A 57,671-nucleotide genomic window follows, 5' to 3' on the forward strand; every position below is an offset into this window, starting at 1 on the left:
GGCAGCCAGATTTTCTGCATTTTGCTTTTCCTCTATATACCATGGCGCTGCGCGGTACATACGGTAAAACTTACCATATTGACCTGTAAAATCCTCATGATGCAGGTGTAGCCAGTCATATAATAACAATTCATCAGCTAGCACTTCCTTATCATAGATCTTTTCGTATGGAATTTCTGCATATGTGAGCACCATCGTTACTGCGTCATCCCATGGAGATTTTCCTGATGGTGTGTAAACCGCAATTTTTGGAGCCTTTTCCAGCAATACTTCTTGCATATTTTGTGATGGGCTAGCGATAAGATCCAATAAGCTGCTCACTTCACTTTCAGATTTTGGCTCATAGCTTACTCCACGTATCACTAATTCTTTTTGAAATTCTGGAGTGTCTGAAATAAGGAAGGAACCACCGCGATAGTTGAGAAGCCACTTTACCTTAGTTCCTTTTTCTAGAATCCAATAGGAAATCCCATAAGCCTTGAGGTGATCCTTCTGGGTTTCTGCATCCATTGGGATCAATAGATATTGTGCACTCATGCTACCTGCACCACACAAGGAGATTAGCAAAAACAAAAAGCTGCGAAATAGGTTTCTCATATACGTGTACGATAAAATGGAGCCTGTGACCCTAAAGATACTTTAGGATTACAACTTTTGTACCGTTATAGGAACAGGTAGATCTAGAAGTCCAACCCATCATCTTCCATGTCGTCCGGTGCGCCAAAGGCTTCACCTGGAGTTGGGAATGCTGGTGCATCTGGTTTAAAAGTATCGTCGTTTGCTGCACTGTTCATCTTACTACCAAATTCATCTGGAGTCGTAAAGAATGTATCCATATTATCAAACTTACCATACTTACCAATAAACTTGAGACGTATGTTGTCAGTGGCTCCATTACGGTGTTTAGCAACAATAAAATCTGCTTGATCCTTAGTTGGTGATCCATCGTCATCATCCCATTCATCAAGACCGTAATATTCTGGTCTATAAATAAAGGAAACAATATCTGCATCTTGCTCAATCGCTCCAGATTCACGCAGGTCACTCAATAATGGTCGTTTGCTACCACCACGAGTCTCTACAGCACGAGATAATTGCGAAAGCGCTATTACTGGAACTTCTAGTTCCTTGGCAAGTGCTTTGAGGTTACGCGAGATGGTAGAAATTTCTTGCTCACGATTACCACCTTTATTACCAGTTTGTGCCGTCATGAGCTGCAAGTAATCAATCATGATCAATTTGATGCCGTGTTGGGAAGCTAGACGACGACATTTGGCTCGCAAGTCAAATATGGATAACGATGGTGTATCATCAATAAAAATAGGAGCACGCTCTAGATCCTTTACCTTAACGTTGAGCTGTTCCCATTCATAGGGTTCTAGTTTTCCCGTACGTAATTTGTCCGATGGTAGTCCAGTTTCAGAAGAGATCAAACGCGTAATCAATTGTACACTACTCATCTCAAGAGAGAAAAAGGCAACAGGAATGTTACTTCCTACAGCAATATTACGTGCCATGGATAATGTAAATGCGGTTTTACCCATACCAGGACGAGCTGCAACGATTATCAAATCACTAGGCTGCCAGCCGCTGGTAAGTCTGTCTAGATCTGTAAATCCTGTTGGAATACCACTCAATCCATCACGATTGGCAATTTCCTCAATGCGTTGTTTTGCTTGACGCACGAGATCCATGGCAGTCTCTGTACTCTTGCGTATGTTTCCTTGGGTTACTTCATAGAGCTTAGTTTCTGCCTTATCAAGCAGGTCAAAAACATCGGTAGATTCTTCATAAGAATCATTGATAATTTCAGTCGATAGTTTGATCAAACTGCGTTGGATAAACTTTTGCAAGATGATTCTCGCATGGTACTCGATGTGAGCGGTTGAGCTTACCAATTGGGATAATTGTACCAGATAATGATCACCGCCAACGCTCTCTAATTTACCATCCTTGCGCAATTGTGCCGAAACGGTTAATAAGTCCACTGGACTACCGCTTTTGAACAAAATATCTATCGCATCAAAAATCGATTGATGTGCCTTGTGATAAAAAGCACCTGGAGTAAGTAAGTCGATCACCTCATCAACACCTTTACCATCAATCATCAACGCGCCTATCACAACACGCTCTAGATCAACTGCTTGAGGTGGTATCTTACCTTTCTCAAGAGGAATGACGGGACTATTTGTTTTGATTGATATGCCTTGTTCTTTAACTTTTTCCATAGGATTCAAAAGTAATGGGAATAGATCATTTATTAAGATTTCCTTATCATGAGACGATCAACAATCGTGCTCTTTTTAATGTTCATAATATGTTGAAAGCGTCACCTAAAAAATTCATTACTTGAGCTATCACTATAGCAGAATCAAATCAGTTTTCAGATTAGCCAGCTAATTCTGTTCACTTCTTTTTACCATAAAAAAATCCTCGCTATGCGAGGATTTTTTTCAACTGATTAATCAGTTTTTTATCCTTTAAAAACACCCATTTTAGAATACTTGTCCATACGTTGTTTTACCAACTCTTTGGGTGACAAATCTTTTAGTTCATCGTGTAATCTATGGATACATTTTGCTACGGATACAAAAATCTCTTCACGATTCTTGTGCGCACCACCTTCTGGCTCGTCAAGAATCTCATCAACTAGTTTCAGCTTTTTCATGTCCTTACCAGTAAGCTTGAGAGCATCTGCAGCGGTTTCCTTGTGTTCCCAGCTTCTCCATAGAATGGAAGAGCAAGACTCTGGTGAGATTACACTATACCATGTATTTTCCAGCATCACCACCCTATCGCCTACACCTATTCCCAATGCACCACCACTGGCACCTTCACCTATGATCATCACGATGATAGGCACTTTAAGGCGTGTCATTTCTAGGATATTGCGAGCAATCGCCTCACCTTGACCGCGCTCTTCAGCCTCTAACCCAGGAAACGCACCTGGCGTATCAATTAAGGTAACGACCGGCACGCCAAATTTCTCTGCGCTCTTCATAAGACGCAGCGCCTTGCGGTAACCTTCAGGATTTGACATCCCAAAGTTGCGGTACTGACGTGTCTTTGTATTAAAACCCTTTTGCTGACCTATAAACATGTAGGTTTGATCACCTATTTTTCCCAGACCGCCTATCATCGCCTTATCGTCCGCAACGTTGCGGTCACCGTGCAATTCTAGCCATGTTTCGCCACATATGTTCTTGATATAATCCAGCGTGTAGGGACGATCTGGATGCCTTGACATTTGCACACGCTGCCATGGCGTCAAGTTAGAATATATGTTCTTGCGCGTCGCTTTGAGCTTTTTCTCTAATTGTTTGATGGTTGCAGACACATTTACATCGCTGTCTTCACCAATCAATAACGTTTGCTGGTACTTGTCTTCCAGCTCCTTGATGGGTAGTTCAAAATCTAGGTATTCCATAAAATTTGTTCCAATTGGGGAAACAAATATAACAAAACATCAGGCTGCACTTGCAGGTGAGTTGCCCGCTTATTAACAAGACTTTCTTGAGAGGATCTGTTGGTGAGAATTTTGCTTTCGCGAAAGCGTAATCCCAACAACCATATGATCCAGTAACCATTGTTATTGCAACACCACGGCAGTTGCAAGCATGCTACATCGTTGCCTGCTAAGGTTGTATTTGTGTGGCGGCACCACGTTTCTTACCCAATCGAGTCTTGACGATACCATTAAGAATTATGACTGCAAGAATAATAGCTGCACCGACGTAAAATTGCGGCGTCATCTGCTCTGCAGTACCAAAAACTAGAAACGCCAGAACAATCCCATAAATAGGCTCTAGATTGATGGTGAGCATGACCGTGTAGGCGCTCAAATATTTCATAACCTTGACGCTGGCGATGAATGCATATGCCGTACAAGCAGAGGCAAGAATCCCAATCCACAACCAATCCATTTGAGTAAGCTGGCTAGGCATGACAAAATCTGTAGGAACTATGACAAAATATAACGACAAGAACAGCACACCGCTTGCCAACTCATAAAAACTGATAGTCGATGGTGGATGAACCTTTGCCCACTTGACATTCATGATTGAAAATATGGCACTAAGCAATGCCGCGCTCAAACCTAGTATCATGCCCATAACATACTGCGTCTCTACCTGAAAAATGTAGTAGAGCGCACCGATGATGATCAAACCAAAGATGAGTTCATAGCCTACAAACTTTTTAGAAGTAAAAAGTGGTTCCAGCAAGGCTGTAAAAAATGCGCCGGTACTACACATTGCTAAGGTTACAGACACATTGCTTGCTTTAATAGCTCCAAAAAACGTAACCCAATGTAAGGCAATCACGATACCTGCCAGAATAAATCCAATGATACGTTTTCTAGGGAGCGCATTAGCGCCTGTAAGCTGTAAGGGTATTCCCATCACTTTCATATAGATAAAAATCAATGGTACTGCCAGACTCATGCGCCACCAGACGAGTGGTATACTTTCTATGCTAATGAGAGCGCCCAACACCGCGGTAAAACCCCAGATAAAGACAATGAAATGTAGATGTATGTAATTGAGTAGCCTAGCGTCGCGCATTGCGTAAAAGGAATATAGCAACGATGGCAAAAAATATGTTAGGCGTCCACACGGCAATGAGTGGTGAGAAAGTACTTTTCTCTGCAATGGTACCAAAAACCTTATCCATAAACATGTAGGTCATGGCGATAACGATACCTATCGCTAGGTTCACGCCCATGCCACCACGCTTTTTAATGGAGGAAACCGCTACCGCAATGATGGTAAAAATGAACGCACTTATGGGTATGGTTATGCGCTTGTATTTTTCTACATAGTATATATTCATGTTGGCATTACCACGACGTTCTTCCTGCTCTATAAAATCGTTGAGTTCTGTAAATGACTTGACTTCTGCAGCATAGGATACTGGCGTGAGTTCTCCTATCTCAAAATCAAATAATGTGTCAAATCTGGATTTTTTTGTAATGATCTCGCTGTTGTCAAGGATCACTCTTTTTTTATATTGGCTCAACGTATAGGTACTATCCTTGAAAGTGATGCGAGACGCATAGATCTTATGCTTAAGAACATTGTCTTCAAAATGCTCTAGTGTAAAGTCATAACCTAGCTTACGTGATGGCTGGTAATTACTCACGTAGACGTACTCGTTGTCATTGATTTGCCTAAAAACATTAGTGGATTGAATCTCACTATTACGCTTAAAGTATTTGTATTGGAACTCATTAAAACCTTCTGCAGCTTTAGGGACAAACACAGCACTCAATAATAATGCAGTGACACAAACTAGCGTTGCTCCTATTATATAAGGTCTCAAAAATCGGTTGAATGATACTCCCGAACTTAAAAAGGCAATTACCTCGGTATTATTAGCCAGTTTTGAGGTAAAAAACATGGTCGATATAAACAGGAATATCGGGAATAGGAAATTGGTGAAGTACATGGTAAAATCACCCAAATAAATAAGTGTCTCGCCTAATGGCGCATCCTTAGCAATGATCTTACCTATCTTTTCGGCAATGTGTACTGTTACCATTATTGGTAAAAATAATAGCAACAACAGCGCAAAACTACCCAGGTATCTCTTTAATATGTAGCGATCAAGAATACTTAACACTATAATCTATTGTCCATTTGTTTGACCATTTTTTCTTTCCATGTAGCAAAATCTCCTGCGAGAATGTGTTTTCTTGCTTCACGCATCAACCATAAATAAAACGCCAGATTGTGTATCGTGCATATTTGACGACCCAACATTTCATTGACGGTAAATAAGTGACGCACGTACGACTTTGAATACTCAGTATCTACCCAAGCATATCCTGCATCATCAAGCGGACTGAAATCTGCTTCCCACTTTTTATTTTTAATGTTAATACTACCGTTTGCTGTGAAAATCATCCCATTACGGCCATTTCTTGTAGGCATTACACAATCAAACATATCTACACCTAACGCAACATTCTCTAATAAATTGATTGGTGTGCCTACACCCATAAGATATCTAGGTTTCTCATTAGGTAAGACTGCGGTTACAACCTCAGTCATGGCATACATTTCTTCGGCTGGTTCACCAACTGATAAACCACCGATTGCATTTGCAGGTAGATCGCAATTTGCAACAAACTCTGCACTTTGCACTCTCAGGTCTTTATAGGTGCTTCCCTGGATAATAGGAAATAAGGTTTGCTTGAAACCATATCGATCAGGAGTATTATTGAAATGCTCAATACACCTCTTTAACCATCGATGCGTCATGTGCATACTGCGTCTCGCATAATTATATTCACATGGATAAGGTGTACACTCATCAAAGGCCATAATGATATCTGCACCTATACTGCGCTGTATATCCATAGCACGCTCTGGCGTGAAAAAGTGATAACTACCGTCGATGTGAGATTTAAACTTGACGCCTTCTTCCTTGATCTTTCTATTGGCACTCAAGGAATATACTTGGTAACCACCTGAGTCTGTTAAAATAGGTCGATCCCAATTCATAAATTGGTGCAATCCACCTGCTTTTTCAAGAATATCAGTGCCAGGTCGCAAATACAAATGATAGGTATTTGCGAGAATAATATCAGGATTCACTTCTTCTTTCAACTCACGTTGATGCACGCCTTTTACAGTACCTAGCGTACCTACAGGCATAAATATAGGCGTCTCAATCGCACCGTGATCTGTATGAACCACGCCTGCACGAGCTTGAGTAGCAGCATCTGTTTTTAATAGGTCAAATTTCATGTGCGGCAAAGATAAGGAGTTGGTTGAGGATAAGAAGTACAAAGTATTAAGCAGTATTTAGTGTTCAGTTTTCAGTTTCCCGTGTTTAGTGTTCAGTATTTTGTTTTCAGTATTCAGTATTCAGTATTCAGTATTCAGTATTTAGATGAATGATTGACTTTTGACTTGAGCTCAATAAATGTGTAAATCTTCCATTTCGATTTCAGTTTCAGTTTAGATTTTAAACGTTGTTTACAAATGACACCAAATCGTTGATAACCCTTGCAGCTGTCCGTACCTTATCTTTAGGCAACTTTTTAACTTTACCCACACAACTTAAAAACTCAACAATGGCTGATATACAGCAATTAAAAGACCTTACCACGCAGGTGCGACGCGACATTGTGCGTCAAGTACATGCAGTAAACAGTGGTCATCCAGGTGGCTCACTAGGCTGTGCGGAATTTCTAGTGGTTCTCTATAACGAGATCATGCAACACGATCCTAGTTTTGACATGGACGGTAAAGGAGAAGATCTGTTCTTCCTTTCTAATGGCCACATCTCACCAGTATTTTATAGCGTTTTAGCTCGTGCTGGATATTTTCCCGTTGAGGAATTGAACACCTTCCGTAAGCTGGATTCCAGACTACAAGGTCACCCAACGACTCATGAAGGACTACCAGGCGTGCGTATTGCCAGTGGTTCACTAGGTCAAGGAATGAGTGTTGCCATAGGTGCTGCCGAGGCTAAAAAACTCAACAATGACAAGCGCACGATTTTTACATTGCACGGTGATGGAGAGTTGCAGGAAGGCCAGAATTGGGAAGCAATCATGTATGCCAGCGCTAACAAGGTTGATAACCTTATCGCGACCATCGATGTTAACGGTCAACAAATTGACGGTAGTACAGAGAGCGTTCTGGCACTAGGAGATCTTGAAAATAAGTTTGTGGCCTTCGGCTGGGAAGTTGTTATAGTGGCAAACGGGAACGATATAGCCAGTGTGATTTCTGGTATTGAAGAGGCGATCTCGCTTTCGCGAAAGCAAAAACCTGTATGCATCCTGCTTCATACAAGCATGGGCCATGGTGTGGACTTTATGATGGGTTCTCACAAATGGCATGGTGTAGCTCCTAATGATGAGCAACTTGCAGAAGCACTGAAACAGAATCCTGAAACGCTAGGCGACTACTAATATTAAAACTACTGCCATCGCAGATAGACATATGAAAACATATACAAATACAGGAAATAAGGACACGAGATCAGGTTTTGGCGCTGGGTTGACCCAACTGGGCGATACCAATAAAAATGTGGTTGCATTGTGTGCCGATCTTACGGGATCGCTCAAGATGAATGAGTTTGCAGACCGCTACCCAGAACGTTTTTTTCAAGTAGGAATTGCTGAGGCTAACATGATGGGAATCGCAGCAGGACTTACTATCGGCGGTAAAATTCCATTTACGGGAACTTTTGCTAATTTCTCTACAGGTCGCGTTTATGACCAGATAAGACAAAGCATTGCTTACTCAGACAAGAATGTGAAAATTTGTGCTTCGCATTCTGGATTGACTCTAGGAGAAGATGGAGCAACACACCAGATTCTTGAGGACATTGGCCTTATGAAAATGCTGCCTGGTATGACCGTCATCAACACATGTGATTATAATCAAACCAAGGCCGCTACACTAGCCATTGCAGATCATCACGGACCAGTATATTTGAGATTTGGCCGTCCCAAGGTTGCTAACTTCACTCCTGAAGATGGTGAATTTCATATAGGCAAAGCCGTTCATTTACAAGAAGGTAGCGATGTAACTATTGTTGCGACAGGACATTTAGTTTGGGAAGCACTAGAAGCTGCTAAGGAATTGAACGAAAAAGGCATCAGTGCCGATGTGATCAACATTCACACCATCAAACCGCTCGATGAAGAAGCGATCATCAAGTCAGTCAAGAAAACAGGCTGCATCGTCACTGCTGAAGAACATAACTATTTAGGCGGATTAGGTGAAAGTGTTGCTCGTACACTTGCCCAGCATCATCCAGCACCACAGGAGTTTGTCGCTACTCAGGATACCTTTGGCGAGAGTGGAACGCCAGCGCAACTGCTAGAGAAATACGGGCTTAATGCAGCCAATATTGCTAAACAAGCAGAAAAAGTGATCGCTAGAAAATAAGCTAGCAATTGACCTAAATAAAAGACCCTTTGATTTATAAATCAAAGGGTCTTTTTATGCCTTAAATAATTTGGTTAAGAGGTGGTAACGTCTGTCGCATCATCTAGATAATCTGGAATACCATCATTATCGCTATCCTGTGCGTCCTCTGGATTACCATCGCCATTAGGGTCTGGATTCTCATCACGAGTTGGGATACCATCGTTATCATCATCTTCATCGAGATAATTGAATCGTTGACCTATTCTTCTACCCTGATTGTTCAGGATAAAATCCTCATCGGTATTATCGATATCTCCTGTTCTTACATCGCGGTCATCGTTAAGATCTTCAAACTTTGAGAAAATGCCATCGCCATCATGATCAGTAGTTTTTACTCGTCTTACCTTAAAGGTGAATATAATAGGAGAATATGCTGGAATTCCAGTTGGTGTTCCATTAAAGTAAGCAATACCAGATGGCATAAATACTGCACCAATTCCAGACCCATTGAAGTTTATTGTACCATCATCTTGAGGCTCGCTAGAATCAGCCTCCTTGAATTCTTCAAGTGCCACTGCAAATCCATCAATCGTTGACGGCAAATCAAACCACAAAGAGTTGATTGAGTTATCAAATTGAGTCAAGTCCAGTAATTTACCACTATAACTGACTAGCGCACTATCGGCAAAAGTGGCACTATTCTCACCATCTCCTTCTCGAGCCTTTAATATATAATAGGTATAATCGATATCGTCACGTGTGAGTGTGCGCGTCTCAACCTGATCAATTAATGGCGTACTGTCATCACCATCTTCAATTAAGCTAAATTCAATTTCAAAATCATCGCCATCATCTATATCATCCAACTCATCGCTATTCCATGTATGTGTACTCAAGAATTTAGTCAGCGAGTCTAAGTCTTCCTCAAACACTTCACGAGCATCTCTTATCACGATTCCAGGATCATCATCATCTGGACTACAGGAAATAACAGCTGCGATTGCAATGGCCACAATCACTAAATATTTTAAACTTTTCATAGGAGTTTTTAAGAGCGTCAAAGATAGTATTTTCGGCTATTTTTGTAGAGATAACGTGATTTTATACCTTGTCATATGCGCATCGATAAATATTTATGGTCTGTACGATACTTCAAGACAAGAAGTAAGGCCACTGCAGCTGCCAAAAAAGGTCGCCTGCGTGTGAATGGTGATGTCGTAAAACCTGCGCGAGATGTATATCCTGGCGATATGATTGTGATGCGCAAGGATCAAATAGACTACACGGTCGAGGTGCTCGACTTACCACCCAATCGGGTAGGTAACAAATTGGTAGACCTTTATAGGGTAGATCGCACACCACGAGAAAATTTTGAGGCTCGCAAAATGGTAGAACTCAATCAGGACTACTACCGCCGCAAGGGTGAAGGTCGTCCTACTAAAAAGGATCGCAGGGAACTCGATGACGTACTTGATGCTCCTCATGAAGAAGAATGATGGATGAAGAGTTACGCTTTCGCGAAAGCTGAAACACGCATAAACAATTAAAGAATCAACTGACTGTATCTTAACCACAAGCCTATGATTATTCTTGACAACCAGCAAGTGACCAACAAAATACGTCGTATTGCCTACCAAATTGCAGAGGTCTACATGGATCACGATGCTATTGTATTAGCAGGCATCATGGATGGCGGGCATAGTTTCGCTAGATTGTTGAAAGCTGAGCTGGATCGCATCAACATGTTTGAGACATTATTGTGTGAAGTTCATGTAGATAAAAAGAATCCACGTGCTGCTATAAGTACCAGCATTACTGCAGCTCAATACGAAAATAAGGGTGTAGTATTATGTGATGATGTTCTCAACTCAGGAACAACGCTGGTATATGCTGTCAGACATTTTCTAGATGTACCGCTGACCAAATTCAAAACCGCCGTGCTCGTAAATAGAAATCATAAAAAATATCCTGTAAAGGCAGATTTTAAAGGAATCTCTTTGAGTACTACGTTACAAGAACACGTGCAGGTAGATCTTAAAAAAGATAATTATAGTGTGAGTCTACAGTAAATCCTCAATTTCGGCTACTATCTGATTAACCGTTTTATTTTCAATGCTAAGATTGTGGGTCGCCTCATTGTAAAATCCTGATCGTTCTAGCAGATGCTTTCCAATAAACTCGGCGAGATCATCTTGTTGTTCAAATCTCGAGATCAATGGTCGATGCGCTCGCTCATCAAACAAGCGATTTGTCAAAAAAGGTACTGCGGCTCTCAAATAAAAACTAATTGCCTCGTTCGATTGGCTAATCAGCTTCATATTATTATAGTAACATGGTGTGCCGCCGCCTAAGGCTAAAACTATTTTTTCATCACCTTCTAGAACCTCTTTTAGGCAATCGTGCTCCCTTTTCCTGAAATAAATAGCACCCTTTTCTTGAATAACTTGAGAGATACTTGCCTTTTCTCTCTCTTCCAGATAATCATCCAGGTCAATGAATTCTCTTTCTAATAATACCGCAAGTTCCTTACCTACAGTAGATTTACCAGAACCCATGTAACCCAATAGTATGATTTGTTTAGGCTCATTTGCGATCATAATAAGTAGATAAATATTTAGACGAATTTATATTAAAAAAAATACGGCTGTATAAAAGATAGGTTTTATATTTGCACCCGCATTTAAACAATGACGACTTGGTAGCTCAGCTGGTAGAGCATCACACTTTTAATGTGAGGGTCCTGGGTTCGAACCCCAGCCAAGTCACAGAAGCCGTAAGGCCTAGAAGCCCTTATTTTTATAAGGGCTTTTTTTTACCCAGGTGCTGAAATTGGTAGACAGGCACGGTTGAGGGCCGTGTGTATTTATACGTGTGGGTTCAAGTCCCATCCTGGGTACTCTAAACAACCCTTGTGATCTTAACATCGCAAGGGTTTTTCTATATCTTATTTGTAGCCTTTTGAATGAGTGTCTTGTCCTCAATATTCAATATTTTTGTTCAGTTTTTGTAGGAATCACTGGAAATATAAAGTTTATATGATTTTTCTTCAATTCTTTAAAATTTTCTTAACCCGCTAATTCAATAGGATTCAAGAGTTTCGTTGAAATTAAAACTAGTAATGTCAAGGTTTTAACAGTGTAGGATCGAATATCTCATGAGATCAGTGTTTAACTTTGTAGACATATCGTTAAACAAAAATCAGTGATTAAGAACACGTTTAGTATAAAGGACCTAGAAAACCTGAGCGGTATTAAGGCTCATACTATACGCATCTGGGAAAAGCGATATAATCTTCTCGAGCCTAACCGAACAGACACCAACATACGCAACTATGATGTTGAGGCACTCCAAAAAATCTTAAATGTAAGTTACCTTAAGAACTCTGGAATTAAGATAAGTGCGATCGCAGCCTTAAGTGGTGAAGAAATTGAAAAAGAAGTTCGCAGATTAGCGCAAAATGATAATAGACTGAATTTTTCCATCCAGCAGGTCAAAATGGCGATGGTGAATTTTGACAACGCGCTGTTTCAAGAAACTTATAAAAAGCTATTTCAACAAAAAGGATTTTCCGGTGTGTTTAAGGAATTGTTTATTCCATTTCTTATTGAATTGGGATTTTTATGGCAATCAAAAACCATCAACATTGCTCATGAGCACTATATAAGTCACCTCATCAAACAAAAGCTACTCGCTAATCTAGAAGAAGTTCAATATTCACGTGCTGAAGAAGGTAGCCAACTCTACGTTTTATTCTTGCCTGAGAATGAAATGCATGACTTAGGATTGTTGTTTCTCAACTATGAACTACTTTCTAGAGGACACAACACCATCTACTTGGGAGCGAGCATGACTCTGGACAATCTAAGCTACTTCCAAAAGAGGCATGACAAACCTATTTATATCACGTACTTGACGGTAAATCCAGAAATTAAAAAGATCCCTACATTTCTAGATAGATTTAACAAAAAGGTCGCCTGTGATACCGATATTGAACTTTGGTTATTAGGTCATCTTTCAGAAAAAATTGATGCTGATATTTTGAATGATAATCAAAAAAGATTCGACAGTATAAGCGAATTGATTGATCACATATCATAGTAAAATACATCATGGGGCATAAAATAGCCATTATAGGATCTGGTTTTTCATCACTGGCAGCCGCTTCCTATCTCTCACAAGCAGGACACCAAGTATCTGTATTTGAAAAAAATCCTACCGTAGGCGGTCGCGCACGCAGACTAGAAAAAGACGGTTTTACATTTGACATAGGACCGTCATGGTACTGGATGCCTGATATTTTTGAACGTTTCTTTGCAGACTTTGGGAAGAAACCTTCAGACTATTATCAGCTGGATAAGCTAGATCCAGCCTACTCTGTTTATTTTGAAAAGGATCGCATCAAGATAGGTGCAGATCTGGAAAGTATCAAGGAGACTTTTGAACAGTACGAGAAAGGCAGTAGCAAACATTTGCAGGAATTCATAGATGAAGCAAGCGAGAATTATGACATCGCTATCAAGAATCTTGTATATCGTCCAGGAGAATCGCCCTTAGAATTAGTAACTAAACAAACGGTTACCAAGCTTGGTGCTTTTGTTAGTAATGTGTCGCGAGATGTGCGTAAAAAGTTCAAAGATCCACGACTGATTTCCATATTAGAGTTTCCAGTATTGTTTCTAGGCGCAACTCCGTCAAACACTCCAAGCTTTTACAACTTCATGAACTATGCAGACTTTGGTCTAGGCACATGGCATCCTAAAGGTGGTATGTACGAGGTGATTCTAGCTATGAAAAAGCTAGCGATGGAGCAAGGCGCTACCATAAGAACTGATGCTGCCGTCACCAAAATTCTAGTTGACAAAAAAGGAACTGCCAACGGCATAATGATCGATGATGAAAAACATTTATTTGACATCGTACTTTCTGGAGCAGATTATCATCACTCGGAAACTTTATTAGAGGAGAAACACAGGCAGTATTCAGAGAAGTATTGGGATAAAAAAACCTTTGCTCCTAGCTCATTGATCTTCTATGTAGGCTTTGACAAGAAATTGAAAAATGTAGATCATCACAATCTCTTTTTTGACACAGATTTTACCAAGCATGCTAATGAGATCTATGAAGATCCCAAATGGCCAGAGGATCCATTGTTTTATGCAAACTTCACCTCGATAACTGATCCACAAACCGCACCAGATGGTTGTGAGAATGGTTTCTTCTTGATTCCACTGGCTCCAGATCTAGAAGATACGCCTGAATTACGAGAAGAATACTTTCAAAAGATTATTACCCGATTTGAAGATTTGACTGGTCAAAAAGTAAAAGACAATATACTTTTCAAGGAATCATTTTGCGTCAATGACTTTAAAGAAGCTTACAATAGCTACAAGGGAAATGCCTATGGAATGGCCAATACCTTACTGCAAACTGCATTTCTTAGGCCTAATTTAAGAAGTCGCAAAGTAAAAAACCTTTACTTTACAGGTCAGCTGACAGTTCCAGGGCCAGGCGTACCGCCATCATTGATATCTGGTAAACTAGCGGCACAACTGATCAACAAACATTCAAGTCAATGAAAAGTATTTTTGACGAGGTATCAAGACAGTGTAGTAAAGCAGTAACTAATAACTACAGTACCTCATTCTCTCTAGCCAGTAAAATGTTGGGGCCATCAATTAGACAGGATATCCATAACATTTACGGCTTTGTTAGATTTGCTGATGAGATCGTAGATACATTTCATGACTACGATAAACGCACGCTGCTTGATAGATTTGAAAAGGATCTCAAAAATGCTATCGAAGAGAAAATCAGTCTAAATCCTATTCTCAATTCCTTTCAAGAAACTGTCAATAAGTACGATATCACTCCAGATATGTATGGAGCTTTTATCCATAGCATGAGATTGGATCTTGATAAGTCCATTTATTTGACTGAAGAAGAATATAAAAACTACATCTACGGCAGCGCGGATGTTGTAGGTCTTATGTCCTTAAAGGTATTTGTGAAAGGTAATTTAGATCAATACAACGATCTTAAGGACGATGCCATGAGATTAGGAAGTGCCTTTCAAAAAGTTAACTTCTTGCGTGATTTAAGAGCTGACCTTGATGATCTTGAACGCAGCTATTTTCCTAATACAGATCTGCACGATTTAAAAGAAGCTGATAAGGCAAGACTCATTGAAGAAATAAAAGAAGACTTTGATGCAGGGTTGCGAGGTATTCAACGACTACCTGTAGAAGCAAAGCTGGGTGTTTACACAGCCTATGTCTACTATCGCAGGTTACTCACGAGATTAGAGCGTACTCCATCAAAGGAAATACGCAATACTCGTATAAGAGTTCCCAACTATGAGAAGATCGGGCTACTTGCTAAAGGCTATGTAAGTTACAGACTCAACCTTATTTAAGAATGCATACATTTTATTGGATTTTAATATTCCTGGTCACCTTTGGAATAATGGAATTTCTAGCATGGTTCATCCATAAATATATCATGCACGGTTTTTTATGGAATCTACATGAAGACCATCATCATAAAACACACGACAGTTGGTTTGAGAAAAACGACTGGTTTTTTGTGTTTTTTGCCTCTATAAGTATCATTGCCAAAGTTTCTCATAGCCAATTAGACTTATGGTGGGCATTGCCCATCAGTGCCGGGATTTTCGCTTATGGCGTGGCGTATTTTATAGTACACGATATCTTTATTCATCAGCGATTCAAATGGTTGCGCAAGGCAAATAATACGTATGCTAAAGGTGTGCGTCGTGCCCATAAGATTCACCATAAACACTTAGGTAAGGAAAAAGGTGAAAACTTTGGTATGCTGGTCGTACCACTCAAATACTTTAAATAAATGGCAGTTGCCATCGTCATAGGTGCTGGAATCGGTGGTCTTGCAGCTGCATTGCGCCTCCAGCATAAAGGCTATCAAACTACGGTCATTGAGAAAAACAACTACGCTGGTGGTAAATTGCATGCCATTGAACAAGATGGATATAGATTTGATTTGGGCCCATCGCTGTTTACATTGCCGCATCTAGTTGATGAGTTACATGATCTATTTGAAGAATCTGTAGACTTTGATTATGATTCACATCCTACGGCCTGTCATTATTTCTGGGAAGATGGCACTTGTTTTAAAGCACCATCGACCATTGATGGATTTGTAAAAGAAGCGAGTCAAACGTTTGACGAGCCTACTAGAAATCTTACATCCTATCTCGAGCGCAGCAAGAAAAAATACGAACTCACCAGCAAGCTGTTTTTAGAAAAATCATTGCACCGCTGGCAAACCTACTTAAGCAAGGACACGCTCAAAGCAATTCTCAATATTTCAAAACTAGGCATCAGCAATACGCTAGATAAGGATAACAGTACATTTGACTCGCCTAAATTGCAGCAGCTATTCAATAGATATGCTACCTACAATGGCTCATCGCCCTATCAGACACCAGGCATCATGAGCATGATTCCCTATCTAGAACTGGGTTTGGGTACTTACTATCCGCAAGGCGGCATGCATCGCATCTCACAATCATTATATGAGCTTGCAGTCAAGGTTGGTGTGGAGTTCCGCTTTCGCGAAAGCGTAACCTCTATCGATCAGTCTAACAATAAAATAGCTGGTGTCACTACAGATAAAAGTCAATACAAGGCAGATCTGGTCGTTTGCAACATGGACGTTTTTCCTACTTATGAAAAGCTGTTGCTTAAAGCCAAGAAACCTCAAAAAACACTGGACCAAGAACGCTCCAGTAGCGCGCTCATTTTCTATTGGGGTATCAATAGCAAACATAAGCAACTGGACTTGCACAACATATTGTTTAGTGAAGACTACCCTGCTGAATTTAATGCTATTTTCAAGGAAAAAACGCTATTTGATGATCCGACAGTTTACATCAATATCACTAGTAAATTAACACCTGGCGATGCACCAGATGGTAAAGAAAACTGGTTTGTGATGATCAATTCGCCTGGCGATTACGGTCAAGATTGGGAGGCGCTGGTGAAACAAGCGAGAAAAAATATTATTGCCAAGATCAATCGTACGCTCAATGTGGATATTGAGCCGCTCATCGAGACAGAATATATTCTAACACCGCAAGGCATTGAAGAAAATACCAGCAGTTATCGTGGCGCACTATACGGCGCTGCCAGCAATAATAAATTTGCAGCGTTCTTGAGACATCCCAATTTCAACTCAAACATTAAAAACCTATATCATGTAGGTGGATCGGTGCATCCAGGTGGTGGCATACCACTCAGTATTTTAAGTGCCCGCATTGCGGCAGATTTAATACCAGATGCCCAATGAAATTAGGCCTTATCATCTTTTTATGGGTAATTCATGTAGCCGCGTTGATAGGAATAGCGCTGGGTTATGAATCTTTTTTCTTGCCTAAATCGCCTTTTACTATGTTGTACTTGCTACTCATGGTCGTCCTTTATTTCCCGATAGATACAGGTAAAAAGGTAGCATTGTTCGGTGCTTTTGCCGTTGTTGGGCTGTTAGTTGAATGGATAGGCGTACATACGGGAGCATTATTTGGTAACTATTATTATCTAGAGAATTTTGGGATCAAGATAGATGGTATCCCATTATTGATAGGAGTCAATTGGGCAATACTAGCTTTTACCACTCATGTCATTGCCACAAAGCTCACGTTAAATATCTGGACACGTATTCTAGCTGGATCAAGCTTGATGGTAATCATCGATTTTTTCCTGGAACAAATATGTGAGTATGCTGGGTTCTGGGTTTTTGCTGGTGGCGCAGGTATTTTTAACTACGTATGCTGGTTTGTTGTAGCCGCATTATTACATTGGATTCTGGCAAAAAGTCGCGTAAAAGGCGACCTTGTCATCTCAACACACATTTACATTGTTCAACTCATTTTTGCAGCCACACTATGGATCATCATAAGTACGATATAGCCATAGTTGGTATGGGTTGCGCCGGTAGCCATGTGCTGCTGGCGATGCTGGAGCACGAACAATTCATGGACAAAAGCATTCTCATTCTCGACGATTACAGTGCTGATAGTCTTGAGAAAACATGGAGTTATTGGGAAAAAGGTACTGGTAAGTGGGATCACCTCATCTCACAGCAATGGAATCAAGGTTCATTTATATCGCACAACAAATCCATTGACCTAGATCTCGATCCGTATCATTATAAGATGATTAAAAGTGTTGATTTTATAGCTTTCGCGAAAGCAAAATTCCAACACCACTCTAACATCACACACGTTGCCGAAAAAGTGACCGACGTTCGTCAAGGGCATACCGCAAGGATATTCACAGAATCTTGCACTTACCAGGCAGATCTAGTACTTGATAGTCGCGTATCACAAAAGTTCTATAACAACACTAATGCCATTACACTCAAACAACACTTTCTAGGCTGGCATATCAGGACTGAGAAAGATCTATTTGATCCAGATCATTTTGTAATGATGGACTATAGATATCAAGATCCTGGCACCACTAGTTTTATGTATCTGCTACCTTTTGAAAAAAATGAAGCATTAATTGAATACACCTATTTCTCTGGAGAGCTAGTAGACGACGCGGTTTATGAAAGTAAAATGCGGGAATACCTCAAAAAAGAATATAAGCTGGATGAATTTGAAATAGTAAGAATCGAGCAAGGTGTCATTCCTATGACGACCTATGATTTTACTGCGCATAATACTCAGGTAGTTCACAAAATAGGAACCGCTGGCGGCTGGGTAAAGGCAAGTACTGGTTACAGTTTTAAAATGAGTGAGAAACGCGCCGCGCAGTTAGTAGATAATTATATTACCGGTAAGGATCTAGGCCACAATATGCAGGAAGCCAAATATCGATGGTATGATCAAATTATGTTAGACGTGTTGCATCAGGATAACGGTCGTGGCGATAAGGTCTTCACAACACTTTACAGTAAAAACGATATCCAGCGCATTTTTGCTTTTCTAGATGAAGAAACCACGTTTCAACAAGAATTACAGATCATGCTGCCCATGACATCTTATCCTTTTGTAAGATCCGCGGTTACCAGTTTCTTTAAATGAGATTCAATATTTAATTGATCCATGGTGCCTGTACTTGCATAAGGTTGAAACCTGCTGAACAATTCCTCGGCATACCACTGTAGAGCGTTGGTTTGTCTTATGGCATTTTTATGAGCCTTGTTGCGATAGGCAAATTTATTGATAGCATCAGCGCTATCCCATAAACTCATGGTGGCCATATGTGTTACCGGCCATTCACCTACTCCAGCTTTAAATAATACATGCTCGTTCTCAACAATATCACGTTGGGATTGTGGCACATAATCCCAGAATCTTTTCAAAAATGTCAATTTAATACGAGCTCTCGTCAATACAAAAACCAGTGGATTGCCGTCATCAAGCTCTGTACTTTCCTCAAAGGGATTCTTTCTAGCCCATTGACCTCTAGCTTTCACATTGCGCATGAAGATAAGCTGGTAATCATCCGCTTTTTCTTTGAGCCTATTATGAAACTTACTGCTGTCAAAGTATTCTTGAGCTACTTTTTCATTTTCCCATACTTGTACATGCATATAAGTACTCCAGTCTGGTGTAGGATTGAAACCGTCCAAACCTTTTCCCATGACTTTGAAAAACTGTTGGCCAGCAACTTTGCGCAATCTTACCCAAGCTTCAGCAACCGCGATAAATTGCCAAGATTTTCCTGATAAAGAATCTCTTTTAAAAATAGATACGGTGGTGATTTGTTTGCTCATAGTAAGTAAGTATCAAGCAATCCTGTGACTTGATGAATATGCAAGTTAATGGCTATCTTCCACGCTATGAAATATAGTTTGCATCTTATTTGGCTGTTAGCCGTTTTAATTAGTCCGCAATTACATACGGCGCAGAATTATGCGCAGCATGGTATGGTCGTCTCTGATAATGAGATCGCCAGTAAAGTAGGCGTTGAAATAATGAAGCAAGGCGGTAATGCTATTGACGCTAGCATTGCAACGGCCTTTGCACTAGCCGTAGTACATCCAGCAGCCGGTAATATAGGTGGCGGCGGTTTTATGGTATATCGCCCTAAAGCTGGAGACGTGACCACTATTGATTTTAGAGAAAAGGCACCTCTTGCGGCAACGCCTACCATGTTTCTAGGACCAGATGGTGAAGTAATTAAAGGTCTTAACCATAACAGCGCTCTAGCAATAGGCGTTCCCGGAACCGTTGCTGGAATGGCGCTCGCTCATAAGAAATATGGTAAATTACCCTGGAAAAAACTTGTGCAACCAGCGATTGAACTAGCACGTCAAGGAATACCGCTGACCTATGCCCTATCGCGTGACGCTCGCGGAATTGATCAGTGGGATGATGCACCAGCATTTCTCAAGCAGCTATTTACAGAAAACGGAAAGGTGCTAGAATTCAATGAAAATTGGAAACAACTAGCACTTGCTAATACATTGGATATTATTGCGACTCGAGGCCACAATGGATTTTACAAAGGTGAAATTGCCGAACAAATTGCCAACTACGTTCAACGAGAAGGTGGCATCATCACCGAGAAAGATCTCAACCAGTATGAGGCTATCGAGAGAAAACCTATCCACGGTACTTTTAATGGATACGACATCTACAGTATGCCACCGCCTAGTTCTGGTGGTGTGACACTTGTAGCCATGCTCAATTTAATGGAACAGGCAGATGTTGAGGAAATACCTTTTAATTCAACAGCCTACACACACTTACTAATTGAAAGCATGCGACGAGGCTTTGCAGATCGCGCTCAATTTTTAGGCGATCCAGATTTTAACGAGGACATGCCGCTGGATCGATTGACCTCAAAATCTCATGCTGTGATGAGATTTAAAAATATTGATATGGATAAAGCCTCAGTTAGCGATCCATCAACTTACGGTCATCCATATGATGGTGAGAATACCACTCATTATTCAGTTATTGATAGTGATGGTAATGCGGTATCGGTGACCTACACGCTGGAACAGAGCTACGGGTCTGGAATGGGAAGCAATGAATTAGGTTTTATATTCAATAATGAGATGGGTGATTTTAATCCGCAGCCTGGTGTGACAACTACTAGTGGACAAGTAGGATCTGATCCTAACATCATTGCACCTGGCAAGAGAATGTTGTCTAGCATGACGCCTGTGATCGTTTCCAAAGACAATAAGCCATTCTTAATCATAGGTAGTCCTGGTGGTCGTACCATCATCAACACGGTTTACCAGACAGTACTTAACGCAACTCTTTATGAAATGGATTTACATGATGCGATCGAGTCCATGAAAATCCACCATCAATGGTTACCCGATGTAACATATTATGAGCGTCACAAGCTATCGCCAGATGTAGTCAAAAATCTGGAAGAAATGGGACATACTATGACACCACGCAATGTGTTGGGTAGGCTCATGGGAATTAGTATTGATCAACAAACAGGAATACGCACCGGCGTGAGTGATTCTTCAAGTCCAGATGGCGCAGCAGTTGGATACTAGAATGGAAAATTTTACGTGTAGAATGTTAGAAGCTATTCCGCTTTCGCGAAAGCAGAATCCAAAAAAAGCCTTTCATTATTGCTTTCTAGCCATTGCTTTCTCAATACTCGCAGGAATAAATGCTCGCGCCCAAGAGAAAGAATACTTCATCGACTATGCTGGACTCAACGCGGGTTTTTCACGTCAAGATGTATTCCCGTACAATAATGACAACTATTTTCACGAAAGCAGGTATCTTAAAGTACAGCTAGGTAAGGAAGTATGGAATCGTAAAAAACAGTCGATAGAGGTGCTGGTTGAGCCATCTGTTTATTTTGTCAAACATAGAATGCTCAATTTTTTCTACATCAAACCTCAAGATGCAGAAAATTTTATGGAGTTGCGAGATCGATTTCTTCAACCTCTTGAATACGAAGAATATGCATTAAATATAGGGCTGATATACAGGTATGAATTCAGCGATCTCTGGAGTGCTTACGGGCAGATAAGCATTGGTCCAATGATCGCGACAGAGAGAACTGAACGCCAAGATGAAGGATTTTCGTTTTCAGACATTGTAGGATTGGGTACCACCTATCGACACGATCGCTGGCGATATGATCTACGGTTTACACTAAGACACGTAAGCAATGCAGATCTAACCGAAAATAATGACGGTCATAATAATGCTGGTATCGAAATCGGAGTTGGAATCAATCTCTAGAATTACAATCAATTAGCTAACTCATAAAAAAAGTCCATTATCAATTTGATAATGGACTTTTTAATATTAAAAGATAGCTCTTACTTAAGCCGCGTTCTCTTCTTTTATCAGATTAAGCGCGCTTCCCTTGCGATACCACTTGATCTGTGCATCATTATAAGTATGGTTTACCTTGATGGTATCTTTTGATCCATCTTTGTGCACGATTTCTACCGTCAACGGAGTATCTGGAGCAAAGTTCTCTAAATCCACAAAGTTGAAAGTATCATCTTCTTGGATCAGATCATAGTCTGCCTCGTTTGCAAAAGTCACACCAAGCATTCCTTGCTTTTTAAGGTTGGTCTCATGAATACGTGCGAACGATTTAACAATTACCACATAAACCCCTAGATGTCTAGGCTCCATAGCTGCGTGTTCTCTGGATGAACCTTCACCATAATTATGGTCACCTACTACTACTGTAGGAATACCAGCGGCCTTGTAAGCACGCTGTGTTTTAGGCACGGCATCGTACTCGCCATCAATCTGGCTCTTTACAAGGTTTGTTTGCTTATTGTAAGCATTGACAGCACCTATCAAACAGTTGTTTGAGATATTATCTAGGTGTCCGCGATACTTCAACCACGGTCCAGCCATAGAGATATGGTCAGTCGTACATTTGCCAAATGCTTTGATCAATAGCTTGGCACCCATCAAGTTGCCGCCATCCCATGGCTCAAATGGAGTCAACAATTGTAGGCGGTCGCTATCTTCCGCAACTTTTACCTCAACGTGTGATCCATCTTCAACTGGTGCTACAAATCCTGCATCTTCTACTTCAAAACCTTTAGGTGGCAATTCAATACCACTAGGTTCTTCTAGCATAACTTCTTCACCATCTTCATTGATCAGTTTATCAGTCATTGGGTTAAAGTCCAACTTACCTGATATAGCAATTGCTGCTACCATTTCTGGTGAACCTACAAACGCGTGTGTGTTAGGATTACCATCGGCACGTTTTGAGAAGTTTCTATTGAACGAGTGTACAATAGTATTTTTCTCATCACCTTTCAAATCACTACGATCCCATTGACCTATACATGGTCCACAGGCATTTGTGAAAATAGTTGCATCCAGATCTTCAAAGATCTTTAAAATCCCATCACGCTCTGCAGTGAATCGTATTTGCTCTGATCCTGGATTGATTCCAAAATCTGATTTTGGCTTAATATTCTTCTTCACGGCTTGCTCTGCAATAGAAGCTGCACGAGTTAGATCCTCATAACTAGAGTTGGTACATGAACCGATTAGACCCCAATCAACCTTGATTGGCCAGTCGTTTTTCTTTGCTTTCTCACCTAATTGACCTACTGGAGTTGCCAGATCTGGAGTAAAGGGTCCATTTAAGTGTGGTACCAATTCATCAAGATTGATTTCAATCACTTGATCAAAATATTGCTCTGGATTTGCGTACACCTCATCATCTGCCGTTAGGTATTCTGCAATCTTATCTGCCTCATCAGCGATGTCTGATCTATCGGTAGCTCTTAGGTAACGAGACATGGACTCGTCATACCCAAAGGTTGAAGTCGTTGCTCCAACTTCTGCACCCATGTTACAAATAGTTCCTTTTCCTGTACAGGAAAGATTTTTTGCACCATCACCAAAGTATTCTATAATCGCACCAGTACCACCTTTTACAGTCAAGATACCAGCAACTTTAAGGATCACATCCTTGGCACTTGTCCAGCCGTTTATTTTACCTGTTAGTTTAACACCAATCAGTTTAGGGAACTTCAATTCCCATGGCATACCAGCCATCACGTCAACGGCATCTGCACCACCTACACCTACAGCAACCATTCCTAGACCACCAGCGTTAACCGTGTGTGAGTCAGTACCTATCATCATACCACCTGGGAATGCATAGTTCTCAAGCACTACCTGGTGAATAATTCCTGCACCTGGCTTCCAGAATCCAATACCGTATTTATTTGATACAGACCCTAAAAAGTCAAACACCTCATTACTCACATCGTTTGCACGTGCAAGATCCTTGGCAGCACCTTGCTTTGCCTGGATCAAGTGATCACAGTGTACAGTTGTTGGTACTGCTACTTTATCCTTACCAGCCTGCATGAACTGCAACAACGCCATTTGCGCGGTTGCGTCTTGGCAAGCAATACGGTCTGGCGCAAAATCAACATAATCCTTACCTCTAGTAAAAGCCGTTTGTGCCTTACCATCCCAAAGGTGTGAATAGAGTATTTTTTCAGAAAGTGTGAGTGGTTTCCCAAGAAGCTCACGAGCTTTGTCCACGCGCTCTGGCATGGTCTCATACACTTTCTTGATCATGTCAATATCAAAAGCCATATATATGTTTTATTAGTTGTTTCTTCTACGCGCGAATTTACGAAATCATAAGCCTATTTGAAAATCAAGAGCAATCTTGCCAAAGTCTTGCAGATAATTAGGAAAGTAACAATTATCACTGCGATAAATTCAAGAATCCATAGGTGTTATTCCCAATAAATTATGAGATTGGCAATCTAATGTTTAGTAGTATTTGAGATTACGCTTTCGCGAAAGCGTAATAATCACCATCTAGACTGCTATAATTAAAAATCCAGAGAAAATTCTGAACTATAATATCTGAGCGATCAAGCTATCCTCAGTGTGTCCTTCAGCCTCGGCTTTGTAGTTTTTGATGATGCGATGGCGCAGAATTCCAGTGGCGACAGCCTTTACATCTTCAATATCCGGGCTGTATTTTCCATGGATAGCTGCATGAGTTTTGGCTGCCAAAATCAGGTTTTGCGACGCACGTGGTCCGGCGCCCCAATCAATGTATTCCTTGATAATATCTGGAGTCGTATCAGCCTTAGGTCTGGTTTTGCCTACCAATTTTACCGCATACTCAATCACATTATCAGCTACGGGAATGCGACGTACCAACTGCTGTAAGTCAACAATTTCCTGGGCACTAAAAAGCGGATTAACCTGTACTTTCTTATCCGTTGTGGTGGATTTTACTACATCAATCTCTTCTTGATAAGTAGGATATTCTAGATTGATGGCAAACATGAATCGATCCAGCTGCGCTTCTGGCAACGGGTAGGTTCCTTCTTGCTCAATAGGATTTTGTGTCGCAAGAACAAAATAAGGATTTGCCAGTTTGTATTGCTGTCCAGCAACGGTGACTGATCGTTCTTGCATAGCTTCTAGAAGTGCAGCTTGAGTTTTTGGCGGCGTTCTATTGATCTCATCTGCAAGGACGATATTTGAAAAAACCGGTCCTTTTATAAATTTAAAATTACGGCTCTCATCTAGTATCTCGCTACCTAAAATATCACTAGGCATCAAGTCTGGAGTAAACTGTATGCGCTTAAAGTCAAGACCTAATACCTGAGAAATAGTATTCACCATCAGTGTTTTTGCAAGTCCTGGAACACCAATGAGCAATGCGTGACCACCTGAAAATATGGAAATAAGAATCTGATCAACGACTTGATCTTGACCGATGATTATTTTGGCTATTTCCTGTTTGAGTTGCTTGTGTCTTACAACAAGGTTATCAATGGCTGTAACGTCTGACATGCTGGTAGGTTGGTGATTAATTGCAATTTACTGTGTCCACTGCTGCAGGAAGTCGCACTTCTTATACTCATCTCCTATTTTGACATAGGTATCCTTGAGTTTTTCCTCGCGCCATTCTGCAATCTTGCGTACTTGCTTATCTCGCAATGCTAATTCTTTGATCTTGAGAAAATCACCTGTGTAATCAGCCTTATGATCCTTGATTTTTTTAATCAAATTGACGATGGTAAAAGTTGCAAGATTTTGACCACCTGGCGCTCTACTCTCGATGATACCACTCACATCGCCTTCTTCCATAAACTGGACCGTAGATACAAGGTCAGGAGCGGCTCGTGTCAAGTCCAGTCGATATTCACCCGTCTGTGGATTAACGAGTTGTCCACCGTTTTTGGCAGTGCGCTTTTCATCACTTATCGCTCTGGCAGCATCTGCAAATGATATTTGATTGAGAATAATGCTATCACGCATGGTCTCTAACTTACGTCGCGCTTTAGCCTCTTGAGCGGTACTGATGTATGGATATAATAATATATGACGCACGTCTCTCACTGATCCGCGTATCTTCTCTAGGTAAACAATATGCCAACCGAATTGCGTTTCAAAAGGCTCGCTTATCTGCCCAACCTCAGTCAATGAAAACGTTGCATCCTTAAACTCTTTAGCATAAGGATCGCTACGTTTTAAACTCAATACGCCACCTTGACGCTCAGTCCCTATATCCTCAGAGAATAAGGTTGCTTTTGCAGCAAAATCAGAACCATTTTCTAAAACATCAGTTCTATATTGATTGAGTTTATCGATAACATCTTGTACTGCTTCTTCGGTAGGGACTGCGTTGACAACAATACGAGCCATTTCTACCTCTGTATTAAAGAGTGGTCGTTCATCTTCTGGAATATTGTAAAAAAACTGACGCACCTCTTCTGGAGTGATGTCTACTTCTTCCGTAAGGCGTTGTTGCATGCGATTAGACAATAATTCGTCACGACCCAATTGATTGAGCTCATCGCGCAACTGCTGTACTGTTTCTTTTTGATAGTATTGAGCTACCGTTTCCTCGCTCACACCACCTAGTTTATCTTGAAAGTAACGTATGCGTTGATCAGTATAACCGTTAATCTCAGCATCTGCTACCGTGATACTGTCTTGTATCGCATGGTGCGCATACATTTTTTCGATCAACAAAGATTCCATTAAATCACACTCTGACAAATCACCTGGCTGCCCTGATCTTTTCCATGCCTGCAATTGCTTTGAAATATCAGATTCTAAAATAACATAATCACCGATGACCCCAGAAACACCGTCAATACGAAATCTCACCTCGCGTCGAGGTTGCTTGACAGTATCATTGAGCGCTGATAATACATCGCGCTTGATTTGCTCATCTGATTGCTGTTGTACTTTGACATCAAATTGATTACCAGCGGTCCTAGGTTTTACTTGCTGCGCATAGCCTATACTCGCAAATGCTAGGGCCACAAAAACGCTGGTCAATTTAAGGATTGACTTTAAGTCGTTTATTTTGTATTGCATCATCTAATAATTCCTTTTCTAGATTTTTAATGTATGTAAGTTTACGCTGGTTGCGCAAAATTTGCTTAATGGTAGGTTGTACGTATGATAAAGGCGCTTGCTCACCGCGTTTGAGCACATCCTTTACATGTACCAAATATACGCCAAGACTATCCTCTAGCTTCCAGTTACTTCCTGGTTTTAGATAGTCTGCAGCATTAGCCGCAGTTATAGGACTTATGCGTTCAAGAACGGTGCCGCGGTTGACCCAAACATCGTCATTGAGTGAGTAATTGCGGTATCCTAATGATAAACTATCTAGTGCTTTGACACTTTTCAGGTCATTACGTTTAAAGAGCTTGTAAATTTCTTCTACATCTGGGTAAGATGCATCTAGCGATATGTATCTAAATTTGACTAACTCTTCATTGAGTTTAAATTCCTCTTTCCGCTCCTGAAAATATTGCTCAATAGTCGATTTGCTAAAGGTTGTGTCAAGATTTGCCTTTACCAACTCTTGCAAATAAGCCTGTGTGTAAAGCTCCATTTGATATTTTTTGATCAGTAATTGAAGGTCATCTTGCTTATCCTGAGTTATATTCTTGCGTGCATTGCGCAGCAACATCTGGTCTGTCGTCCAGTCGTCAATGTATTTTTGAACGATAAGAACACTATCTGCTGTAGTATAATCTGCAGGTAGAATAGATAATATCTCTGCACGTGTGAGATAAGCATCACCTAGTTGTGCAACGGCATCTGGTTGTTCTTGATTTGTAAAAAACTCACAAGAAACAATGGTCAAACAGGCAATGAATGCAAACAGATATTTAAGCAGCTTTTTTAGCAATGGCTTTCTTGGTTTTTTTGAATACTCGTTCATTTACTTTGATCTCTCGACCATCGCGCAGGCTTTCCATCCATTCCTTTTCAAGCGCTTGCTGATAATCATTGATGACAGCACCACGAGATTCCTCAAAACTTTTAGGAGTTGGATCTAGGATCTCATTTACCTTGATTACTTTATGAAATGCTGCATTGTCTTTCTTATAGATATCAGACACACCTTCTTTCACTTCAAAATCCTCTGGCAATCGTGAGTAATTTTGCTCAACGATACCTGTAGAAATCATGGTTTTAGTATTACCAGTACTGTTTATTTGAGCTTTTATCTCATCTACTGTTTTGCCTTGCTCTAGCAATTCTTGTACTTGCTGCGCGGTTTCCTCACTGGTATTTTGGGTAAGAATAAGGTCTAGTCGTTTCCCATAGCTGTATTTGTCTTTGTTATTCTCATAAAATTCTCTCTGACCTAGAGAATCTGTTTTAGCTTTTTCCCAGACTTTCTCTTCCATCAATTCAAACAACAGCAGTCCTTCTTTATACTCATTTAGAATAAATGCAAATTCCTTGTTATCACGATCAAGATTTGCCTCATAGTAATCCACAAGTGATCTGTCACTAAATTCTGTAAAATAAATCTTTATCTTATCCTCTAAAGACTTGAATTTGCGAGGATCTTTCAAATGACGCTTATAGGCATATTCCCAAAAATCACTGCGGTAGTAGGGCTTACCTTCTATGGTAAATAACGGCGCACGTTTTGTTTTCTCCAATGGTATTTCCCAACTACTAGTCATTATAGAATCCGTTATTAGTGGAAACTCCTTTGAGTAATTCTCGTATTTAGGAATCGTCACATTATATTTCTCTTTAATGCTATTTGTGAAAGACTCGGTAATCTTGCGAGAACGTGGTGAGCTTTTTATTTTATTTCTCAACGGTTCTTCTATCTTTTCATAAGGCGCAACAGGATGTTTCTCCAGTAATCTTATGATGTGCCAGCCGTATTCTGTTTTTATTGGTTTTGTGTAAGTTCCTAAGGTATCAAGTGCAAAGGCTGCTTCCTCAAATTCTGGAGAATTCAAGCCGCCAGTGCCAAATCTTCCTATGCGACCACCATTGCGCGAACTATTGATATCTTCAGAGAATTCTTTGGCCATATCGCCAAATTCTTTGCCAGACTCTAATTGCTCATAAACCATTCTTATGCGAGCCTCAGCATCTGCGCTATCGGCTGGTTTGCGATCGTATGTCATAATGTGTGCAACTGCAACCTCACCTGGCGCTGGTCTTTTATCATTTACCTTGAGTACATGATAACCAAAGTCTGTTCTAAAGATATCTGAAACCTCACCAACTGGTGTGTCAAAGGCTGCATTCTCAAAAGGATACACCATTCTAAATGCACCAAACCAGCCAATCTTACCATCTACACCAGCGCTAGGACCTTCACTCTCGTTGCGTGCCAGCTCGTCAAAGTCTGCACCTCTATCTAACTTGTTTTTAATCAATTTTATCTTGCTATAGGCCTTCAAAGTATCAGCTGGCGCAGCGTCCTTATCCACCTTTATCAAAATATGGCTCGCGTTGACTTCATTTATCGTTCTTTCATAGGCCTCCTTTATTAGCTCATCGGTCACCTCGTTGTCGGTGAGATAACCTTCGGCAAGAGTAGATCTATAGCTAGCTAGTTCTTCTTTATATTCCTCGTCATTATCCAGTCCCATTTCTTGAGCCTGCAGCAATTTGAGCCTGTAATTGATATACAGATCCATGTAATTGTCTAGATCCTTTTGTGACTCGTCTTGTACGATGTCAAGATTCTTGAGGTAAACACGCATAAAAGTTCCTGCGTCGTATTTATTACCGTCGATAGTGAGTAAGGTTTGATCCTCAAGTTTTTGAGCATTAGCGGTAATTGCTAACAACAAAATCATGGCATTCAAGCCTGTAAGTAGTTTCTTCATTTATCTTTTTCTTGCAGTTGGCAAAATTAGGTCTTTCCCGTAGTGTTTCAAAACGTGCGCAGTGCTGTAATATTTTACGATTTTTGTCAAGTTTCACCTCTGTTTACGTACCAATACCACATGATCGAGTCAAACCATCAAGTAACCATTCACCAACCTATTGATGTGGTAATGGACTTATTCAACAATCAGTCCAATTTTAAACATTGGCAGCGAGGTCTGGTAGATTTTGAAAACATTACCAGTACGGTAGGGCAAGTAGGCAGTAAACGCAAATTGCGTATCAAGACGCCAGCTGGAATCATTAGTATGAACGAGACAATCACGCACCGCGATTTACCGCACCGTTGGGAAGCGACGTACCGTACAAAAGGAGTACTTAATAAGCAATGCAACAGCTTTCGCGAAAGCGTAACAACCACCAATGGCATACCACAAAAAGTAACCATCTGGAAGTCTCAAGCATCTTTTAAATTTACAGGTATGATGCGACTTGTGTCTAAAGCAAGACCTCAACTATTTGAGAATCAAACGCTGCAATTTATGAAAGACTTTAAAGATTTTGCAGAAAATGGCACCTCTGTGACGAGCGCATAATAGCCTGCCGCCTTGGTTTAACTTGAGTTTAATAGGATATTGAGGGAAAGAAGTGATCATGCTGCCGTATTTTTAAGCAATGAGAAAACTGAAACTTATCTGGGATTTTAAAGGTGAAGATGCAGAGCTGACCGCAAAACACCATCTAACGCACCTGCAGGAATACGTGCAGAAGGAAGAAGTCCAGGTCATAACCTCAGGAATTGAACACATCACTGGTAAACATCACATTTGTTTTCTTGCCCTGCAAGAAGAGCACATGCCTCAAGTGCGTGACGCGTTAAAGCCTCATCGCGGCCAATTATGGCAAGATTAAACTTGTAATTATGAATGTATCACAATGGACACAACAGCATTTTGTCGCTTATGTCCTACTCTACTGCTCGCGCGTTGATGTGTCAAATACAAAACTAGAACGAGATTACCTTAAACATCAACTGCAACCCTTAATCTATGACACTGTCTTCAATGAGATAGAAAAGGACACTGATATAGAGGCTCTCAAAAAGATTCAAGGTTATGTAGATCATTATGAATTGAGCGAGGCTACTTTAAGTTCCTTATTTAGGGAAATTAGAGACCTGTTTACCAACAATGACGATCTAAATGTCATGGAAATGGAGGTACACAACATGTTGCGAAAATTATTGAAACAATGAGCGACACTCTAATTAGTAACTTTCAAAATATTCTTGACGGTCAAAGAGTATTAATTGGTGAGTCCTTGAAACAGCGATACGATCATATCTGGCATATGAATACCTCGCTAGAAGCACTATGTTTATTGTTACCGCAAACTACCGATGAAGTAAGTAAGATTCTTAATTTATGTAATGATCATGAACAAGAGGTGATCATTCACGGTGGCTTGACAAACCTTGTAGGCAGTACACGCAGTAGCTCGCAGCAAGTAGTAATATCTCTTGAACGCATGGATGCCATTGAAGAAGTTGATATTGCGAGTCGCACGATCACTGTGCAGGCTGGTGTGATTTTAGAAAAAATTCATGATGCGGTTGAAGAGCATAATTTGTTGTTCCCATTAAATTTTGGCGCACGTGGCAGTGCTCAAATGGGTGGTATTATTGCATCAAACGCTGGCGGTTTGAGAGTACTAAAATATGGTATGACCAGAGATCTAGTTCTAGGGATTGAAGCTGTCATGGCAGATGGTACCGTTATTAATTCATTAAAAAAGATAATTAAAAACAATTCAGGCTATGATCTCAAACAGCTGTTTGTAGGATCAGAAGGAACGCTGGGAATCGTGACGCGTGCCGTGTTAAAACTTGTTGAAGCGCCTAGTAGTCGCAATGCCGCGTTTCTTGCCGTCGATGGTTACAAGGATGTCGTCAGACTACTCAAATTTTTTGACGCACATCTCGCAGGTAAACTAAGCGGCTTTGAATTGATTTGGGCAAATGCCTATAAGCAAATGACGAGTACTAGTGACGCCGTGCGGCCACCATTACCTTATGATTACCGCTATTACATCCTTATAGAGTCACTGGGAAGCAACTATGAAAGAGATCAAGCAGAATTTCAAGCAGTACTTGAAACAGCCATTGTTCAAGAATTAGCGCTTGATGCTGTGATGGCGCAATCACCTAGCGATGTGGAATGGTTTTTTAGAATACGAGAAGATGTTAATAATCTGACTGATGGCATGACGCACGACCAGCATTTTGACATTAGCCTACCAGTATCCTTAATAGGAAAGTACATTGAAGAATGTTATGACAAACTATCCACAGTAAATGGTGTGGAACAGATCTATGCCTTTGGCCATGTTGCTGATGGTAATATTCATTTTATGATAGGCAAAGAATCACTGGACGAGAACCTCAAGCTCCAGATTAATGACATCATTTACAACGGATTACAAGACATTGGTGGATCTGTAAGTGCAGAGCATGGTATCGGTATCGATAAGAAAGCGTACTTACAAATAAGTCGTACTCCTCAAGAGATTGAGCTGATGAGAGCGTTAAAGCGTAGTCTAGATCCTAATAACATTCTTAACCCTAGAAGGATTATCGACCTTTAAATCTTAAGAATAAAAAAAGGCAAGAACTTAAGCTCTTGCCTCTCTTCTTTTCATATTCAATGAAACTTATTTCTTGATCAATTTGATAGTTGTTGATCCAGCTGCAGTATTCACTTTAGCCAAATAAACACCTTGAGCAAGACCAGTATTATCGATACGTGCAACATTAGTCTCAACATCAAGACTTGAAACTTTATTACCTAGCAAAGAGTACACCTCTATTGATTGGATATCGTTGTTATCGCTTGTTATATTCCACTCGCTTGAAGATGGGTTGGGATACACCTTAAATCCTGCCGCTGCTATATCATTATTACTCGCTGTGCTTTGAGTTGAGAAAAACAAGTTATCTACATAAACTAGAGCAGATCCAGATGGATCACCGGCAATAATAATTTGATTGATGTCTGAAAAGTTATCCATACCTGCTTCTTCAAAATCAGATAAAGGAATGCTGACTGAATTCCATTCATTTAGGACAGGTGTTAAAGTCACTGTCGCCTCTGTATTGTTGGAGCCATCATCAAATCCATCGCCCTTAAAATCCACCAACTTAAAGGCAAATGAAGTCATGTTAGGAGTCCATATATCAAAGTTTACAAATTGCATTCCTGCAGCTTCTAGATCGATTGCATTATCATCCAAGGTTTCAATACCAACAAATGTTAATGAAGAATATTTCAAAGTTGGGTTTGTCGCGATTTCTACCTGCTCAAAGTCTGCTTGACTAAATCCTGCTCTAAAAGTATTTACCGGCACATCATCGTACGCATCACTGAAGAGCGAGATTACATTATCAGAATCTGCAGTAGGTGCAGGTGCAGCCTCACTAGGTTCTGGATCTGGAACTACTGATCCACCATCGCCACCACCAGCAATATCATCAATAAAATAAGTGTTGCTGGTTGTAGCATTAAAGTCTGTAAAAAGAACAATTCTTGAGTACTTGTCCAGATTTACTTCTTGCTCCTGTGGGCATCCACCACAAAAAGGAAACGCGTTGCCAGCATTTGCGAAGTCTAGAGAAAATTCTTGCCACTCACCATTTTGAGTCGCGGTAAATGGAACTTCAACAGCTGGAGAACCATCTGATGATCCAGCAAATTGTAATAGTCCTGGCATATCTGCCTCTACGGGATTCCAAAATCTGAAGGTGATAACAGTTTCATCGCCAGAAAAATCTACAAATTGGGCCAACTCCAGTTGAACATTGTCAAACTGTCCACCACCACCTATGATCTCACCTACAGGATTGTCTTGATCCACAGGTCCTGGTACAATATTAAATACAGATCCAGCATCAGTAAATTCATCCTCAGGAACCGAGAAGTCGATAGGAAGAACTTGCCCAAAGCAAAGTCCAGTTGCTAGCAAACTAGCTAAAAGAGTAATTTTTTTCATGATTAAATATTTAGAGTTATTGTATTAGTATGTAATCGTTTGTAATTATTGAATTAATAAGAAATTGGTGCCCAATTGAGTCTTTGAAGAACCGCCTATCCAAACGTTGAATGTGCCGTCTTCAACAATCCAATTGCCATTATTATCATAAAATCCTAGCTCATCTTTATCTAAAGTGAATGAAAGTTGCTTACTCTCACCTGGCTTCAAGGTGATTTTTTCAAATCCTTTTAGTTCTCTAATAGGTCTAATAACCGATGCAAACTCATCCTGAATGTAAAGTTGAGCAATCTCAGTTCCTGCAACGTCGCCAGTATTTTTTAAAGTTGCCATCACCGTTATTTTACCGTTGCTTGAATAATCGTTTAGCAACTTTATATCATTGTACTCAAAAGTTGTATAGCTAAGACCATGACCAAAAACGTACAATGGATCATTAGGCGCATCTTGATAATGCGACCAGAAAACCACGTCCTTGCCTGGCAATACTGGTCTACCAGTATTTTTGCGATTATAATATATAGGTGCTTGCCCTACATTCACTGGAAAACTCATAGGCAGTTTTCCTGATGGATTGTAATCTCCATAAAGTACTTGAGCGATAGCATTACCAGATTGATTACCTAACTGCCAAGCTTCTAGGATAGCTGGTACATTTTCATCGGCCCATGATAATACCAATGGACGACCACTCGCGACGACTAAAACCACATCCTCATTAACCGCTTGAACTTGCTCTAGAAATTCTTGTTGTAATCCTGGTAGATCTAGTTGAGTTCTACTGCGACCTTCACCGCTTTGATAGCCATGTTCTCCTAGCATCATCACGACGACATCTGCATTTTTTGCAGCCTTGAGCGCCGCGGCAGTTCCTGTGGTATCTGTTTCGTTGTATTGCACTTCCATCGCAAATGCGACGTCTTCTGTCACGAACCTTGGTCCACGTTCAAAAGTCACTTGGTTTCCCTTATAACTTTTAAATCCTTCAACGAGACTGACCGCTGTGTTATCAATAGCTCCAATACGCCAGCTACCAAGGACACTATTTTTATCAAAAGCGAGATCACCTAAAACTGCTATTTTTTGACCTGATTTTTTAAGTGGTAGTATGTTTTTATCATTCTTTAAAAGAACCATAGACTTCAACGCCATATCTAACGCGCCGTCCATCATCTCGTCGCTTCCAGTAACCGTTTTTTCTAGCTGCTCATTGCAATATTTGTAGGGATCATCAAATAGGCCTAATTCAAATTTTACCTTAAGAATACGACGTGCGGCATCATCGATTAGTGCCTCATCAACTTTACCTTCCTTAACTAATTCTTCTAGATGAGATTTATAAGCATAGGATTCCATATCCATATCACTACCGGCATTTACTGCTAGCCTCGCAGCATCTTTATTATCACGTGCATAATTATGAGCAATCATCTCCTTTATAGAACCCCAATCTGATACTACAAATCCGTTATAGTCCCATTGATCTTTGAGGATATCGCGCAATAAAAACTCGTTTGCCGTGGCAGGAATCCCATTTAGATCGTTAAAACTATTCATAAAGGTTCTTGCGCCGGCTTCTGCTGCTGCTTTGAATGGTGGCAAAACAATGTTGTATAGCGTTGATGTGCCAACGTCGGCCGTATTATAATCGCGACCAGCCTCTGCAAAGCCGTAAGCCGCAAAGTGTTTTGCACATGCTGCAATGGTAAACTGATCTGCCAAGTCCTCACCTTGAAATCCATTCACTCTTGCGGTAGCAATCTTGCTTCCTAAGTAAGGATCTTCACCAGCACCTTCCATCACGCGACCCCAGCGAGCATCTCTTGATATATCTACATTAGGGGCGAACGTCCAATTAAGACCAGCTACTGCCGCTTCCTTTGCTGCTAATCTTGATGCTTCTTGAATTGCTTCCAAATCCCAGCTTGCAGCCTCTGCTAAAGGAATAGGGCCCATGGTTTGATAACCGTGGATAACATCAAACCCAAAAATTAATGGTATGCCCAATCTGCTTTCCTCAACGGCTACTTTTTGAACCGCCCTTACATTCTTCACGCCACGTACATTGAGCATAGAACCTACCATACCATCACGGATATCTTGATACTTTGCAGATGCATCGCCCTGATCGGGAACAGGACCTGTAAAGTCCATGAATCCATTGTACTGATTCATTTGACCTATCTTCTCTTTCAAGGTCATCAATTGCATCACAGAATCTACCCGCAAATCCAGTGCTGATTTTGCTTTATAGCTTATTGATAAGTTGCTGGTTGGTGACTTGACAACAGTCTTATCACTACAGGAAACTAACGCCGCTGTCAACGCTAGAAAACCAAAAAGGTATTTCTTCATTTCCTAGATTTATTGGTAAACTCTTATGTAATCAACCTCCATCGTACTTTCAGTAAATGCAGGATCAATATCTCCTCCAAAATTTCCACCCATCGCAATATTCATGATGATAAAAAAGTCTTTGTTGAAAGGAACCGCATCTGAATTTGCAACTTGATGAATTAATTCACCATCTACAAAAAACCTGATAGTGTCCTCATTCCAGATGGTACGGTACGTATGAAATTCTGAAGATGCGTTTTCGATTTCTATCTCACCACCATCTGCATTGCCGCCTGAAGCGCCCGGTCTATGCACAGTAGCATAAATTGTATTTTGAGTATTACCTATGTGTTCCATGTAATCGATCTCACCTGCAGCTGGCCATGGGTTGGTCTGATAATCTGCTCCTAGAGACCAAATGGCTGGCCATGTGCCACCACCTTCTGGTAGTTTGGCGCTAAATTCTATTGTACCATATTGGAATTCAAAAAGACCTTCTGTTTTGATACGTGATGATGTATATGATCTACCACCAAAGTCCTCATCTCGAGCCGTAATTTTCAATGTACCATTTGAAACTTCTATATTTTCAGTTCGATCAGTATAGAATTGCTGCTCGTTGTTTCCCCAACCATCGGAACCTGTTCCCGTATCAAAAGTCCAGTTGGCAGGATTAGGCGCACCATCAACATCAAACTCATCAGACCATACCAAGGTGCCTTCTGGCTCTCCTGAACCATCGCTGTTATCGTCACCACCTTGTTCTGCATTGGGATCATCCGTCGAGAACGTATGATACCATGCAAGATCTCCATTCATGATCCCACGTACCACCATTCTATTCTCGGTTAATTCAAGAATGTCATACACGCTAGTATTAATGTAATAACTCATAAAACCATCATCACTAAAAGTCATAGTAGTTCCTCGTTTCTCGCTGTCTGGAACAATAGATTCTGATGGACTTAGAGTAACATTCTTTACGCCATCAGTATCAAAATCATAGCAGAAGTCAAATCCATTACTACCACCAACGACCGATTCAAATGCGCCGTTGAAATAAGTTTGACCAAAATTGTTCAATTGATAAACTAATTCCTCATCGTCATTTAAGCTAAAAACTAACTGATCTTCATAAAGACATAAGCTCTCGTCAGCTCCATTTTTTTCAAAAGGTGCCGCTTGATAGAATTGTGGGAAATTATTGTTTCCATCTGTAGGGTCACCATTGTTAGGTCCAACTCCTAGATGTCCAGGTTCAGCTGCTGCCCAATACCATATTTTTGAGGAGCCGCCAGTCAATAATTGTTTAGCATCGTTGTCTTCAAAAGCACTGAAAACTGTTACTTGAGTTGTTTGTGAAGTGGCTGCGCCACCAGTTCCTGTAGCCGTAACAGTTACAGTATATGTATTTACACCTTGCTGGACATATCTATGTTCTAAATCACCATCTGATGAAAAAGAAGAGCGAGAGTCACCGAAACTATAAGTGTAATTCAAGGCGTTAGATGCATTTGCACTAAAGGTTACCACACCTGTACCATCACCATTAGGATTTTCATCATCTTCTCCTTGTACCTCAAATGACACGGATAAATCAGATGGTGCAACTACTGGCCCAAACTCTGTGTCATCATCCTGACAACCCAAAATGGTTACCGCAATAACCAGGAACCACCCTATTTTATTAAACATTTTCATAGCTGTAATTTTTTAATTTGATAGTATTATTTCGTCAAAGTAGTATTCAAGATCCTGACCAATACCACCGTTACCAAAATCAAAGAATACAACTACCTTAGAATATTCTCTAGATAAATCCTGGGCACTGAAATCATAGACTAATTCTTCCCATTGATTGGCCACAGTATTCGTCACATCAATTTCTGTGCTTATATCAGGATTAGATTCATTCTCTAATTTTAATTTGATGGTGATACCGCTGACTGGTGCATATGTTTTCATTCTGATTTTAGTTTGCGACTGAAAATCAATAGGATCAGAAAGTGTGATAAAAGACCCTGCAAAGAATTCTGCACTAGCAGATTTTACACTACGTGCCACGGTGTCAGATGAATTAACGTCGTCTGCATCTGGATTTGAAGCAATGGATGTTGATGCACCACCGAAATCTACAAAGCTGTATGACTGCGAACTATCCTCAAAACTTAATGGTAAATCCAAAGGGTTTGAACCATCAGATTCTCTAATGTTATCAAAGTAGTAGCGGTCGCCTTGACCGTCTGTCAAGAAGTCAAAAAAGATGATCACACGTTGATAGTCTACTGACGTATCGATACCCGTAAAATCAAATGTCAATGTCTCCCATTCACCAGGTGTAGCAGATGTTACCGCGGTAACTTCTCTATTTCTACTAGCATCATCTAGATTCTCAACCTTAAGATTAACCACAGATCCTGCTTTTGGGGAAAGAACGTCCACCTGAATTTGTGAAAAGTCATCAAAGTTGATGGCCTGCTCTAGATCTATAAATGCACCTGCAAAAGATTGCGCACCATTTACTTTAAGGGTAGTTGCTACTATAGGTGATATATTAATTCCTGTCGTCTGTGGATTATCAACGACCGTAGTAGGTGCACCGCCGAACTCTATAAAGTTGTACTCTATAACAGGAGATTCAAACGTTAATGGTAAGCGTAGCAATTCTGCCTGTTGATTGGTTTGTTCTATATCATCAAAGAAATAGGTTGTTCCATCACCTGTGTTGCCTAAATCAAAGAAGATGATCAACTTAGAGTATTCTTGAGTTAGGTCTGCATCGCCAAAGTCAAATAATAAGGTTTCCCATTCATCTGTATCACCTGATGTTACGGCACTAACCTCGGCAGCGATGTCGCTGTTTGTGGCGTTCTCTAATTTTAAGGTGACAAATGTATTAGGTCTAGGAGAACGCACTTTCATTTTGATCTTTTCGAACGTCGAAAAATCTATTGGTGCTCCTAATTCTATGACGGTACCAGCAAAGGTCTCTGCTCCATCAGTCTTTATCGTTTGTGCTACATTTTCACTCTCGTTACCATCATTGTCTGGGTTGTCCACTTTCGCGGAAGCGGCACCACCAAAATCACCGAAGGTATATTCAATCGTATCGGACTCAAAATCGATAGGTAACAAGACTGGATCGACGATCTCAACCTCAATAGTTTGTGTAGTTGTGGCTTCTCCACCACTAAAAGCTGTAACTGTAATCTCATAAATTCCTGTTGACTCGTACTCATAACTCGCAACTCCATCCAGTGCTAACTCTTGCGGCTCTTCATCATCGTCTTCACCAAAAGTTACCTCAAACATGGTAGCAAAATCTGCTGACGCGCTCACATCCACAGCAAATGAATTGCTAGGATCTGGAGTTACCTCAATCTCTAGATTTTCTGGCGCACGGAATGAGACCATTAAATCCTTAGTAACCTCAGTTTGTTTACCGTTGACTCCTGTCGCTATGACTCTTACCTGATAATTGCCCTCATCATAGGTATATTGGGTACTCTCACCTAATGCTAATTGTGCACTATCCTCTTCATTACCATCGCCGTAGAATACCTCAAATGTAGTAGCGCCTTGTGCCGTAGGCGTTATTGTCACCAGACCTGTATTGTCTTGAGTGATTTTGAAGGTGAGATCAACATTTTGCGGTGCTGCGATCGCATCTACCTCATCCTGAATATCGTCCTCTTCACAAGCGATCATAGCAAATGCCGCAAACAAGAAGTAAATAAATCTATTTTTCATTTTTAGTATTTTTCTTTTTTAATAGCCAGGATTTTGTTCCCATCGATTACCTGCTAATACGATTTCTTCTAATGGGATAGGAAATAGCTCGTTCTTACCAGATGTGAAACCATCAATTTCTTGAGCGGCACGACCCGTGCGTACCAAGTCAAAGAAATGATGACCTTCTCCAACTAGCTCCAGTCGTCGCTCACGGTAAATCGCGTCTCTAAGTGGCGTTCCCGAGCTTTCTATGTTATCAAGCCCTGCACGCTCGCGTACTTGATTCAAATAATCTCTTGCTTGACCATCATCACGACCTGATCTATTTAGAGCTTCTGCAGCCATCAGAAGAACATCTGCATATCTAATAGCTCGATAGTTATTAGGGTTGGTAAGATTTTGATCTCCTGTATTTAAGTCACCTTCACGAGCGATATACTTTCTATTGTAGTAACCGGTATGCTCAAAGCCTACACTGAATGTTGCATCAAACTCATCTGCATGTTCATCAATATCTAATATTGCGACATCACGACGTACGTCATCATCGTCAAACTCATCGTAGGTTTCTTGTGTAGGCACATTAAAACTAAAGCCTGAATCAAATACGCGATCTTCAGGGTCTGCATAGCTTAAGTTCCTCACGCCGTTGAAACCTACCGCAATATTTCCTTCACTACATTGTAAACAGCCAAAGCCAGCACCTTCAATATCAGAATACTGAATCTCAAATACCGATTCTTCATTATTTTCATTGTCATTCTCAAAGATGGTTGAGTAATCCTCTACCAGCTCGTACTCACCAGAGTCAATCAAATCCACCAGAACGTCTGCCGCTTGATCAAATTGATCTTGATATAAGTACGCCTTGCCTAGCAATGCTTGAGCTGCGCCTTTTGAAATCCTGCCTTCCTGAGAAACTTCATAATCTAAATTATCAACAGCAAAAATCAGATCTTGCTCAATGAGATCATAAACCTCTTCTTGCGGTGTTCTATCGATTTCAAATTGATCACCAAATAAGAGTCTTCTATCTATTGCCAATGGGATGTCTCCAAAAAATTTAGTCAATTCAAAATTGTAGTACGCACGTAAGAACCGTGCTTGAGCAATCACTTGTTCCTTACCATCAAAGTCAGTCTTGTCTTGAAATTCAAGTATGTAGTTGGCACGATTAACACCAGCATACATCCATTGCCATATTTGCTGCAATTGTTCATTAGTTGATGTGTGAATCATGTCATCAATCTGCTGAATGCCAGGAACATCATTAGCATTCTCGCCACCTGCCAATGTGTTGTTGGAGGCTATTTCTCCTAGCATAACATTGATATAGGTGTTTTGCAATTGATCATAAGCGGCGACCAATGCACTTTGATAATCCTCTTCGGAATTAAAGAAGTCTTCTGAATTTTCATCCTGACTCTCTACATCTAGATAGTCGTCCTCGCAGGCAGCGAAACCCAGCGCTGCGATAAACAGTATTAAAAATCTATATTTCATCATTTTCTTAGCTCTTAAAATTTGACATTCATTCCTAGAAGAAACGTTCTAGGTACTGGATAAAAACCTGGATCAATACCACCACCTATAGGCGCACCACTACTGGCACTAGGATCAAAACCTCTATATTTTGTTAAGGTAAATAGGTTGTTGACGGATCCGTAAAACCTTACCTCTTCAATATTTTTTCTGGCACCAGCATCATTAAACGTATATCCCAACTGTAGATTCTGCATTCTTAAAAAGGATGCGTCCTCAACAAAGTAATCAGAGAATATTCTATTGGCAGTTGCTCCGGTTGTCACACGAGGAACTGAATTTGACGTTCCTGGACCAGTCCATCGCGCTAAATCGTTAGTCGTAACGTTTGTAAGATTCTGACTACGTTCATAATTGCGCACCATATCATTACCGATGGATGCATATAAATAAGTCTGAAAATCAAAATTCCTATAATTAAAGGATAAATTAAGACCCATGGTAACGTCTGCAATTGGATCACCTATGTTCACACGATCATCTTGATCGATGACACCATCATTGTTTACATCAACAAATCTTATATCACCTGGCTGGGCGTTAGCTCCCAACGCTATTTGTGATGGATGTGCAGCCACCTCGGCAGCATTTTGAAAAATCCCATCTGTTCTCAAACCGTAGAAATATCCTAGTGGCTGTCCTTCTTCCATACGGGCTGGTGGTAGTTGACCGATACCGAATTGACCACCTTCTATAAATCCTACCGTGTTATTTACATCTAGAACCTCGTTATCAATTACACCTATATTATAATTGACACCATAACTAAATTCATCTGTGATTTCACCATTGTAACCTATCGCAAACTCAAGACCTCTATTGCGCACCGATCCACCATTTACCACTGGCGCTCCTGATCCTGGTGCCGCCGCACCTAGAATTCCCGATACGCTGGTTGTGATAAGTAGATCTTCTGTTCTTCTATTAAAAACATCAAATGAGGTAGTCAAATTCCCGTCTAGAAAATTTGCATCAATACCAAAGTTAGCTACGTATTGTTCTTCCCACTTAAGCTCTGGATTTGAAATGGTTCCTGCGGCTGTTCCAAAAACAAGAACGTCATCAAATGGATAGGTCCCTTCACCGTTAAGTAAGGATGTAAAAGCGAATGCCGGTATTCTATCATTACCCGCGACACCGTAAGAGAATCTCACTTTAAGAAAATCTATCCAATCCTCATCATCCATAAATTCTTCTAACGACGGTACCCAACCAACGCTTGCGCTAGGGAAAAATCCGTATTTGTTACGCGGACCAAAATTGGAGCTACCATCTCGTCTAGCCTGTGCGGTAAATAGGTATTTATCATCGTAACTGTACCTAAGTCTCACGAATTGCGAGAACAGACGTTGATCAAATGTGTCGCCACCGTTTACAAAATTATCTACCACATCTACTGCATTCTCAATGCTGGCATTTGCGATATCATTGTCTGGTATATCAAATCCAGTAAATCCATTGAACTTTCCTGTTGTTCTAAAGGCAGATATACCCAAGGTGGCTTGTACGTTGTGCACTTTCGCGAAAGCGTGCTCATAATTGAGATAGGAGTCAAACGTATAATCACGGAAGTAGTTACTGAATGTATTGTAAACGCTGCGCTCGACATTGAAAACTTTACCAGAACCGTAGAATACCTCTGGAGCAAAACTGTAACCGGAAACTTCGCTGTAGTTGGTCTGGATTCTTGAGGTAAGTTCAAAATCGTTCAAAAAGCTGTAAGTAAGACCAAAATTACCGCTCACCTTAAGAATGTTTGTCTCGTTGAATGAATTGGCGATTTGAGCTATTGGGTTGATAACCTCATTTCCCAGACCTTCGGCCAGTGAAAACTCTCCATCTTCATCTCTAATAGGAATGGTAGGAGCCATGTTGAGAGCATTAAACAATACAGAGCCCAAACCAGATTCATTAATAGCGCGTCTATTGCTATAATTGAGAAGAACACCAGTTTTCATTTCTAGATTATCCAACCAGAAATGATCGAAATTCCCTCTAAAAGTGCTGCGCTGGAATTTTGACTTTTCTGCACCGACAATTCCATCTTGTAATAAAACAGAAGCACCTGCACCATAGGCTGATTTTTCAGTACCGCCACGTATACCAAGGTTATTGAAAAATATAGGAGCATCGTCAAATACCTCATCCTGGTAGTCCACGTCACTCAGCTGTGTAAGATCTGGAAAAGGAATAGGCTCGCCGTTATTTGCAAATGCTTCATTTTTGAGCAATGCATATTCTAGTGCATCGAGTGTTGGAAGCTTTCTTGTGGTTTGTTGGAAGCCTACATAAGCGTCATATTCTAGTTTGAGAGGCTGGTTGCGACGCCCATTTTTTGTTGTGATAATTACTACACCGTTTGATGCGCGCACACCATAAATAGATGCCGTGGCATCCTTGAGTACTGATATGCTCTCAACATCATTAGGATTGATAACACTCAAATCCTCGATGACATTACCATCAACAAGAATAAGTGGTCGCGAATCACCATTTGTCCCTATACCGCGTATTCTTATGTTTGAGGCAGAACCTGGCGATCCTGATTGTGAGGTAATCGTTACCCCTGGAACTGTTCCTTGTAGTGCTTGTTCTATCCTAGTAGGCTTTAATTCCTCAATGGTCTCATTATTAACAATAGATACTGCGCCTGTCACCTCTCTTACAGCTTGAGTACCATAACCTACGACCACCACTGCATCGAGTCCTGCGACATCTTGTTCTAGATTAAAAACGAGTGGACTTCCAGTGTACGTTTGACTTTTAGTTTTATAACCAACATATGAAACCACTATCACAGCACCATCATTTGCTGTAATTGTAAACTCACCGTCAAAGTCTGTTGTTACTGCCGTATTTGTGCCTTTAACTACAACTGTCGCTCCTAGAAGTGGTTCTCCTGTAGTCGCATCTGTGACAGTTCCATTAATTGTTTGCTGTGCAAATGAGAGAGAGCCCAGAAGTAAAAAAGTGATGGTAATAAATCTATTCATCAGTTGATAATTATGATATTGATAAATATAGACTGGTTAAATTATTAATACAGCAATAGAATCATTACAACATCTCTACATTCTCTTAAAATAGCAAAATCTGCAATTCCTGTACTGTTGTAAAACCCGAAAACAGGCGCGAACAGTGTGTTTACTAAACCACTACAACGTTTTAGTAACTGGGTCTTTAAGATGCTTTTCAGTAAATGTTGTGGTGATGTTGTGGTAAAATACAGTAATGTAGCGCGTTTATATAGCTACCAAATATTCAAAAAGGTCAGTTTCCTTATCAAGTTCCATCTTTTTACGCAAACGATAACGCTTAATTTCTACACTGCGAGGTGAGATATTAAGGAGCGGCGCAATTTCTTTTGAGGATAGATTAAGACGTATGTAGATGCTCAATCTCAAATCTCCTGAAGTCAACGATGGATGCCTTGCCTTGATGTTTTTAATGAAGGCCTTATCTGTCATGGTAAAGGCTTGTTCAAAGGTTTTCCAGTCTTGACGTTCGGTCATGTTTTTATGGACTAAATCCTTGACAGCTTTGAGGTTCTTGCTATCATTATTTGCCTGCACTTTTTCCAGCGCTTTTTTGATCTCGCTAAGCGTCTCATTTTTCTTAATCATTGCCATGGTGGTCATGGCAAGTTCTCTATTACGGGATTCAATATCAGTCGTTAGTTGTTTATTGTTGACCTCTGCTAACTCCTTTTGATTTTTAAGTCTTTCTAGATCAAGCTCACGTTGCTTCTTTGTCAGCTCAGCCTCTTGTTTCTTATTGTAATACCATTTGTAAAACACATTAATAAGCACAATCAAAAGAATGGCTAACAAAATGTAAATGATATAAGCTGCCATTGTGCGATAAATGGGTGGTAATATCTCAAACTCTATACGTGCGGTGCTGCCTACTACACCATTGACAACACTGCGCACTTCTAGTTGATAATTATCATCCTCAAGATTTTCAAATATCAATGTGCTTGCAGCTGCTGATACTGACCATTGATCCATATCATCTTTGAGACGATACTGGTACTTTACGTCTGTTAGGGCGTCATACAACGGTGTATGGTAGTTGACCTCCAATTTGCTCGCATCATGCGGTAATTCAAAGCCATTTTGAATATCGATACGTTCCAGCCTGTTATCGTTATAAGTCACCAGGATCTTATCTATGTAAACTAGCGACTGTTTATCCTCAAGTCGCGCTGTATCGAAAATGATGTATCCTTGAGATGATCCCATGAGATATTGATAATCTGTCAGTTTGAACAAACTCTCATAACCAGTTTTCTCTGCTCTTATTTCCTGCGGTATCGCATAGCGCTCAAACTCAAATGTATTTTTTATAGGTTCGACGGTAACTTGTACCAATTGATTTTTCATGAAAAACCAAAACGATTGATCATCCATTGAGATCATTCTGCCAGAAGTGTACTCATCCTCATCCACCAATGCAGATAATTGCTCGTCTTTTTCAAAAGTGTCCGTATCTGGTTCCTTGACATAGAAACCATTTTTATTAGCATAAATCAGGCGGTTTTTGAGCTTTATTAGATCAGAATAAGTGCCTTTACCAACTTCGTCTTTTAATTCTACATTGGTAGCTTTATTAAAATCAGCGTCTAGCGTTATCTCGAACAAGCCTTTATATTCATGACTTACATAGACTACATTGTCGCGTACAGCAAAATCCTTTGAGCTCACGTCAAATCCTGTAATCTTGTTTCTGACCTTCCAGGAACTTCCAATACGCTCGAGCACGTATAAACCATCATAATTTCCTTGCAATAGCAAATTGTCTTGGCCTGGAATTTTTTGAATATCCCATGAACCGTTGATGCTCGCAATTTGTGTAGCTTGATCCTTACTTATATTAAATGTGCCTTTGTTGTGACCACAAAATAACGTACCATCAATTTCGACAAGGTTCCATACTTGGCCTTGCGTACCTTCTATAAGTTTAAATGCGTTATCTCTAGCATCACGCAAATACAAACCTTGATTAGTACCTAGATAGGTTTGATCATCCTTTACAAAGGCATCATACACAGTACCCAATTCGCCTACTCTATCAATAAAAGTGGTGAAACGCGCGTTTATATTTACGTAATCGATACCATTGTCCAGACCCAACCATAGATTTCCATCTAGATCTTCGTACATAGAAAGGATCGTGTTGTTGGATAATCCATTGCGCTGATTCAACTGCATCTCAATTGAGCCGTCTTTTTCAATAAAAAATAATCCACTGTCGATGGTGCCTGCAGCTATTCTACCATCTGACAATATGGTAGCTGAATAAATCACTATATCCTTATCAACCTGATTTTTTGAAATTAGAGTAACTTCTCTTTCTTCAATGTGGAAAAGCGAATTGGCAGAAGTGATGAACACAATGATATCATCTTGAACAGCCATGGTAATGACATTACCATCATCTTGCGACAGGCCGTGAACCAGAATCGAGGCTCCATCCACAATCTCGTAAAGACCATCATTAGCGATGTTATAAAAAACCCTATTTCCTACCTTAAAGACTTTGGTTAGTGCTGGGTTTTGTAGAATTACTTCGACAGTTTTTGAATCTGGATCATAAGAATACAAGCGGTCAAGCGACTGTACCAGCAACGTGGATCCATTAGGAATCAAGTTCCAGAACTGCTCATCTTCAAGAATATCAACCTCAAGCGTTTCTACAAGTGATGTATATTTTAATGATCCATCTGGTTGTGATTCCCAAAAACCAAAATCCATATAAGCGCCAGAATATAATCGATCCTCATACCACGCGACAGATCGCATGATACTCTCATTGTAAGTAGGATATACTGTCCACTGCTCACCGTTATATTCTAACAATCCAGCACCGTTGGCGAAATACATGCGCCTATCATCAGACTGGGCAATCATCCAGTTTTGATTCTGGGCTTGGTACTGTGCAGGAGAAAAATTAGAAATAGGTGGCAGCTCTTGAGCCATACCATGGCTCAAACAGATCATGAAATAAAAAAGGAAAAACGTGCAATATTTCATAGTGCGTCCTAAAACTACTACAATCTATCTACAACCGCGAGAACATTGTCTTACTTATTGAAACCGCGCAGTTTTATGGCCGTCAATACCTTCTTGGTGTACAGCGGGAAATCTGCATTTTGAATCCAGCTGTAATAACCAGGCTCTGCTTCCAGCACGTCCACGACGCGTTTGCCTTTGTGCTTACCAAAGTTGAAACATTCCTCACCTTTCTCATTGTAAGCAAGCATACCGGCAAAATCCACTGGCTTGCGTCGCGTTGAGAATTCAGCAAGGGATTTCATATCGTTTTCTAGCTCTGGATATCTATCCAGCTGCCCCTTTAGGACTTCATAGGTAGCAATGGTATCTGCCTCGGCGCTGTGAGCATCTGTCAAGTCTTTGTTGCAGTAAAACTTATAGGCAGCCACCAGTGTGCGCTGTTCCATCTTGTGAAAAATGTTTTGCACGTCTATCGCATTGCGGTTACCCATGTCAAAATCAACGCCAGCACGCAACATTTCCTCAGCAAGTAAGGGAATATCAAATCTATTAGAGTTGAATCCAGCAAGATCACTATCCTTGATTAGATTGTTTATCTCGTGCGCCAGCTCTTTAAAAGTAGGTTGATTAGCAACCATCTCATCAGTAATACCGTGCACGGCAGTCGTCGCGGCAGGAATTGGCACAGTAGGATTTACACGGTAGGTATAAGTCTTCTCGGTTCCATCAGGAAGCACCTTGTGAACGGAAATCTCCACTATTCGATCTTTAGAAATATTGGTACCTGTAGTTTCTAAGTCAAAAAAACAAATAGGTCTGTGTAACTGTAACTGCATAATAATGGTGGTTGTAAGATGGTGGTTTGTTTAGCTTTCGCGAAAGCTTACTCTCAAAAATCTGTATCTTTAAATACAAATATAGGTTGCTCATAAGCTTAAGGCATGCTTATTGAAACCTGATTTATATAAAGTTAGAGCATGAAAAAGTACCTGATAGCATTATTAATAATCTTACCAGTGGTTATGCTGGCGCAGGAAGAAGAGCAAGAAACCCGTAAAATCATCACTTTAGAAGTAAGTGGCTCGTCGTCGAACTACCATTTAAAAGATGCTCCGGCTATGGCCGCAGCTGGCGAGTATGTATACATCTCTTACGGGATCGCGCCGGCGTTCAATCCTGGCTTTAACAGCTATGTTTTAAAGGAATATGGGATCACGGTGATAAGTAATGGTTGTATGACGAGTGCAGGCCAGATGGCAACGGCCTCAGCTTTTAAAAAGGAGATCGAGAAGAAGTACGGCGAGCATTTTATGCACGATGAATTTGAAAAATTTAAAAAAGCTAGAAGTTAATGAAGTATTTGACTATCCTCTTTTTACTAGTTAGTACCACTTGCCTCGCTCAACACGATGGCATTGAAATAGATGTAGTTAAAGGACATAAAAAAATCACCTACACGGCCCAAAATACGACCAGCGACACGCTGGATCTGTTTTTTAAAGTCATCAGTGACGGTTTCCGTCGCAGTGCAGATAGACCGATTATCACGACTGTACCTGCAAAATCTACCATCAATCTACTCACACTTATTCCAAAGAAAAATGCGGATACAACGCACACTTACATTGCCGTAGTGACAAAACCTGAGCATAATATCCAGATAAGAAAAACAGATACAGTGGTGCGCGAAATAAGAAAAGTAGATCCTGTCAAAAAATCTGGTAATTAGTCTTGCTTGAATAATTCCTTGCGCAATAAGACAGCCAAGACTGCAAAATATAGTAGGTAACTTATCGCGTGCGCCATTACAATACCTTCAGTGTCATATTTTCTCACTAGGACATAGCTTGCTATGAGAAATGTTCCTAGACTCACAACCTCGGCAATCAGATATCTTTTCAAGTCGTTTTGAGCAATGAACCACATGGCCAATACGGTGGTGATTATTTTAATGAAATCACCGATGAGCTGCCATTTGAATAGCACCAGCATTCCTTCAAACTCTTCAGTAAATAGAATACTGACTATCAAGTCTCTAGTGATAAAAATAGTCACGAGACCAGCAGCTAGCGGCAAAAGCAATGTCTTGTAAAAGTCAAGGCTTACCATCTTAAGATTTGATGCATCACTGGACTTGCTGAATTTAGGCAACACATACATACTGATAAGCGTAGTGAAAAACAGCATGTAGTAAGATGATACGCGCTGTATCGCTTCCCACAAACCTGCGGCATCATCATTGACCACGGCACGCAAATCCTGTCGCACCAAAATATGGACCACAGGAATCAGCACCGCACTCGCAAGCGCCATAAAGCTGTAGGATAATAAAGGCTTTAAACTGTTTTTGTCAAATGATCCCGTAATTGATGGAAAAAGAGGCAGGTCTTTTCTATGGTAATACCAAATGACGATTGCCGTCACACATTGTATGATAGGTGCGATAACAATACCTGTCAAAGCACCGCTTAATTGATTCGTATAAATCAACCATGCACTGACGGCAAAAACCAATACATTGACTGCTATATTAAGAGAAATGAATCGCTTGTACCATTCAAATCCCTGCATCATGGATGCGATGAAAATGAATAATGTATAGAATGGTAGTGAGATAGCCAGATACTTAAAAACATAGGCATAGCTAGTTTCCAGTCCTATCAAGTAATTATCCAGCACCGAGGCAAGAAAGAAAGTAGTGATTCCTAATATTACTGATATAGCAATACCAGCTATCCAGGCCGTGCTATATATTTTGCGCAACTGTTGTGGCTCTTTTTTGAGACTTGCTGCATGTCTTACCAGACCATTCTCAAGACCTAGCACGCTAAAGGTTTGTACGCCTTGCATGAAATTGCGCAGATTACCCAACACACCCAATCCTGTAGCACCTGCAAAAACGGCTAGAATATAAGACATCGCAGAGCCAAGACCTATGCGTACCAAAATCTGGATAGAGTTATATCCAGCCACCTTGAGCAATAAATTTTTATTTAAATACTTGAATAGATGTCTCATTCAAAGCTGTTCACGGTATCAATCACTCGTTGCACTTCCTGATCACTTAATAATGGGTGACACGGAATGCTCAGTTGGGTTTTATGCAGTCGTTCTGTAACGGGAAAATTAAATGCGTTGAATTCAGGATAGACCTCTTGATGATGTGGCGGAATTTTATAATGAAAATTAGTACCGATTCCAGCGGCATCCATATGCTGCACCAGTCTACCTCGATCATCAGAATATATTGGGAAAACATGATGCGCATTGTGCTCGATCCATAAAGAATTAGGCACCTGTATTTTTTCATGTTTGATGCTGGAAATATAGGTTTCTGCGATCTCGCGACGTCTCGCATTGTCTTGATCTAGTAATGGTAAACGATTTGAGAGAAAACCTGCTTGCAAGGGATCCAATCGCGAGTTCACACCTAGAACGTCATTGACATATCGCGATTCACGACCATAGTTGGCTATTTTCCTGCACATGCTTCCCAGCTCTTCATCATCTGTCACGATGGCTCCAGCATCACCTAATGCGCCCAGATTTTTGGTTGGGTAAAAGGAAAAAGCACTGGCTCTGCCGCGTGAGCCAGATCGCATTCCTTGATCGGTTCTAGCGCCGTGGGCTTGAGCAGCGTCAGTGTAGATGGGTATTTTTTTTGCTTTCGCGCCTGCCTGCCGGTCAGGCAGGAAAGCATACACCTCATCATCCACCAGTTTACCATAAATATCTACCGCAATTACTCCATGGATGTTATCTAGCTGGTTCTTGATTTTATCTGCCGTGAGCAGTAATTCATCCACATCTACAGGAACAGGTATACAGCCTGCATTAGTGATGCTCAAGAATGTTGCGATGTAGGTATGTGCAGGCACCAGAATTCTAGCAGCTTTAGTTAAAACGCCTAACTCAACATCTGCACGCAGAATGATTTCTAGAGCTTCCAGACCGTTTGCAACGCCTATACAATGTTGGACACCGCAGTATGCGGCAAATTCGTTTTCAAATCGCGTGACCATATCGCCACCTATGTAGGTGCCACTATCATGCAAATGCTGCATGACGTCAAGATCCTGTTGCAGGAAACGACCTTGCAGGGACTTGAGATCTAGATATGGGATAGGAGCTGCCATCAAGCGGTTGAAGTTAATCAATTAAGAAAACTCACGTGGCAAAAGCCGCTGTCACCCGTTGCAAATTGAGAAGTACATTAACGGCAAGTAAAACAAACAAGATGACATTGACTGCTAGTCCAATAGTTTTGACTCTTGAACTAGGTTCCCGTAAACTTAGCATGGCAAACACAAAACCTGCCAGAACCGTTACAAAAAACAGGGTGATCAAATAACCTACAATGTCGTCCAGCATGGTGCTGCCGTCTCTATTGATGACAGATAAGGTTAGGAAAACCACTAATAATATAATGCTGAATGCTGCCAGGTGATAGCTGCGCTTAGAATGTTTCATGCTGTAAAAGTATAGGTTGCCGTAGCAACTTTGAGCTGCTTGCCGCCTAATTGTTTTTTAAATCGTAGAAGTCCTTGATTGATGCTACCATCGCGTTCATTGACGATACCTAGATCGATGTGTTTTTTACCATCTTGTCTGGCCTGTGCAATTAATTCCAAGTAAAGATAATCCATGGCATTTTTTTCAAACCCTAGACTGGTACTAGCCGCATACTGAATCTTAAGAATGTTGCCAAAATCAAAAACTAGTATTCCTGCAATTGGTTCCTGATCAAATTCTACTATGTGAAGTTTTATGCCGTCTGGGAATCTGGATTGTAAGAGCTGTATTTCAGCTAGCGAGTGAACTGGTGTTGCGTTGTGCCTATTTTTTAAGGATGGCACCAGAATGTTGTTCCAGTAATATGCAAGATCTTCTGATTGCTGTACTTGTAATTGATCAAACTTACCGTTGCGGTATCCTATGGTTTTTTTGGCGCTAGGTTGCCAGTCAGCGAGATCGATGACGACATCATCGGCTGTATCATTAACGCTGTAACCATTGCTATTGAGAGCGTCAAATGTTTTTTGATAGATATCATCATAAATCGCTGGCGGCAGCTTGATTTTTAGGTTTATAATGCTGTTGTTCTGAGAATAGTCCAGTAAGGCTTGATGCAAATTATCTAGGTCGGTCGCATCTGCTGATACGATCCAACCAGCGTAGGTCAAGCCGTTATGGGAAATCAAATGATCATCTACTACATGTGCTGGAAAGCAACCTCTCAGATTATCATCATCGAATGCCATGAGACTGTGATCCTGAAATCGGTCGCTGTGATATTCCATAAACTCACGCTCGTGCAGGAAACATCCATTGACAGATTGCTGTATAAAGTCATTCCAAGCAGCACGATCGCTAGATGTGTATAGTCTTAAACTCAATGGTGTCATTTGATGTGCTAAGATAGGCAGCACGGTCCTTAATCAATACATCCAAAAGACTGATGGTAGCTGCGTGAGTGATTGACGTGGAAATCCTTGTAATGGCGCGAGAGCGGCATTGCAAGATTGTAACAAAAAGCACGACCCCATGAATTTCTCTGTAGAAATTCAAGGGGTCACGCCCGTATGGTAATCAATAGGATGCTAGCCTAGCTCTTTGGCATGGCGTTTACGCTCGTTTTCATCAAGGTAGATCTTGCGCAATCTCAAGAAATTGGGCGTTACCTCAACGTACTCGTCCTTTTGTATGTATTCCAATGCTTCCTCTAGCGTGAACTTCACTGGTGGCGCGATCTTTACCTTATCGTCGTTACCGGCACTACGCACATTTGAAAGCTTCTTGGTTTTGGTCAAATTGAGGACTAGATCGTCTGGACGTGAGTTCTCGCCTACCACCTGACCGGTGTAAATTTCTTCACCTGGTGCGATGAAAAACTTACCACGATCCTGCATCTTATCCATAGAATATGGAATGGAAGTACCCTTTTCCATGGAGATCAAGGAACCGTTGATACGTCCAGGAATCTCACCTTTATAAGGCTCAAAACCAACGAAGCGGTGGTTCATAATCGCCTCACCAGCTGTTGCGGTGATCAATTGGTTTCTAAGACCGATGATACCACGCGATGGGATCTTGAATTCACAGATCATGCGCTCACCTTTGGGAGCCATGCTAGTCATCTCACCTTTTCTCATGGTCACCATCTCGACGGCTTTACCGCTCACGTTTTCTGGCAGGTCAATGGTCAACTCTTCAATAGGCTCGCACTTGACACCATCAATCTCCTTGATGATTACCTGTGGCTGGCCTATTTGTAGCTCGTATCCTTCACGACGCATGGTCTCGATCAATACGGAAAGGTGCAGTACACCACGGCCGAAGACCATGAATTTATCTGCAGATCCTGTATCGTGAACCTGCAACGCGAGGTTTTTCTCAAGCTCCTTTGTCAGTCTGTCTTTAATGTTTCTAGAGGTTACAAATTTACCGTCCTTACCAAAGAATGGTGAGTCGTTGATGGTAAACAGCATGCTCATCGTTGGCTCATCGATGGCGATGGTTTCCATAGCTTCTGGATTCTCAAAATCTGCAACGCTGTCGCCTATCTCAAATCCTTCTAGACCTACTAGTGCACAAATGTCACCAGCGTGAACTTCGTCCACTTTGGCCTTGCCCATACCGTCAAAAACGTAAACTTCCTTGACGCGTGCCTTAACTTCTGACCCGTCACGCTTACAAAGCGTTACCTGTTGGTTTTCTTTGATAGAGCCTCTTTTTACACGTCCTATCGCGATACGACCAGTGTAGTTTGAGAAATCAAGCGATGTAATCAATAATTGTGTGGTTCCTTCTTCTACTTTAGGCGCTGGAACGTGCTCAATGACCATATCAAGTAATGGCTCAATATTTTCGGTCTCGTCTTTCCAATCCTCAGACATCCAGTTGTTTTTGGCACTACCATAAACCGTTGGGAAATCAAGTTGCCACTCTTCGGCACCCAATTCAAACATGAGGTCAAAAACGGACTCGTGCACCTCATCTGGTGTACAGTTTTCCTTATCTACCTTGTTGACAACCACGCACGGCTTGAGGCCTAGGTCGATCGCCTTTTGCAATACAAAGCGTGTTTGTGGCATAGGGCCTTCAAAGGCATCAACGAGCAATAACACACCATCTGCCATATTGAGTACGCGCTCTACCTCACCACCAAAATCGGCGTGACCAGGCGTGTCGATGATATTAATCTTAGTTCCCTTGTACATAACGGACACATTTTTTGCAAGGATGGTAATACCACGCTCGCGCTCGATGTCGTTATTGTCAAGGATCAATTCTCCTGTGGCCTCGTTCTCACGGAATATCTCACAGTGGTGTAATATCTTGTCTACCAGGGTTGTCTTACCGTGGTCAACGTGTGCGATAATCGCAATATTTCTAATGTCTTTCATAAATAGCGCTCCTTAGCGGCTGCAAAAGTACTCTTATTTATTGGTTTATAGTCAAGTAGGGCGTTAAAGTGGTATTTGTTATAGTTTATTGATTAACAGCTATCTAGTTTTTTTTGGATTTAGTCAGGATACCGCTTTCGCGAAAGCGTGCGTGAACAGTTTGTGTTGCAACGATCTAGGATATCAAAACCAATATCCACAGTTTATTTTTGATTTTCATTTTCTTTTTATTCCGCTTTCGCGAAAGCGAAATAGATTCCATCGTACATGCTACTAATAGATTGATGAAGTACAAAAGACCACAGTTTTCATATATTGCCTATAAAGAGATAGACAATTAAAAACTTCATCGATTACCTTAATGAGCGATTTCCCGTAGTCAATATGGGATTGTTTGCTGTATTATTCTTTACCGTAAGAGCTGTAGCTTTTGACGGGCAAAACAATCCAATAGATAATGACTTGCAAAAATCCTGGTGGTGGATTGTTACAGGCGTTATAGCAGTAATCTCATTTTTCTTCAGACTTAGGGTGTTTGACGAGATTAAGGATTTTTCCATAGACTCTGTCAATCATCCCGATAGGGTTCTTCAAAGTGGACGTGTCCATTTAAAGCAGTTGCAGATCATAAGTTATTCGCTAATCGCGCTTGAAGTAGGATGGTCTTTGCTAACAGGTGTGCCCACATTCCTAGGCTGGCTTGCTGCTGTAGGCTATTCCCTATTGATGCGTTATGAGTTTTTTGTACCTGTGTTTTTAAAAAAGAGCCTTATCCTATATGGGTTCACGCACATGCTTATCATGCCGCTCATTATTTTATGGATATATGTGGCACACGCAGGTTTATATTTTCCATTAGCTTTCTGGTACGTGTGTGCAGCATCTTTGTTAGCAGGTTTTAGCTTTGAGATAGCGCGCAAAATTCATGCTCCTAGCCATGAAAGATCAGGAATCGATAGCTATTCAAAATCGTTAGGATTCAAAGTTGCTGTAGGCACATTACTTATTGTCTTGGCTGGTGGTCTAGCAGTTCAATATCTTCTATTAAATGCACTCGCTGCCAATTGGTATGTGGTAGCGTTGATAGGCATCATTTATCTGCTGTTACTGATTCTATACATCACGAACCTGAGGAAGCCTGATGAAAATCAGTTGAGGAAAGGTGAATTGCTGGTAAGCCTGTTCATGATAGCCAGTTACCTGAGTGTCATTATAGTAGTCAATTTTCTATGATTCAAAAAGCCTATACTAATAACATGGGCGGCAAGGCTCGTGGCCTCTATAGATTGAAAGAGCTAGGATTAGATGTTCCCGATTTCATAGTGATACCCTATGATGTTTTCAAAAATGTGGTGGAAAGACATAATGATCCTGATATTCTGACACAGCAATTGGAGAAATATAAACTGGATCAACAAGTGGTAAGCAGGGTTGAAGAAGCTCTAGCGAAATGGGATTTTCCTAATCAAAAGATAGCCGTAAGATCATCCATTCTAGATGAGGATGGTAGCGATCATTCCTTTGCTGGTATGATGGACAGTTATTTAAATCTCTATGATAGAGAGAGTGTGTTTGAAGCAATAAAGAAGTGTGCGGCAAGTGCCTATTCACATCGATCCATCACTTACCGCGAGGAGAACGAGTTGCCCTCACGAGCACGTCCAGCAGTCCTCGTACAAAAACAGATCAACGCAACGGCCAGCGGCGTGATTTTCACGACGTCGCCTATTTATCCTCAAGAGGTTGCCATACACATGGCGCAAGGCCTGGGCGACAAATTGGTGAGCGGTCAAGTAGCGGCAGATGAGTTTTATTACTTGAAAAAATCTGGGAAATTACACCGCTGCATGACCACCGATAATCTAGATTTCAATAATGATATATTAGAAGATCCGTCTAGTAGAGAAGATAATGACACGATAGGCACATTGCCTGATTATGTTCATCAGGATTTGTTGGATTACGCTTTCGCGAAAGCGGAACAGATAGAAGCCTTATACGGTCCTAGTGACATTGAGTTTTGTATAAAAGATGACCAATTCTATTTTCTACAATTAAGACCTATTACGACCAAGATTCCCGATGTCACCGTGTTTGATAATTCAAACATTCAAGAAAGTTATTGCGGTGTGACCACACCATTGACGTTTTCATTTGCGACACGTGCCTATGGTACTGTTTATAAGCAAACAATGAAAGTGGTAGGCATCAACCAGCGGACGATTGACGACTATCAAAACGTACTCAATAATTTGCTGGCGCTTAGAAAAGGTCGCATTTATTACAACATCAATAACTGGTATCGCGGCCTGCAGCTGTTGCCATCCTTTAGCCAAAACAAGGAAGACATGGAGGCAATGATGGGACTGGAAGAGCCTGTGGATTTTGTAATTGACACCAAAAAAAGTTGGCGAGAAAAAATACAATTACTGCCGTCGCTTATTCTGAATCTGTCGCGATTACTGCTTGAATTTAAACGCCTTAAAAAACGTACCGAGCGCTTTAAACACGATTTTAATGAGGTGTATCGCAACTTTTATCGTGACTCAAATCCTTCGGTATCATTGCAAGAGTTCATTAAACGCCGTCATCA

General features: G+C 40.8%; 48 protein-coding genes and 2 tRNA genes (2 of these 50 running past the window's edge). 23 read left to right on the forward strand and 27 right to left on the reverse strand.

Going from position 1 to position 57,671, the window contains the following annotated elements; genetic code table 11:
* The 6 genes from EJ995_RS11800 to tgt form a co-directional block, all read right to left on the reverse strand.
* Positions 1-537, reverse strand: the 5' portion of a protein-coding gene (locus tag EJ995_RS11800; protein WP_126448945.1) for an asparagine synthetase B. Its footprint begins 675 nt before the window's first position; the window shows 537 of its 1,212 coding nt (coding positions 1-537); its start codon is at positions 535-537; its stop codon lies beyond the left edge, outside the window.
* Positions 538-680: 143 nt separating this feature from the next.
* Positions 681-2,228 carry a replicative DNA helicase gene (gene dnaB / locus EJ995_RS11805; RefSeq protein ID WP_126448594.1) on the reverse strand — a complete coding sequence of 516 codons (1,548 nt, stop codon included), beginning with the start codon at positions 2,226-2,228 and terminating at the stop codon, positions 681-683.
* Between the two features lie 245 nt (positions 2,229-2,473).
* Positions 2,474-3,427, reverse strand: a complete 954-nt coding sequence (locus EJ995_RS11810; protein ID WP_126448595.1) for an acetyl-CoA carboxylase carboxyltransferase subunit alpha — start codon at positions 3,425-3,427, stop codon at positions 2,474-2,476.
* A 208-nt stretch (positions 3,428-3,635) separates the two neighbouring features.
* Positions 3,636-4,562 (reverse strand): DMT family transporter, encoded by a 927-nt coding sequence (locus EJ995_RS11815; RefSeq protein ID WP_126448596.1) that lies wholly within the window; start codon positions 4,560-4,562, stop codon positions 3,636-3,638.
* On the reverse strand, positions 4,549-5,619 hold the full coding sequence (locus EJ995_RS11820; protein ID WP_126448597.1) for an LptF/LptG family permease: 1,071 nt from the start codon (positions 5,617-5,619) through the stop codon (positions 4,549-4,551). Before EJ995_RS11820 ends, EJ995_RS11815 begins: the two co-directional genes overlap by 14 nt.
* A complete protein-coding gene (tgt, locus tag EJ995_RS11825) occupies positions 5,619-6,749 on the reverse strand; it encodes a tRNA guanosine(34) transglycosylase Tgt (RefSeq protein ID WP_126448598.1) in 1,131 nt (376 codons plus the stop codon). The genes EJ995_RS11820 and tgt overlap by 1 nt, the downstream gene beginning before the upstream one ends.
* A gap of 329 nt (positions 6,750-7,078) precedes the next feature.
* On the opposite strand from tgt, the gene EJ995_RS11830 reads away from it, so the two are divergent.
* The gene (locus EJ995_RS11830; RefSeq protein WP_126448599.1) at positions 7,079-7,924 is read left to right on the forward strand and encodes a transketolase; all 846 of its coding nucleotides are present in this window, start codon (positions 7,079-7,081) and stop codon (positions 7,922-7,924) included.
* 31 nt (positions 7,925-7,955) lie between these two features.
* Positions 7,956-8,909 (forward strand): transketolase family protein, encoded by a 954-nt coding sequence (locus EJ995_RS11835; protein WP_126448600.1) that lies wholly within the window; start codon positions 7,956-7,958, stop codon positions 8,907-8,909.
* 74 nt (positions 8,910-8,983) lie between these two features.
* Here EJ995_RS11835 and EJ995_RS11840 read toward each other — a convergent pair whose 3' ends face one another.
* Positions 8,984-9,931, reverse strand: coding sequence for an FKBP-type peptidyl-prolyl cis-trans isomerase (locus EJ995_RS11840; protein WP_126448601.1), 948 nt, complete (start codon positions 9,929-9,931; stop codon positions 8,984-8,986).
* Positions 9,932-10,006: 75 nt separating this feature from the next.
* Here EJ995_RS11840 and EJ995_RS11845 point away from each other — a divergent pair, with 75 nt between their 5' ends.
* The gene (locus tag EJ995_RS11845; RefSeq protein WP_126448602.1) at positions 10,007-10,387 is read left to right on the forward strand and encodes an RNA-binding S4 domain-containing protein; all 381 of its coding nucleotides are present in this window, start codon (positions 10,007-10,009) and stop codon (positions 10,385-10,387) included.
* A gap of 84 nt (positions 10,388-10,471) precedes the next feature.
* Positions 10,472-10,960 carry a phosphoribosyltransferase family protein gene (locus tag EJ995_RS11850; protein WP_126448603.1) on the forward strand — a complete coding sequence of 163 codons (489 nt, stop codon included), beginning with the start codon at positions 10,472-10,474 and terminating at the stop codon, positions 10,958-10,960.
* Here the strand turns inward: EJ995_RS11850 and EJ995_RS11855 are convergent.
* Complete coding sequence (locus EJ995_RS11855; RefSeq protein WP_126448604.1) at positions 10,952-11,488, reverse strand: shikimate kinase; 537 nt, start codon at positions 11,486-11,488, stop codon at positions 10,952-10,954. The two genes, EJ995_RS11850 and EJ995_RS11855, sit on opposite strands and share 9 nt — an antisense overlap.
* A gap of 95 nt (positions 11,489-11,583) precedes the next feature.
* Here EJ995_RS11855 and EJ995_RS11860 point away from each other — a divergent pair.
* The 9 genes from EJ995_RS11860 to EJ995_RS11900 all read left to right on the forward strand — a co-directional run bounded on the left by EJ995_RS11860 (position 11,584) and on the right by EJ995_RS11900 (position 18,954).
* Positions 11,584-11,656: transfer RNA gene (locus EJ995_RS11860), tRNA-Lys, on the forward strand.
* Positions 11,657-11,705: 49 nt separating this feature from the next.
* A tRNA-Leu gene (locus EJ995_RS11865) sits at positions 11,706-11,787 on the forward strand.
* A 305-nt stretch (positions 11,788-12,092) separates the two neighbouring features.
* Entirely contained in the window at positions 12,093-12,989 is an 897-nt protein-coding gene (locus EJ995_RS11870) for a MerR family transcriptional regulator (protein WP_126448605.1), read from the forward strand.
* 11 nt (positions 12,990-13,000) lie between these two features.
* The gene (locus EJ995_RS11875) at positions 13,001-14,467 is read left to right on the forward strand and encodes a phytoene desaturase family protein (protein ID WP_126448606.1); all 1,467 of its coding nucleotides are present in this window, start codon (positions 13,001-13,003) and stop codon (positions 14,465-14,467) included.
* Complete coding sequence (locus EJ995_RS11880) at positions 14,464-15,303, forward strand: phytoene/squalene synthase family protein (RefSeq protein WP_126448607.1); 840 nt, start codon at positions 14,464-14,466, stop codon at positions 15,301-15,303. Before EJ995_RS11875 ends, EJ995_RS11880 begins: the two co-directional genes overlap by 4 nt.
* Positions 15,304-15,305: 2 nt before the next feature.
* Complete coding sequence (locus tag EJ995_RS11885; protein ID WP_126448608.1) at positions 15,306-15,752, forward strand: sterol desaturase family protein; 447 nt, start codon at positions 15,306-15,308, stop codon at positions 15,750-15,752.
* The gene (gene crtD, locus EJ995_RS11890) at positions 15,753-17,213 is read left to right on the forward strand and encodes a 1-hydroxycarotenoid 3,4-desaturase CrtD (protein ID WP_126448609.1); all 1,461 of its coding nucleotides are present in this window, start codon (positions 15,753-15,755) and stop codon (positions 17,211-17,213) included. It begins immediately after the preceding gene.
* The gene (locus EJ995_RS11895) at positions 17,210-17,833 is read left to right on the forward strand and encodes a carotenoid biosynthesis protein (protein ID WP_126448610.1); all 624 of its coding nucleotides are present in this window, start codon (positions 17,210-17,212) and stop codon (positions 17,831-17,833) included. The genes crtD and EJ995_RS11895 overlap by 4 nt, the downstream gene beginning before the upstream one ends.
* Complete coding sequence (locus EJ995_RS11900) at positions 17,809-18,954, forward strand: lycopene cyclase family protein (protein WP_126448611.1); 1,146 nt, start codon at positions 17,809-17,811, stop codon at positions 18,952-18,954. The genes EJ995_RS11895 and EJ995_RS11900 overlap by 25 nt, the downstream gene beginning before the upstream one ends.
* Here EJ995_RS11900 and EJ995_RS11905 read toward each other — a convergent pair.
* A complete protein-coding gene (locus EJ995_RS11905) occupies positions 18,912-19,649 on the reverse strand; it encodes a DUF3291 domain-containing protein (RefSeq protein WP_206482247.1) in 738 nt (245 codons plus the stop codon). The genes EJ995_RS11900 and EJ995_RS11905 overlap by 43 nt on opposite strands.
* Before the next feature lie 66 nt (positions 19,650-19,715).
* On the opposite strand from EJ995_RS11905, the gene ggt reads away from it, so the two are divergent.
* Together ggt and EJ995_RS11915 are read left to right on the forward strand one after the other, a co-directional pair.
* On the forward strand, positions 19,716-21,398 hold the full coding sequence (gene ggt, locus EJ995_RS11910) for a gamma-glutamyltransferase (protein WP_126448612.1): 1,683 nt from the start codon (positions 19,716-19,718) through the stop codon (positions 21,396-21,398).
* Positions 21,399-21,420: 22 nt separating this feature from the next.
* Positions 21,421-22,101: an acyloxyacyl hydrolase gene (locus tag EJ995_RS11915; RefSeq protein WP_164549916.1), complete on the forward strand. Its 681-nt coding sequence runs from the start codon at positions 21,421-21,423 to the stop codon at positions 22,099-22,101.
* 84 nt (positions 22,102-22,185) lie between these two features.
* Here the strand turns inward: EJ995_RS11915 and EJ995_RS11920 are convergent, their stop codons facing one another.
* The 5 genes from EJ995_RS11920 to EJ995_RS11940 form a co-directional block, all read right to left on the reverse strand.
* On the reverse strand, positions 22,186-24,453 hold the full coding sequence (locus EJ995_RS11920) for an aconitate hydratase (RefSeq protein WP_126448614.1): 2,268 nt from the start codon (positions 24,451-24,453) through the stop codon (positions 22,186-22,188).
* 270 nt (positions 24,454-24,723) lie between these two features.
* Positions 24,724-25,677 (reverse strand): AAA family ATPase, encoded by a 954-nt coding sequence (locus tag EJ995_RS11925; RefSeq protein ID WP_126448615.1) that lies wholly within the window; start codon positions 25,675-25,677, stop codon positions 24,724-24,726.
* Between the two features lie 27 nt (positions 25,678-25,704).
* The gene (locus EJ995_RS11930) at positions 25,705-27,216 is read right to left on the reverse strand and encodes a peptidylprolyl isomerase (protein ID WP_206482248.1); all 1,512 of its coding nucleotides are present in this window, start codon (positions 27,214-27,216) and stop codon (positions 25,705-25,707) included.
* A complete protein-coding gene (locus EJ995_RS11935; protein ID WP_241234645.1) occupies positions 27,176-28,039 on the reverse strand; it encodes a peptidylprolyl isomerase in 864 nt (287 codons plus the stop codon). Before EJ995_RS11935 ends, EJ995_RS11930 begins: the two co-directional genes overlap by 41 nt.
* Positions 28,020-29,999, reverse strand: a complete 1,980-nt coding sequence (locus EJ995_RS11940) for a peptidylprolyl isomerase (protein WP_241234646.1) — start codon at positions 29,997-29,999, stop codon at positions 28,020-28,022. The genes EJ995_RS11935 and EJ995_RS11940 overlap by 20 nt, the downstream gene beginning before the upstream one ends.
* Positions 30,000-30,119: 120 nt before the next feature.
* On the opposite strand from EJ995_RS11940, the gene EJ995_RS11945 reads away from it, so the two are divergent.
* From EJ995_RS11945 to EJ995_RS11960, 4 genes are all read left to right on the forward strand, one after another.
* On the forward strand, positions 30,120-30,596 hold the full coding sequence (locus tag EJ995_RS11945; RefSeq protein WP_126448616.1) for an SRPBCC family protein: 477 nt from the start codon (positions 30,120-30,122) through the stop codon (positions 30,594-30,596).
* Between the two features lie 79 nt (positions 30,597-30,675).
* Positions 30,676-30,912: a hypothetical protein gene (locus tag EJ995_RS11950; RefSeq protein ID WP_126448617.1), complete on the forward strand. Its 237-nt coding sequence runs from the start codon at positions 30,676-30,678 to the stop codon at positions 30,910-30,912.
* A gap of 10 nt (positions 30,913-30,922) precedes the next feature.
* Positions 30,923-31,255: a hypothetical protein gene (locus tag EJ995_RS11955; protein ID WP_126448618.1), complete on the forward strand. Its 333-nt coding sequence runs from the start codon at positions 30,923-30,925 to the stop codon at positions 31,253-31,255.
* Positions 31,252-32,643 (forward strand): FAD-binding oxidoreductase, encoded by a 1,392-nt coding sequence (locus EJ995_RS11960; RefSeq protein ID WP_126448619.1) that lies wholly within the window; start codon positions 31,252-31,254, stop codon positions 32,641-32,643. The genes EJ995_RS11955 and EJ995_RS11960 overlap by 4 nt, the downstream gene beginning before the upstream one ends.
* 66 nt (positions 32,644-32,709) lie before the next feature.
* On the opposite strand, the gene EJ995_RS11965 is transcribed toward EJ995_RS11960, so the two are convergent.
* From EJ995_RS11965 to EJ995_RS12000, 8 genes are all read right to left on the reverse strand, one after another.
* Positions 32,710-34,044 (reverse strand): T9SS type A sorting domain-containing protein, encoded by a 1,335-nt coding sequence (locus EJ995_RS11965; RefSeq protein WP_126448620.1) that lies wholly within the window; start codon positions 34,042-34,044, stop codon positions 32,710-32,712.
* A gap of 45 nt (positions 34,045-34,089) precedes the next feature.
* Positions 34,090-36,399, reverse strand: a complete 2,310-nt coding sequence (bglX, locus tag EJ995_RS11970) for a beta-glucosidase BglX (protein ID WP_126448621.1) — start codon at positions 36,397-36,399, stop codon at positions 34,090-34,092.
* Between the two features lie 9 nt (positions 36,400-36,408).
* Positions 36,409-38,082, reverse strand: a complete 1,674-nt coding sequence (locus EJ995_RS11975) for a glycoside hydrolase family 16 protein (protein ID WP_241234647.1) — start codon at positions 38,080-38,082, stop codon at positions 36,409-36,411.
* A gap of 12 nt (positions 38,083-38,094) precedes the next feature.
* Positions 38,095-40,131 carry a phage tail protein gene (locus EJ995_RS11980; RefSeq protein WP_126448622.1) on the reverse strand — a complete coding sequence of 679 codons (2,037 nt, stop codon included), beginning with the start codon at positions 40,129-40,131 and terminating at the stop codon, positions 38,095-38,097.
* A gap of 18 nt (positions 40,132-40,149) precedes the next feature.
* The gene (locus EJ995_RS11985) at positions 40,150-41,619 is read right to left on the reverse strand and encodes a RagB/SusD family nutrient uptake outer membrane protein (protein WP_126448623.1); all 1,470 of its coding nucleotides are present in this window, start codon (positions 41,617-41,619) and stop codon (positions 40,150-40,152) included.
* A gap of 11 nt (positions 41,620-41,630) precedes the next feature.
* Positions 41,631-44,648 (reverse strand): SusC/RagA family TonB-linked outer membrane protein, encoded by a 3,018-nt coding sequence (locus EJ995_RS11990; RefSeq protein ID WP_126448624.1) that lies wholly within the window; start codon positions 44,646-44,648, stop codon positions 41,631-41,633.
* 249 nt (positions 44,649-44,897) lie between these two features.
* On the reverse strand, positions 44,898-47,657 hold the full coding sequence (locus EJ995_RS11995) for a ligand-binding sensor domain-containing protein (RefSeq protein ID WP_164549917.1): 2,760 nt from the start codon (positions 47,655-47,657) through the stop codon (positions 44,898-44,900).
* An 83-nt stretch (positions 47,658-47,740) separates the two neighbouring features.
* On the reverse strand, positions 47,741-48,508 hold the full coding sequence (locus tag EJ995_RS12000) for a 3'-5' exonuclease (protein WP_126448626.1): 768 nt from the start codon (positions 48,506-48,508) through the stop codon (positions 47,741-47,743).
* A 141-nt stretch (positions 48,509-48,649) separates the two neighbouring features.
* Between EJ995_RS12000 and EJ995_RS12005 the strand changes: the two genes are divergently transcribed.
* Complete coding sequence (locus EJ995_RS12005; protein ID WP_126448627.1) at positions 48,650-49,024, forward strand: hypothetical protein; 375 nt, start codon at positions 48,650-48,652, stop codon at positions 49,022-49,024.
* Complete coding sequence (locus tag EJ995_RS12010) at positions 49,024-49,401, forward strand: hypothetical protein (protein WP_126448628.1); 378 nt, start codon at positions 49,024-49,026, stop codon at positions 49,399-49,401. Before EJ995_RS12005 ends, EJ995_RS12010 begins: the two co-directional genes overlap by 1 nt.
* Here EJ995_RS12010 and EJ995_RS12015 read toward each other — a convergent pair.
* The 5 genes from EJ995_RS12015 to typA form a co-directional block, all read right to left on the reverse strand.
* On the reverse strand, positions 49,398-50,690 hold the full coding sequence (locus tag EJ995_RS12015; protein WP_206482249.1) for an O-antigen translocase: 1,293 nt from the start codon (positions 50,688-50,690) through the stop codon (positions 49,398-49,400). The genes EJ995_RS12010 and EJ995_RS12015 overlap by 4 nt on opposite strands.
* The gene (locus EJ995_RS12020; protein WP_126448629.1) at positions 50,687-51,808 is read right to left on the reverse strand and encodes a DegT/DnrJ/EryC1/StrS family aminotransferase; all 1,122 of its coding nucleotides are present in this window, start codon (positions 51,806-51,808) and stop codon (positions 50,687-50,689) included. The genes EJ995_RS12015 and EJ995_RS12020 overlap by 4 nt, the downstream gene beginning before the upstream one ends.
* Before the next feature lie 31 nt (positions 51,809-51,839).
* The gene (locus EJ995_RS12025) at positions 51,840-52,142 is read right to left on the reverse strand and encodes a hypothetical protein (protein ID WP_126448630.1); all 303 of its coding nucleotides are present in this window, start codon (positions 52,140-52,142) and stop codon (positions 51,840-51,842) included.
* Positions 52,139-53,068: a GNAT family N-acetyltransferase gene (locus EJ995_RS12030; RefSeq protein ID WP_206482250.1), complete on the reverse strand. Its 930-nt coding sequence runs from the start codon at positions 53,066-53,068 to the stop codon at positions 52,139-52,141. The genes EJ995_RS12025 and EJ995_RS12030 overlap by 4 nt, the downstream gene beginning before the upstream one ends.
* A gap of 204 nt (positions 53,069-53,272) precedes the next feature.
* A complete protein-coding gene (typA, locus tag EJ995_RS12035) occupies positions 53,273-55,078 on the reverse strand; it encodes a translational GTPase TypA (RefSeq protein WP_126448632.1) in 1,806 nt (601 codons plus the stop codon).
* A 384-nt stretch (positions 55,079-55,462) separates the two neighbouring features.
* On the opposite strand from typA, the gene EJ995_RS12040 reads away from it, so the two are divergent.
* Both EJ995_RS12040 and EJ995_RS12045 read left to right on the forward strand, forming a co-directional pair.
* Positions 55,463-56,311 carry a UbiA family prenyltransferase gene (locus EJ995_RS12040; protein WP_126448633.1) on the forward strand — a complete coding sequence of 283 codons (849 nt, stop codon included), beginning with the start codon at positions 55,463-55,465 and terminating at the stop codon, positions 56,309-56,311.
* Positions 56,308-57,671 carry the 5' portion of a PEP/pyruvate-binding domain-containing protein gene (locus EJ995_RS12045; RefSeq protein ID WP_126448634.1) on the forward strand. The gene runs 1,168 nt beyond the window's last position, so the window shows 1,364 of its 2,532 coding nt (coding positions 1-1,364); the start codon lies at positions 56,308-56,310; the stop codon falls past the right edge of the window. The genes EJ995_RS12040 and EJ995_RS12045 overlap by 4 nt, the downstream gene beginning before the upstream one ends.

The organism is Nonlabens ponticola (assembly GCF_003966335.1).
In the GTDB taxonomy this organism is placed as follows: domain Bacteria; phylum Bacteroidota; class Bacteroidia; order Flavobacteriales; family Flavobacteriaceae; genus Nonlabens; species Nonlabens ponticola.

Bases quoted from the DNA above. Each gene is read 5' to 3' on its own strand.
- dnaB (WP_126448594.1), bottom strand. From the start codon at position 2,228: ATGGAAAAAGTTAAAGAACAAGGCATATCAATCAAAACAAATAGTCCC.
- EJ995_RS11810 (WP_126448595.1), bottom strand. From the start codon at position 3,427: ATGGAATACCTAGATTTTGAACTACCCATCAAGGAGCTGGAAGACAAG.
- EJ995_RS11815 (WP_126448596.1), bottom strand. From the start codon at position 4,562: ATGCGCGACGCTAGGCTACTCAATTACATACATCTACATTTCATTGTC.
- tgt (WP_126448598.1), bottom strand. From the start codon at position 6,749: ATGAAATTTGACCTATTAAAAACAGATGCTGCTACTCAAGCTCGTGCA.
- EJ995_RS11830 (WP_126448599.1), top strand. From the start codon at position 7,079: ATGGCTGATATACAGCAATTAAAAGACCTTACCACGCAGGTGCGACGC.
- EJ995_RS11835 (WP_126448600.1), top strand. From the start codon at position 7,956: ATGAAAACATATACAAATACAGGAAATAAGGACACGAGATCAGGTTTT.
- EJ995_RS11840 (WP_126448601.1), bottom strand. From the start codon at position 9,931: ATGAAAAGTTTAAAATATTTAGTGATTGTGGCCATTGCAATCGCAGCT.
- EJ995_RS11845 (WP_126448602.1), top strand. From the start codon at position 10,007: ATGCGCATCGATAAATATTTATGGTCTGTACGATACTTCAAGACAAGA.
- EJ995_RS11850 (WP_126448603.1), top strand. From the start codon at position 10,472: ATGATTATTCTTGACAACCAGCAAGTGACCAACAAAATACGTCGTATT.
- EJ995_RS11855 (WP_126448604.1), bottom strand. From the start codon at position 11,488: ATGATCGCAAATGAGCCTAAACAAATCATACTATTGGGTTACATGGGT.
- EJ995_RS11875 (WP_126448606.1), top strand. From the start codon at position 13,001: ATGGGGCATAAAATAGCCATTATAGGATCTGGTTTTTCATCACTGGCA.
- EJ995_RS11880 (WP_126448607.1), top strand. From the start codon at position 14,464: ATGAAAAGTATTTTTGACGAGGTATCAAGACAGTGTAGTAAAGCAGTA.
- EJ995_RS11885 (WP_126448608.1), top strand. From the start codon at position 15,306: ATGCATACATTTTATTGGATTTTAATATTCCTGGTCACCTTTGGAATA.
- crtD (WP_126448609.1), top strand. From the start codon at position 15,753: ATGGCAGTTGCCATCGTCATAGGTGCTGGAATCGGTGGTCTTGCAGCT.
- EJ995_RS11895 (WP_126448610.1), top strand. From the start codon at position 17,210: ATGAAATTAGGCCTTATCATCTTTTTATGGGTAATTCATGTAGCCGCG.
- EJ995_RS11900 (WP_126448611.1), top strand. From the start codon at position 17,809: ATGGATCATCATAAGTACGATATAGCCATAGTTGGTATGGGTTGCGCC.
- EJ995_RS11905 (WP_206482247.1), bottom strand. From the start codon at position 19,649: ATGAGCAAACAAATCACCACCGTATCTATTTTTAAAAGAGATTCTTTA.
- ggt (WP_126448612.1), top strand. From the start codon at position 19,716: ATGAAATATAGTTTGCATCTTATTTGGCTGTTAGCCGTTTTAATTAGT.
- EJ995_RS11915 (WP_164549916.1), top strand. From the start codon at position 21,421: ATGTTAGAAGCTATTCCGCTTTCGCGAAAGCAGAATCCAAAAAAAGCC.
- EJ995_RS11920 (WP_126448614.1), bottom strand. From the start codon at position 24,453: ATGGCTTTTGATATTGACATGATCAAGAAAGTGTATGAGACCATGCCA.
- EJ995_RS11925 (WP_126448615.1), bottom strand. From the start codon at position 25,677: ATGTCAGACGTTACAGCCATTGATAACCTTGTTGTAAGACACAAGCAA.
- EJ995_RS11930 (WP_206482248.1), bottom strand. From the start codon at position 27,216: ATGATGCAATACAAAATAAACGACTTAAAGTCAATCCTTAAATTGACC.
- EJ995_RS11940 (WP_241234646.1), bottom strand. From the start codon at position 29,999: ATGAAGAAACTACTTACAGGCTTGAATGCCATGATTTTGTTGTTAGCA.
- EJ995_RS11945 (WP_126448616.1), top strand. From the start codon at position 30,120: ATGATCGAGTCAAACCATCAAGTAACCATTCACCAACCTATTGATGTG.
- EJ995_RS11950 (WP_126448617.1), top strand. From the start codon at position 30,676: ATGAGAAAACTGAAACTTATCTGGGATTTTAAAGGTGAAGATGCAGAG.
- EJ995_RS11955 (WP_126448618.1), top strand. From the start codon at position 30,923: ATGAATGTATCACAATGGACACAACAGCATTTTGTCGCTTATGTCCTA.
- EJ995_RS11960 (WP_126448619.1), top strand. From the start codon at position 31,252: ATGAGCGACACTCTAATTAGTAACTTTCAAAATATTCTTGACGGTCAA.
- EJ995_RS11965 (WP_126448620.1), bottom strand. From the start codon at position 34,044: ATGAAAAAAATTACTCTTTTAGCTAGTTTGCTAGCAACTGGACTTTGC.
- bglX (WP_126448621.1), bottom strand. From the start codon at position 36,399: ATGAAGAAATACCTTTTTGGTTTTCTAGCGTTGACAGCGGCGTTAGTT.
- EJ995_RS11975 (WP_241234647.1), bottom strand. From the start codon at position 38,082: ATGAAAATGTTTAATAAAATAGGGTGGTTCCTGGTTATTGCGGTAACC.
- EJ995_RS11980 (WP_126448622.1), bottom strand. From the start codon at position 40,131: ATGAAAAATAGATTTATTTACTTCTTGTTTGCGGCATTTGCTATGATC.
- EJ995_RS11985 (WP_126448623.1), bottom strand. From the start codon at position 41,619: ATGATGAAATATAGATTTTTAATACTGTTTATCGCAGCGCTGGGTTTC.
- EJ995_RS11990 (WP_126448624.1), bottom strand. From the start codon at position 44,648: ATGAATAGATTTATTACCATCACTTTTTTACTTCTGGGCTCTCTCTCA.
- EJ995_RS11995 (WP_164549917.1), bottom strand. From the start codon at position 47,657: ATGATCTGTTTGAGCCATGGTATGGCTCAAGAGCTGCCACCTATTTCT.
- EJ995_RS12000 (WP_126448626.1), bottom strand. From the start codon at position 48,508: ATGCAGTTACAGTTACACAGACCTATTTGTTTTTTTGACTTAGAAACT.
- EJ995_RS12005 (WP_126448627.1), top strand. From the start codon at position 48,650: ATGAAAAAGTACCTGATAGCATTATTAATAATCTTACCAGTGGTTATG.
- EJ995_RS12010 (WP_126448628.1), top strand. From the start codon at position 49,024: ATGAAGTATTTGACTATCCTCTTTTTACTAGTTAGTACCACTTGCCTC.
- EJ995_RS12015 (WP_206482249.1), bottom strand. From the start codon at position 50,690: ATGAGACATCTATTCAAGTATTTAAATAAAAATTTATTGCTCAAGGTG.
- EJ995_RS12020 (WP_126448629.1), bottom strand. From the start codon at position 51,808: ATGGCAGCTCCTATCCCATATCTAGATCTCAAGTCCCTGCAAGGTCGT.
- EJ995_RS12025 (WP_126448630.1), bottom strand. From the start codon at position 52,142: ATGAAACATTCTAAGCGCAGCTATCACCTGGCAGCATTCAGCATTATA.
- typA (WP_126448632.1), bottom strand. From the start codon at position 55,078: ATGAAAGACATTAGAAATATTGCGATTATCGCACACGTTGACCACGGT.
- EJ995_RS12040 (WP_126448633.1), top strand. From the start codon at position 55,463: ATGGGATTGTTTGCTGTATTATTCTTTACCGTAAGAGCTGTAGCTTTT.